Here is a 57671-nt window from a genome sequence, read left to right on the forward strand (position 1 = left end):
CCCAGCGGATGGTGGACTCGGGTGACGAGACGATCTCGCCGCGCACGATGCAGGCGTCGGGCAGCGTGCTGTCGGCCTTGCGCAGCTCGGTGCGGGTGACCTTGGCGCCGTGGGGCAGCGCGGCAGAGGTGTAGGCGGCGCAGGCTTCGGCCAGGGGCTTGGCGGCCAGGGGGGGCGCGGCGTCGCTGCCGCCGCCACCGCAGGCCGCCAGCGTCAGCGCGGCAGCGGCGCCCAGGCCGCCGATGACCCGGAGCCGGTGGCGTGCCGCAGTGCCTTGGGTGCCTTGGGTGTCGTGGGTGTCGTGGGTACTGCGGGAGTGGCGGGGGGGCGCTTCGATGGCGCGCGGTGGGATAGGTGTCATGCGTCGGTCTCCTGTTGTAGGGGTTTTGAAGGAGCCGGGCTGCAGCACGCAGCCGCTGCAAACTTGGTTGCAGCACCGCCAACGCAGCCCTTGCGGCTCCGGTGCGGACGATAGGAAAAGAAGCTGCGGTTGCAGCCTCTGCAAATGCAGAGGGCCCGGGAAACTACCGAGCATCCGCATCCGCCCGCGTTTCGACCGGCACGAGACGCCAGACACCCGACACCCGACACCAGGCGCGCTGAGCGCCTCAGGCCGTGCGCAGCGCCGCCACCAGCTCCAGCTTGTTGCTCACCCCCAGCGCCGCATAGGCGGTGCGCAGGTACGTGCGCGCGGTGGCGGGCGTGAGCCCGAGCGTGGCGGCGATGTCCTTGTGCGAGCGCCCCTGCGCGTAGAGCATGGCCGCGCTCAGTTCGCGCGGCGCCAGCGGCGACTTCGGGTGGCGCGATGCGATGCTGATGGCCACCAGCGAGCCGCAGGGTTCCATCCGCAGGCGGCAGGCCTTGCCCACGGCCACGGTGCACGGCGCGCGCGCAAGACCTTGCACCACGGCCGTCGGCAGCCGCGTGCCGGCCCAGCCGGGGTGGGCCTCGCCCAGCGCCAGGCTGATGCGTAGCCCCGCAAACAGCAGATCGCCCGAAGGCTCGGCGAGCGCAAAGCTGTCCCACGGGCGGCTGGGCGAATCGCTTTGCAGCGCCTGCAGCCGGTGGTGCCAGTGCTGCAGCAGGTGCACGACAAACTCGCCGAACAGCACGGTCTCCTCATCGGTGAATTCGGTGCGGGCTTGCGGGCGGTACACCGAGACGAAGAACAGCAGGCCGCTGTGCGGCAGCTCGGCCGTGAGCGCCATGCAGTGGTACAGGCCATGGCGCTCGCTGAACGCCAACACCTCGGCGTGTTCGGCGATGTCGCCGGTCACGTCGCGTTCGCGGATCACCACGCCGAGCCGGCTCATGGACTGGCGCGCGAACTCGTCCACCGCAGACAGTTCATTCCATTCCTGCGCAAAGCTCTGGCTCAGGCCCATGCTGCCATGCAGCCAGTTGCGAGGGCTGGTGTGCACATCGCCTGCCGACATCTCGCCCCACCAGGCCGAGTCGAACGGCACCAGCGCCTGCAGCGTCTGCAGGGCCTGGTGCAGCATGTCCTGGGGTTGCGTGTGCCGCGCCAGCTGCCCCAGCGCGAGCAGGCTGCGGCTGAGCGCCCGCACGGCATCGGGGTGCGGCCCTGCGCCGGGCTGGGGGCCTGGCACGCTCATCGGAGCGGGTGCTGCGCTGCGCGCAGCGCGGTGGGTGCAAAGGCCATGGCGCGGTCTCCTGGTTTTGGGGCGATGGTAGCCGCCGCGCGCACGACGCCAGCGCCCCCGGCCCGCGCAGAGCGTGCACCCGCGCCGCCGTGCGCCCCGCGCGCCGCATCGCAAACGGCCTCACATCCACCGGACACTATATTTTTTATAGCGCCTTGCGCTTAATGGTTAAGCGCAAGAGGCCGATTCGACCTATCTATCGGGCCAGGCCATCCACCGCCTGGAACATCGACTGGCGCGCCTGGCTCACGATCTGGCCCTTCCACGTGTCGGTGTCGGTGTAGAACGCAGCCAGCATCTGCGCCTTGATCTGCGCATGCTGCTCGGCCGGTGCCTCGGGGTGCAGGTTGAGCCACTGCTCGGCGCGGATCGAGTCCATCACCTCCAGCACCGGCACGGTGCCGTATTCCATCGCAATGCCCGTGGTTTCGGCATGGGGGCATTCGTCGTAGACGGAGTTCCACATCAGCCCGGTGAGGAAGGCCGACGTGGACGAGCCGTCGTAGATGGACGTGACCGGCGTGGCGCCGCCGCCGTCCCACCAGGCACGGGCGCGCGCCACAGAGCTTGCATCGTCCTTGCCGGCGTAGATGCGCTCGCCATGGCCGCTCGGGCCCAGGCCCGTGTGCAGGTCAATCCAGGCGATGTGCGATGCGTTGGCGCCATGCTGGCGCAGCACCTGGCGCAGCGTGCGGTTGCTCCAGGTGGGCTCAGTGCCGCCAAAGAACACGCCCTGCGGAAACTCGTGCTGGCCCTGCGAGATGGCAGCCTGCCAGGCGGCTTCGCCGTGCGTGTCGATGTACTGCTGCCGCGCGGCGGCGTTCTCTGCCGAGGGCGGCCACTGCTCGGGCAGCAGCAGGGGTTGCACCTCGCGGTAGGCCTTGTTCACGGGCAGGGGTTGGGAGAAGTCCTGGAAGTTGCGGTTCAGGTCCACGTTCTCGTGCGTGAAGCGGCGCACGTGTGAGAAGCCGTAGGGGTTGAGCGCATGGATGTACAGCGTGGCCACGCCGGCGGCACGTGCCTTGTCGCGCCACTCTTGGTCGTGCAGCGCAAACACCTGCACGCCGCTGCCGCAGTAGCCCTCCACGCCGTGGCAGGCGCTGCTCACGATGAGCAGCTTCTTGGCATCGGCCGGGCCATCGCGCACCACGTCCATGGCCAGGTCTTCGCCATCACGGCCCTTGAGCGGGTGGGCATGGGATTCGATGGGCAGGCCGGCTGCGGCGGCGCCCTCCAGAAACTTGGTGCGGGCTTCTGCGTAGCTGGAGGAAAAGGCGCTGGGGATGCCGATCATGGGCGGGGCTTTCAGGGGTCGGGGGGGGAGGGGGACAAAAGAAAACCCGGGGCACACAGGGCGCCCAGGGTTTCAAGACAGAACCAGAATCAACGGTTGCAGAGCGGTGGTGGTGCTCAGGCCGTCGTCGTGGGCTGGGCCAGCCACTGCTCGGCCAGCTTGACCCAGTAGGTGGCGCCCAGCGGGATCAGGTCGTCGTTGAAGTCGTAGCTCGGGTTGTGCAGCATGCAGGGGCCGCCGCCATGGCCCATCTCGCGGTGCGCGCCGTCGCCGTTGGCGATGAAGCAGTACGCGCCGGGCTTGGCCTGCAGCATGTAGGCGAAGTCTTCGGCGCCCATGGTGGGCTCCTGGGGCAGCACATGGCTTTCGCCGACGATCTCGGTCATGACCTTGCGCGCGAACTCGGCCTCGGCGGGCGAGTTGACGGTGGGCGGGTAGTTGCGCACGAACGCGAATTCGCAGGTGGCGTCGTGCGCCGCGCAGGTATGCTCGGCAATCTGGCGCATGCGCTTTTCAATCAGGTCCAGCACCTCCACGGTGAACGTGCGCACCGTGCCCTGCAGTTCCACGCTGTCGGGCACCACGTTGGTGGCCTCGCCCGCGTGGATCATGGTGACCGAGATCACGCCCGCATCCACCGGCTTCTTGTTGCGGCTGATGATGGTCTGGAAGGTCTGCACCATCTGGCAGGCGATCGGCACCGGGTCGATGCCGGTGTGCGGCAGGGCCGCATGGCCGCCCTTGCCGCGGATCACGATCTTGAACTCGCTGGTGGAAGCCATCACCGGGCCGGGGCTCACGGCAAACGTGCCCACCGGCATGCCGGGCCAGTTGTGCATGCCGTACACGGCCTCCATGGGGAACTGCTCGAACAGGCCGTCTTCGATCATCACGCGGGCACCACCGCCGCCCTCTTCCGCGGGCTGGAAGATCAGATACACGGTGCCGTCGAAATTGCGGTGCTTGGCAAAGTGCTGCGCCGCGGCCAGCAGCATGGCCACGTGGCCGTCGTGGCCGCACGCGTGCATCTTGCCCTGGTGCTTGCTGGCGTGGGCGAAGGTGTTGAACTCCTGCATGGGCAGGGCGTCCATGTCGGCGCGCAGGCCAATGGCCCGGCCGCTGGCGCCGCCGTCGCGGCCCTTGACGATGCCCACCACGCCCGTCTTGCCCAGGCCGCGGTGGATCGGAATCCCCCATTCGGTGAGCTTTTGGGCCACCACGTCAGCGGTGCGCACCTCTTCGAAGCACAGCTCGGGATGCGCGTGAATGTCCCGGCGCACCGCTGCAATACTGGCCGCCTGGGTGACGATGGAGTCGATAACGTTCATGATATGTGTCCTTACGATCTCACAGTCTAGCCCGCTGGCCTGCCTTGCGCCACCCGGGGTTTATTTGCACTGCAACATGAAGCTTTCCCCACACGCCCTCGAACTTGCGCAAACCCTCGTACGCATGAACACCGTCAGCGACCAGTCCAACCTGGAGCTGATCCATTTCATCCGTGACCACTTGGCACGGCTGGGCGTCAAAAGCCGCCTGACCTTCAATGCCGACAAAACCAAGGCCAACCTGTTTGCCACGCTGGGCGAGGGCAAGTCGGCGGGGGTGATCCTGTCGGGCCATACCGACACCGTCCCCTGGGATGGCCAGGACTGGAGCATGGACCCGCTGAGCGCGCTCGTGAAGGACGACAGGCTTTACGGGCGCGGCAGCGCCGACATGAAGGCTTTCATCGGCATTGCCGTCTCACATGCGGAGCAGTTCCTGAACAGCCATGCACCCTTCGCCATCCACCTGGCCTTCAGCTACGAAGAAGAGATCGGCTGCTTCGGCGTGAAGGAGCTGATCGCCGACCTGCGCGACGCGAACATCAAGCCCCTGGCGTGCATCGTGGGGGAGCCCACCAGTATGGTGCCGGCCATCGCCCACAAGGGCGTATACCGCTACAAGTGCTGCGTGCGGGGCAAGGAGGCGCATTCGTCCCTCACGCCGCATTCCGTCAACGCCATCGAGATGGCCGCCCGCGTGGTGGGCCGGGTGCGCGACATGGCAGAAGATTTTGAAAAGAACGAACCCCGCTTCGAGGGCTTTGACGTGCCGTTCTCGACCACCAGCGTGGGGCAGTTTCACGGCGGCATCGCGGACAACGTGGTGCCGCGCGACGCCGAGTTCCGCTACGAATTCCGCGACCTGCCCACGGCCAACGCCGCGCAGATGCAGTCAGAAGTGGTGGCGTATGCGAAGTCGCTGGAGCCGCGCATGAAGCAGGTGGCGCCGGCGGCCGGCTTCTCGTTTGAAACCATCTGCGAGATCCCGAGCTTTCTGGGCAGCAAGGACGACCCGGTCACGCGCCTGGCGCAAGCCCTGTCGGGCGAGAAGAGCACCACCCTCGTGGCCTTCGGCACCGAAGCCGGCCTGTTCAAGAACGCCGGCATCTCCACCGTGGTCTGCGGCCCCGGCAGCATCCAGCAGGCGCACCAGCCCGACGAGTACGTGAGCCTGGAACAGCTCGGCCGGTGCGAGGCGTTCATGCAGGGCCTAGCGCGCACCACGGCCATTGGCTGAAACACAGACATTCGACAGACGGTAGACAACGCCCGTCCCACCCGCAACTGGCGCGCCCCAAGGCCAGCGCCACAGTGGAACTGGCTCCGCCAGGCCACGGGTGGCGTCTCCCTTGGGGGAAGACGCGAAGCGGCTCAGGGGGATATCAAGTCCTCACTCGCCCATCACCGGTCAGCATCGACATTTCGACAAATTTCGATGCCGCATGGCTGGTGGCACTGAACGCAATGGGAAAGCCCGAGACCACCTGGTTGCCCAAGGACTCGATGCCGGCAATCAGCCCTTCGCGCGTGGGTTTTCCACTGCCCTGGGCTTGGCGCAGGCCCTCCGTGAACACACGGGCTGCCAAGTAGCCTTCCATGCTCGAGTAATTGGCCTGCACCTTGTCGCCACCCTTCTTGATGGCTTCGAGAAACTCGCGGGTGATCTGGCGCGACGGCTGGTAAGGGGAAGGCACGACCTGCGACACCACCACGCCAGCGCCATCCTTGCCCAGCTCATCGGCCAGCGCCTGGGTACCCACAAACGACACGTTGTAGAACGTGCCTCCAAAGCCCGCCTTGCGCGCTGCGCGCACGAAGGCTGCGGCCGAGGCATAGGCGGTGATCTGCACCACGGCATCCGGCTTGGCCGGCACCAGCTTGTCGACGGCCGCTTTCACGTCGGTCGAATTGCGCTCCACCGTGGCGGTGGCCACAGGCGCGAGCTTGAGCTCGGTCAGCGCCTTCGTCACACCATCGAGCCCGGCCTTGCCATAGGCATCGTTCTGGTAGAAAACCGCGATCTTCTTGAGTCCCAGGTTGGTGAGCTGGCGCACGATGAGCGCGGTCTCGTCATAGTACGAAGCACGCACATGGAAAATCAGCCGATTGAAGGGCTGGCGCAGCGCCTCGGCACCGGTGAAGGGGCCGAAAAACGGCACTTTTTCCTTGGTGAAGATGGGCATCGCCGCCAAGCTGGTGGGCGTGCCGATGTAACCAAACAGGGCAAACACGTCTTCGGCAATGAGCTTCCTGGTGTTCTCGGCACAGCGGTCGGGCTCGTAGCCGTCGTCCATGGTGCGGATTTCCACCGTGCGCTTGCCCACGCCACCCTGCGCATTGAGCTGGTCGAAAAAGAGCTTGGCGCCCAGGTTGAACTGCACACCCAGCTGCGCGGCAGGGCCGGTAAAGGCGGCAGACTGCCCCAGCACAATCCGGCCTTCGCTTTGCGCGTGTGCCAGATGGAAGCCCCCGAGGGCTGCCGCACCCAAGCCCACGGAAAACTGCCTGCGCCCCAATACCGGTTGGTTCATGGTGAAATCTCTGCTCTTGTAAAAGAGGGTGAACCCTCTGCGCTGCCTTCAGGCAGCCTCCTTGGAACTGCGGCAACCTATGCACGCCGTTTCCAACCCTGCTTGCAGTTTAACGATCAACCCACAGAATGCACACGTCTTCTGCCGCCAATTCCCCTCTGTCTGTACCGATTCAGGTGCGCGGGGCCTGCCCGCACGACTGCCCGGACACCTGCGCCCTGATCACCACGGTGGAGAGCGGCGTGGCCACCCGCGTGCAGGGCAACCCCGACCACCCGCACACCGACGGCGTGCTCTGCGCCAAGGTCAGCAAGTACACCGAGCGCAGCTACCACCCCGAGCGCGTGCTCACTCCGCTCAAGCGTACCGGCCCCAAGGGCAGCGGCCAGTTCGCGCCCGTGGGCTGGGACGAAGCCCTGGACGACATCGCGCAGCGCCTGCAGTCCATCGCCGCGCGCGATCCCGAAGCCGTGTTGCCCTACAGCTACGCCGGCACCATGGGCATGGTGCAGGGCGAGAGCATGGACCGGCGCTTCTTCCACCAGCTGGGCGCATCGTTGCTGGACCGCACCATCTGCGCATCGGCGGGCGCTGAGGCGCTGGTGCAGACCCTGGGCGGCAAGGTGGGCATGAAGGCGGAGTTCTTCGCCGAATCGCAGCTCATCCTGATCTGGGGCAGCAACTCCATCGGCAGCAACCTGCACTTCTGGCGCTACGCGCAGCAGGCCAAGAGGAATGGCGCCCGGCTGGTGTGCATCGACCCGCGCAAGAGCGAGACGGCCGACAAGTGCCACGAGCACATCGCCCTGCGCCCCGGCACCGATGCCGCGCTGGCCCTGGCGCTGATGCACGAGCTGATCGCCCACGACTGGCTGGACCACGACTACATCGCGCGCCACACGCTGGGCTGGGACCAGCTGCGCGAACGCGCCCTGCAGTGGCCGCCCGAGCGCGCCGCCGAAGTCTGCGGCATTCCGGTCGAGCAGATCCGCCAGCTGGCCCAGGACTACGGCACCACGAAGCCCGCCGCCATCCGCCTGAACTACGGCATGCAGCGCGTGCGCGGCGGCGGCAATGCCGTGCGCGCCGTCACCTGCCTGCCCGCCCTCACCGGTGCCTGGCGCCACCGCGCCGGCGGCTTGCTGCTGTCCAGCTCCGGCCAGTTCCCGGCCCAGCGCGCGGTGCTGCAGCGGCCCGACCTGATGCCCCAGGCGGCAACAGGCGGCACGCCGCGCACCATCAACATGACGACCATCGGCGACGACCTGCTGCGCGAAGCATCGCCCGCCTTCGGCCCGCAGGTCGAGGCCGTGGTGGTCTACAACAGCAACCCCGTGGCCGTGGCCCCGGACTCGGGCAAGGTGGTGCGCGGCTTTGCGCGCGAAGACCTGTTCACCGTGGTGCTGGAGCACTTCAAGACCGACACGGCCGACTACGCGGACTACATCCTGCCCGCCACCACGCAGCTCGAACACTGGGACGTGCACCTGTCCTACGGCCACACCGACGTGGTGCTCAACCGCCCCGCCATCCAACCCCTGGGCGAGGCCCGCAGCAACGCGCAGATCTTCCGCGACCTGGCCGCGCGCATGGGCTTTGCCGACCCCTGTTTTGCCGACACCGACGAGGCGCTGTGCCGCCAGGCCTTCGGCGATGCCGTGGACTACGCGCTGCTCGAATCCCAGGGCTTTGCCACCGTGGCCATTCCCGACGCGCTGTTTGCCGAGGGCAACTTCCCGTCACCGTCGGGCAAGTGCGAGTTCTACAGCGCCCGCCTGGCCGCCCAGGGCCTGGACGGCCTGCCCGACCACCTGCCCAACTATGAGCTGCAAGGTACCGACGCACGCTACCCGCTGGCCATGATCTCGCCGCCGGCGCGCAACTTCTTGAACTCCACCTTCGTGAACGTGACGAGCCTGCGCAACATCGAAGGCCGACCGATCCTGGAGATCCACCCCGACGACGCCGAAGCCCGCGGCATCGGCAACGACGCCGTGGTGCGCGTGTTCAACGACCGCGGCAGCTACCAGTGCCACGCCACTGTCTCGCGCCGCGCCCGGCCCGGCGTGGTCAACGGCCTGGGCATTTGGTGGCGCAAGCTGGGGCTCGATGGGACGAACGTGAACGAGGTGACGAGCCAGGCACTGACGGACCTGGGGCGGGCGCCGACGTTTTATGACTGTTTGGTGGAGGTGGAGGCTGTGGAGGCAGCGGCAATAGCAGGCTGACCGCGCTCTGCCAGACACGCAGAATGCTCATTTTTTGATAGCTTCTGGCGCTTATTGGACAGGCGCCAGCAGCTATTTTCACTAAAAACCACCTCTCACTGCGCCTGCATGGCATGGGCGCGGCCTGCGTCCCCCGCAGTCAACGCCAGAAAGTGATGCACCACGGGCCGCTCCGCTCCCTGGTGAAACCGCAGCGCCTCCGCCTGCAGGTCCGCATCGGCCTTGGACACGCGGTGGTGCTGGCGCAAATGCTCCGCCCAGGACTCGACCAAAAACCACTCGATCACGCGGCCCGGCTCGCCGGTGCGTTCGGCCACGCCCCAGGCGTAGGCGCCGTCGCGGCGGCGTTCCTGGGACAGGCGCTGCATGGCCTGCAGGAAGGCGGGCAGGTCGGGCTTGGCGATGCGGTATTCGATCTGCACCATCACCGGGCCCCGGTCGTGCGCCACGGGCTCGGCCAGCAGGGGCTCGGGCCAGTGGTTGGACGGCTGCAGGTCGGCCTCGCCGGTGGGCAGTTTCACGCGGTGAAAGATGAGCGACGCCATCACCAGCCCGGCCGCGCCCATCAGCAGCGTGACCGGCAGGCCGGCCTGCCCCGCGATGAGGCCCCAGCCCAGGCTGCCCGCGGCCATCGCGCCGTTGAAGACCATGAGGTAGATGGCCAGGCCGCGGCCGCGCACCCAGTTGGGCAGCACGGCCTGGGCCACGCCGTTGAGGGTGGTCAGCGCGATGATCCAGCCCAGGCCCAGCACCAGCATCAGCGCCACGGCGGCCCACTGGGGCGGGGCCACGGTCAGCACGCCCATGACGGCAGCGGTGAGCAGCGAGGCCAGCAGCACCAGGCCGTCGGTGTCGAGACGTTTGCGCAAACGGGGCAGCAGCACGGCGCCCAGGATGGCGCCCGCGCCCACGGCGCCCAGCATCACACCGTAAAAGCCTGCCGAGCCGCCCAGCATGCGGCGCGCCACCAGCGGCAGCAGCGCCCAGACGGAGCTGGCGAACAGGAAGAACACGGCCGCGCGCAGCAGCACCACATGCAGCTCACGGCTGGCGCGGGCGTAGCGCACGCCGGCGCGGAAGGCGCCGAAGAACTGCTCGTTCAAACCCGACGCCTCGGCCTTCGGGCGCTTCCACCACAGCAGCGCGGCGATCACGAACACATAGCTCAGCACGTCCAGGCCGTAGGCCATGGCCGCGCCGAAGCTGGCCAGCAGCAGGCCGCCCGCCGCAGGGCCGATGGCGCGTGCGATGTTGATGCCCAGCGAGTTGAGCGCCACGGCGCTCTTGAGCTCGCTGCGCGGCACCAGCTCGGGCACGATGGACTGCCAGGTAGGGCCCATGAGCGCAGCGCCGATGCCGCCCACGAAGGTCAGCGCCACCAGCCACTCCACCGTCAGCGTGTGGGTGTTGGCCAGTATGAGCAGCGTGCCGCTGACGGCCGCGAGCAGCACCTGCACGCCGATGAGGAAACGGCGGCGGTCCAGGATGTCCGACAGCACGCCTGCTGGGATGGCGAGCAGAAAGACGGGCAGCGTGGCGGCGGTCTGGATCAGCGCGACCGCGGTGGGGCTGGACGAGAGCTCGGTCACCATCCAGGCGCTGGCGACGTCGCGCATGAAGCTGCCGATGTTGCCCAGCACGGTGGCGGCCCACAGCACCGCGAAGACGGGAATGGCCAGCGGCGCGAAGCTGCCGGAAGCCACCGGAACAGCCGATGCCGGCGCCGGCGCTGCAGCAGCGGGGGTGTGGTGGTGATGATCGTGTTGGTTATCCGGCATGGTGGCCTCCGAGGTCGTGCCAGGCGACGAGCAGCATGCCGCCCACCAGGCCCCAATGTTCAAAGAATGCGTTGGCGCTGCGCTGCCGATCGGCGGGCGGCGCGGCCCAGAAGCGGTCTGCCAGCAAGGCGGCAAACACGGTGAAGCCCGCCAGGGCCAGCGCCCCCAGCCAGCGGTACCAGCCCGACAGGATGAGCGCCGAAGCCCCGAGCTGCAGCACCAGCGTGGCAGCAGCGATGGGCGCGGCGGGCGCCAGGCCGAGCGAACGCACCTCGGCCACGGCCCCGGCAAAGTCACGGGCCTTGCCGATGCCGCCCTGCAGGTACGCGGCGCACAGGCACAGCAGCGCCAGCGTCTGCACCCAGGGCGCGGTGGCGGCGGTTTGCAATGTGTGCTGCACCGTCACACCGCCCAGCAGGCGCAGCCGAGCGCACCCCAAAAGCCCTGCAGGTCAGACACGGGGAGCTTGCTGCTCCAGGCCGTGGCATGGGCGTGGCCGTGCAGGTTGCAGTCGCTGGCACAGCCGCAGTTCGCCGCCGCATTGCGCAGCACGGCCTGCAGGGGCGCGCCGTCCGGCCCTCCCGGGGCGCCCCAGGCGCCGTAGCCGCCGAAGGTGCGCACGGGCGACCAGTCGGGCATGGCGGGCGGCGGGGCCGCGTCGTCGAAGCGCGCAAAGTCGCCCACGCCATAGACCACCTTGCCGCCCACCACGGTGAGCAGGGCGGTGGTGTCGGCGATGTCGGACTCGGGGCAGGCGAAGAAGTCGCGGTCGGGCACGACGAGGTCGGCCAGCTGGCCCGCCTCGATGCGGCCCTTCTTGCCCTGCTCGTTGCTGAACCAGGTGACGTTCTCGGTCCACATGCGCAGGGCCTGGTCGCGGGTGAGGCAGTTGCGCTGCGGCGTGAGCTGCAGGCCACCCACCGTCTTGCCGGTGACGAGCCAGGACAGCGACACCCAGGGGTTGTAGCTGGCGACGCGGGTGGCGTCGGTGCCGGCGGACACGTTGACGCCTTTCTCCAGCATGCGCTTGACCGGGGGCGTGGCCTCGGCCGCCGCAGCGCCGTAGCGCTCCACGAAGTATTCACCCTGGTAGGCCATGCGGTGCTGCACGGCCACCCCGCCGCCCAGGGCGGCGATGCGGTCGATGGACTTTTCCGAGATGGTTTCGGCGTGGTCGAAGAACCAGTTCAGGCCGGCCAGCGGCGTGTCCTGGTTGACCTTTTCAAACACGTTGAGCGCGCTCTCGATGGTCTCGTCGTAGGTGGCGTGCATGCGCCAGGGCCAGCGGTTCTGCGCCAGGATGCGCACCACCTCTTCCAGCTCGCCTTCCATGCCGGGCGCGAGCTCGGGCTGGGGCTGGCGGAAGTCCTCGAAGTCGGCGGCGGAGAACACCAGCATCTCGCCCGCGCCGTTGTGGCGAAAGTAGTCCGTACCCTGCTTGTACTGCGAGGTGGCCGTCCAGTTCAGGAAGTCTTCCTTCTCGTGCTGCGGCTTTTGCGTGAACAGGTTGTAGGCCAGGCGGATGGTGAGCTGGTCGGCATCGGCCAGCTCCTGGATCACGTCGTAGTCATCCGGATAGTTCTGCATGCCGCCGCCCGCGTCGATGGCGCCGGTCACGCCCAGGCGGTTGAGTTCGCGCATGAAGTGGCGCGTGGAGTTGACCTGGTAGTCGTGCGGCAGCTTGGGGCCCTTGGCCAGCGTGGCATACAGGATGGCCGCATTGGGCTTGGCCAGCAGCAGGCCCGTGGGGTTGCCCGCGCTGTCGCGCACGATCTCGCCGCCGGGCGGCGCGGGCGTGTCCTTGCCGTAGCCCACGGCGCGCAGCGCGGCGCCGTTGAGCAGCGCGCGGTCGTACAAATGCAGGATGAACACGGGCGTGTCCGGCGCCACGGCGTTCAGCTCGGCCAGCGTGGGCAGGCGCTTTTCCGCAAACTGGTGCTCGGTGAAGCCGCCCACCACGCGCACCCACTGCGGCGCGGGCGTCACCGCCACCTGGGCTTTGAGCATGGCCATGGCGTCGGCCAGGCTGCGCACCCCGTCCCACCGCAGCTCCATGTTGAAGTTGAGGCCGCCGCGGATGATGTGCAGGTGGTTGTCGATGAGCCCCGGCAGCACGCTGCGCCCGCCCAGGTCGATGACCCGCGTACCCGCACCGGCCAGCGCCATCACTTCGCGGTCGTCACCTACCTTGGTAAAGCGCCCTTGCGCAATGGCGACCGCACTGGCCGTGGGGTTGGCGCGGTCCAGCGTGGTGAAGCGCCCGTTGCGCAGGATGAGGCCGGGAGTGGTGGCAGGTTGTGTCATGGTCTTCGGACTTCGAAATTTCAGCAATGGCAGAACGCAAAGAGTGCACCAGATTTCGTAGCGAGCGGGCCGAGGTCGCACCGAGGACCGCAGCCGTACTTGCGTACGGCGAGGACCGCAGGTGTGAGATCGGCCAGCGCAGTAGAAAGATGGTGTGCTCTTTTAGCCCTCATGGGCGTTGAACATGGTTTTGGCGTAGGTGATGCCCAGGCCATAGCCGCCGCCGAACTTCTTGGCGATGCCCGTCGTCATGTCGTACGTCTCGCCCCGCGCCCAGTCGCGCTGCAGCTCCAGCAGGTACTGCAGGGCCGTGATGGGGCGCGCGCCGGCCTGCACCATGCGCTCCATGGCGCGGTTGTGGGCTTCGGCCGAGATGTCGCCGCTGGCGTCGGCGATCACATACACCTCGAAGCCCTGGTCCAGCGCCGACAGCGCCGGGCCCACGATGCACACGCTGGTCCACAGGCCGGCCAGCACGATGCGCGGTTTGCCGATGGCGTTGACCCGGGCGATCACGGCCTCGTCCTCCCAGGTGTTCATGGAGGTGCGGTCCAGCAGCGCCTGGCCGGGAAACGGCGCGGTCACTTCCTCGAACATGGGGCCGCTGAAGCTCTTTTCGGCCACGGTGGTGAGGATGGTGTCCACGCCAAACCCTGCAGCCGCGCTGGCCACCAGGCCGGCGTTGGAGCGCAGCGTGATCGCGTCGATGGAGTGCGTGGCAAAGGCCATCTGCGACTGGAAGTCGATCATGACCAGGGTGTGGTCGTCGGCGTTCAGCAGCGTGGCGCCGGGCTTGGCGTAGGCGACGGGACGGGCGGCGGTGGTGCTGGCAGTCGTGGTGCTGGCGTGGGTCATGGTGAGCTCCCTGGAAATTGAAGATGAAGTAGGTGAAGAAGAACAAACAAAAACGAGTCAAGGCAATGCGGCGGGCCGGGGTGCAGGGGATGGGCGGCATCGCCCACCCACCCGCGCCTCAGGGCGCCCATTCGCTCAGTGCGGCATCGTGGGCAGTTCGTTCGGCCGCAGGTCGAACACCAGCACCTCGGCGCCTTCGCCGTGGGCAAAGCGCAGGGCCCCGGCGTCGCGGATGCGGGCGCCGTCGCCTTCGGACAGCCGCTCGCCGTTCACCTCCAGGCTGCCGCGGGCCACGTGCACATACACGTTGCGGCCCGGGCCCACGTCCAGATCGGCCGCTTCTTCGCTGCCGTCGAACAAGCCGGCATAGACCCGGGCGTCCTGGTGCACGGCCAGCGATCCGTCAGCCCCTTCGGGCGAAATGATCTGGCGCAGACGGCCGCGCTTGTCGGCCTCGCTGAAGTGCACCTGCTGGTAGCGGGGTGCGGCGCCACGGGCACCGGGCACGATCCAGATCTGCAGGAAGTGCACGGGCTCTTCGCCCGAGTGGTTGAACTCGCTGTGGCGCACGCCGGTGCCGGCGCTCATCATCTGCACGTCGCCGGGGCGGATGACCGAGCCGGTGCCCATGGAGTCCTTGTGCTCCAGCGCGCCTTCCAGCACGTACGAGAAGATTTCCATGTCGCGGTGCGGGTGGGTGCCGAAGCCCTTGCCCGGGGCCACGCGGTCGTCGTTGATGACCAGCAGGTCGGAAAAGCCTTGCTGGTTGGCGTCGTGGTAGTGGCCGAACGAGAAGGTGTGGCGCGAATGGAGCCAGCCGTGGTTGGCGTTGCCGCGGTGTTGGGCTTTGCGGATATCGAGCATGGTGTCTTCCTTTCAATGTCTGTCGATGAATTTCACACTGGGCGTCCGGTTTGAAATCTTCCGGATTTCATTGGGCTTCAGTGCTGCGATGGATGAAGTATCCGGCGCATGGCAGGGCATCAGGTTGAAAGGTTTGGCGTTCAATCATCGATAATTTCGATGATCGAAATTCCGCTCCTTTTGCCATGCTGAAACTCTCCCTCGAAGCCATCGAACTGGTGGATGCGATTGCCCGCTATGGCTCGTTCGCGGGCGCCTCGGAGCGGCTGCACAAGGTGCCGTCCACCATCTCCTATGCCGTGGGCAAGCTTGAGGAGCAACTGGGCCTGGCCCTGTTCACCCGCAACGGCCCGCGCGTGACGCTCACGCCCGCGGGGCACGAGCTGCTCAAGGAGGGCCGCTGGCTGCTGGCCTCGGCCCGGCAGCTCGAATCGCGCCTGCGGCAGATCGCCACGGGGTTCGAGTCCGAGCTGCGGCTGGTGCACGACTCGCTGATACCCACCAGTGCGTTCAATGACGACATCGCGGCCTTTGAAGGCCTGAACTGCGGCACGCGCCTGCGCATCGGCTGCGAGGCACTGACGGGCACCTGGGAGGCGCTGCGCGACGGGCGCGCCGACATCATCGTGGCGGCGGGCGAAGGCCCCGCTGGCGGCGGCTACAAGGCCGTGGCGGTGGGCAGCCTGGACTTCGTGTTCTGCGTGACCGCGTCGCACCCGCTGGCGCGCCTGGGCCGGCCGCTCACGCGCAGCGACCTGCTGGAGCACACGGCCGTGGTGGTGGGTGACGGAGCGCGCACCCTGTCGGACCGCACGGTGGGCCTGCTGTCGGGCCAGCGGCGCATCACCGTGCCGTCGATGCAGGCCAAGATCGCCTGCCAGGCCGCCGGGCTGGGCCACGGCTTCGTGCCGCGCGCCTGCGTGCGGGTGGAGCTGGAAAACGGCATCCTGGTGGAGGTGCCGGTGGAGGAGCCCCGCGCTGATGAGACCTTCTGGCTGGCCTGGAAGCCCGAGCACCGGGGCGAGGCGCTCAAGTGGTGGTGCGAGCGGCTGGCACGGCCGCTGCTGCCGGGAATCTTGCCTTACTAGAGGACTCGGCGGAAGCCGACACTACACTTTTGATAGCATTTTGCGCTTGCCAGACAAGCGGCAGGCAGCTTTTTTATCTTAAAAGATCAGACTCAGCGCCATTGCTGCGCGAAGAACTGCACCACCTGCGCCTCCAGCACCGTGTGGTAGGCCACGCGGTCAAAGCCCGCGGGGTTGGCGGCGGCGTCGCCTGCGTCGGACGGCAGGCTCTGGCTGGGCTGGGCCATGAAGGCGAAGTGGCCGGCGCCCGGCACGGTGGCCGCCTGCGCCGTGGCCAGATTGGCGGCCACCAGCCCGCCGTGGTACTTGCCCGTGAGCACGGCGTCCTGCTCTGCCACGCGCAGCAGCACCGGCACGGTCACGACGTTGAGGCTCTCGGGGGTGAACACCACGGCCATGGGCGCGAGGGCCACGACGGCGCGGATGCGCGGGTCGGGCACGGAGACCAGGGCGCCATCCGGCACCAGGTTGGCGGGTGTTGCAGTGTTGGCAGCGGCCGGCTGCAGCGCCTTGGGGCCCTGGGCCAGGCCGCAGAAGCCGGGGTCGTCCTGCACGCTGCGGCAGTGCTGGGCGGCGCGGGCGGGCTCGGCCTGGGCGCCGGCCAGGGCCAGCACGGTGTAGCCGCCGGCCGAATGGCCCAGTGCGCCGATGCGGCCGGCCGGAATGCGGGGGCCCCACTCGGGGCTGGCCAGCAGCGCGTCGAGCACGCGGCTCACCTGGCGGGGGCGCTCGCCGAAGTAGCGGCTCGAGGTGATCATGGAGCGGTCCTGCCAGTTGTCACCCGGGTGGCGCACGGCGGCCACCAGGTAGCCCTCCGCCGCCAGGCGCGTGGCCAGGTTGTGGTGGGCGAGTTCATTGCCGCCCGTGCCGTGCGACACCAGGATCAGCCCCTTGAGCGGCTCGGCAGACACCGGTGCGCCCAGGCCGACCACCGGGCGCCAGGGGCCCAGCTGCACCACGCCCGCGCTGCGCACGGTGGGGTAGAACAGCGCGACGTTGATCGGCTCGTCGCCTGGCACGACCAGGGTGCGCAGGCCGGCGTGCTGGGCCGATGCGGGGCCTGCCAATGCGGCCAGCGCCACGAACGCGGTGGCCGCCACGGGCCGGACGTGCCGCGCTGCCCACCGCAGGGCGAGGGAAAGAAGAGTAAGGAGGAGGATCACGGTGCGCCTTTCGTCTTGGAGTGCCAGGGGCCGCGAACGTGGAGTGACGGTCGGTGCGGCATGGCGGCACTGTAGGCACCGCGGGCCGGCAGGGACAGCGGCATGCGACGAAATGCAAGGGCGTGGCGTGAAACGGCAGGCGACGGGCGCGAGCCGTTCGCTGACGAGCGCTAGGTTGACGGGTTGTTGCCCGTCTGGTGGTTAGGAGGCCGGGCGGCCAGCTCGCTGTCGCGCGCCAGGCCAGCCCGGCCCGTGGGCGTCAACCCAGCGCTTTGAGCAGCGCCTGCGCCGCCGGCTCGGACGACGCCGGGTTCTGCCCGGTGATGAGCAGCCCGTCGGTGACCACGTGCGGCTGCCAGTCGGCCTGCTTGGTGTACAGGCCGCCGTGCGACATGAGCATGTTCTCCACCAGGAAGGGCACGACGTCCGTCAGGCCCGCAGCGGCCTCCTCGCCATTGGTGAAGCCCGTCACGTTCTTGCCGCGCACCAGGGGCGTGCCATCTGCCGCCTTGACGCCGCGCAGCACGCCGGGCGCGTGGCACACGGCCGCCAGGGGCTTGCCAGCGGCCAGGGTGGCCTCGATGAGGGCGATGGACAGCGTGTCGTACGCCAGGTCCCACAGCGGGCCGTGGCCGCCGGGGTAGAACACGGCGTCGAACTGGGCCGCGTTCACTTCGGACAGCTTCAGGGTGCTGGCCAGGTGCGCCTGGGCGGCGGGATCGCCCTTGAAGCGGCGCGTGGCATCGGTCTGCGCATCGGGCGCATCGCTCTTGGGGTCCAGCGGGGGCTGGCCGCCCTGGGGCGATGCCAGGGTCACCTCGGCCCCCGCATCCTTGAACACGTAGTACGGGGCGGCAAACTCTTCGAGCCAGAAGCCGGTTTTCTTGCCGGTGTCGCCCAACTCGCTGTGGGACGTGAGAACCATGAGGATGTGGGCCATAGCGATCCCTTTCTGGGGGTGAGGTAAAACGTAAAGCCGCCCACCGTACCCGCAATCCGCGCAAATGCGTCCTGGTGCGGCGCAGGTTGCGGCGTTGGCTTACAGCGCCGCTTCGAGAATGCGCCGGCTGACGGCGGGCGTGATCTCGCGCTGCTCGCCCAGCGTGACCATGCCGTGCGCCTCCAGCTGCGCCACCACGGCGCCCACGGTATCGGCGCCCAGGCCGTAGCCCGACAGGCGGGTGGCGATGCCCATGCTTTCAAAGAAGCCGCGCGTGCGGTCGATGGCGGCGGTGATGCGCTCGTCGTCGGTGCCGGTGGTGATGCCCCACACGCGCTCGCCGTACTGCAGCAGCTTGGCGCGCTTGGCACCCCGGCGCTCGTGCAGCAGCGCGGGCAGCACGATGGCCAGCGTGCGCGCATGGTCGATGCCGTGCAGCGCGGTCAGCTCGTGGCCGATCATGTGCGTGGCCCAGTCCTGCGGCACGCCCGCGCCGATCAGGCCGTTGAGCGCCATGGTGGCCGCCCACATGAGGTTGGCGCGGTCGTCGTACACGGGCTCGGGGGCGGCCAGCAGGCGCGGGCCGATCTCGATCAGCGTCTGCAGGATGCCTTCGGCAAAGCGGTCCTGCACGGGCGCGTTGACCGGGTAGGTGAGGTACTGCTCCACCGTGTGCACGAAGGCATCGACCACGCCATTGGCCAGCTGCTGGGGCGGCAGGGTGTAGGTCTTGGTGGGGTCAAGCACCGAGAACACGGGGTAGGTGTGGTTGCTGCCGAAAGCCAGCTTCGCGCCTTTGGCGCGGTGCGTGATGACGCCGCCGTTGTTCATCTCGGAGCCCGTGGCGGGCAGCGTGAGCACGGCGCCGAAGGGCAGCGCAGCGGTGACGTTGCGGCCGTGCTTTTCCAGAATGGCCCAGGGGTCGCCGCCTTCGAACTTGACGGCCGCGGCGATGAACTTCACTGCATCGATCACCGAGCCGCCGCCCACCGCAAGCAGGAAGTCGAACCCGCCGCCCTTGATCTGCGCGACGGCCTTCATCGAGGTTTCGTAGCTGGGGTTGGGTTCGATGCCGCTGAAGGTGGCGTGCTGGCGGCTGGCCAGCGCCGTGCGCACCTCGGCCAGCGTGCCGGTCTTCTCGGCACTGGCGCCGCCCACGAGGATGAGCACCTTGGCGGCGGCGGGCACGAGCTTGTCGAGGTCGGCGATGCGGCCCTGGCCGAAGGCGATGTGGGTGGGGTTGTGGAAGTCGAAGTTCAGCATGGGGATCCTTGATGGTGGAAGCGAGACCAATGGGTCATTGGCAGGCGCCGGTCAACCTGCAACGCAGGCGGCGCTGACGCCCGTGGTCCGAAAAGACAAAACGGCCCGGGCATGGAGGCGATGCGCGCAGCATCTGCAACGCCACACGCTCTGCACGCCACGGCTCCGTAGACACCCTCGGCGGCCAGGTTGGCCCTGAGATTGTGTCGCGATTGCGCCGGCCGCCGGTCGCCTTGGCAACAGAGCCCGTGCTGGCGTGCAGGGCAACGGTCGCCACCCCAAGCGTTCTAAGCTCGGGGAGGTTAAACGACGCCCTAACGCGCCAACACCAGCATCGCAAACCCGCCCAGCACCAAAGCCGCAATCCCCGCAAGGGCCGTGATGCCAACGACCAGTGCCTTGACCGCCCAGCGCCAGCGGCCCGGCCCGGCCACCGGTATCGACCGCAAGCCCCACAGGAGCAGCACCACCGCAACACACAAAGTGCCCAACGCAATGGCAAAGGCCGACCCGATGCAGGTCATGCCAAAGGTGCCACAACCCGCCGCATGCCCAAAGCCGCTGAGTGCGGCTGCCGCCGCCCCCAGGCCCACCAGCAGGACCGCTAGGCCGGCCCCAATGGGAGCCGGTACAGAAGACGCAGACCGGGAATGATTCGGCTCCATCGGTCAACCCAGGGCCGGCTGCCACGGCAGTGTGGCGTCAGTCAACGCCATCTGCCAGAGGTCGGCATAGACCGGGAACGCCTGCATGCGGGTTTCGTCGGACTCAAGCTCCACTGCCTCATCAGTCAGCGCCCGCACGCTCCAGTCGGCAAACGCTGCGTACCGCCGCCTCTGCATGTCGATCAGCACCGAATGCAATGCGCTGGTGGTGCAGGCCACGTACTGCCCGTTGGGGCTGACGAAAAAATAGCGGACCTCGGCTGGCACGAGGGCGGCCATGGGCAGGGCGCGATGCAATACGTCGGCCCATTCGGGGGCTGTGGGAGTGGACATCGGGGAAAGCTTTGGTGGGCGCGGGTGAAGAAATGCCGCACCGCGGACGCATCCGCGTTGGGGCACTGTACCCCGGCGCCCGAAGATCGAGGCCGTGGCCTGCTCAAACGCCAAGGCAGTCTGCGTGCGGAGCCAGTGGCAGGGTTCTCGTGCCCACAACACCCATCCGTTTTAGCTTGCCACAAATACTGTATTTACATACAGTATCTACATGTATGCAAAACGCGTGCAGAACAACCCAGAGAGCAAATCTCCCCATGATTGACCACATGACTTTCCGCGTGACCGACATCGGCCGCGCCAAGGCTTTCTACAGTGCAGCCCTTGCGCCCCTCGGCTACAGCCTGTGTTTTGAGGGCAACTACGGCTCGAACATGCTGGGCTTCGCCTACCCCGATGCGTCCGAGCCCGATGGCAAAAAGGCCGATGTGTGGTTCATCGACGGACCGTCGCCGTACGGTGGCCCACCGGCCACCACGGGCTGCCACCTGGCGTGGAAGGCAGCAAACCGTGCACAGGTGGATGCCTTTTACGCCGCAGCCATCGCCGCTGGCGGCAAGGGCAATGGCGCCCCCGGCCTGCGGACCGACTACCACGAGCACTACTACGGCGCCTTCGTCATCGACCCCGAGGGCAACAACGTGGAAGCGGTGTGCCATCTGCCAGAGTAGGCGGCCTTTTTGCGCTTGGAACGGCGCGGCAAGTACCTGGGCGTACCCCGCGGAACTGGCTTTTCCGCTCACTGGGAACGAGCCCTTGGGCTGAAGCCTGCAACCGCAGTCTGCCGCGCAGGCATGGACAGATAGAAGATCCCTCGTTTGGAGCGAGCACCGAGTGGCGCGGCGCTCACACCGGGCATGAATGCATCAGTCCAGCTTCACGCCCGCCGTCTTGATGATTTCGCCCCAACGTTTGGACTCCGCCCGCGCCATCGCACGGAACTGCTCCGGCGTGCCGGGCAGGGCTTCCATGCCGAAGTCGTTCATGCGCTTGACCACGGCGGGGTTGAGCAGGGCCTTGTTCAGGTCGGCATTCAAACGCGCGGTGATGGCCGCGGGCAGGCCGGCGGGCGCCAGGATGCCCTGGAAGGCAAACACCTCCGAGTTGGGCACGCCGGCTTCGGCCAGCGTGGGCACGTCGGGCAATGCGGCCACGCGCTTGGCCGAGCCGATGGCCAGGGCGCGCACCTTGCCGGAGGTGATCACGGGCAGGCCGGCGGCCAGGTCCAGGAACATGCAGGGCACCTGCCCGCCCATCACGTCCTGCAGCGCAGGCGCCGCGCCCCGGTAGGGGATGTGCGTGAGGAAGGTCTTGGTGCGGTTCTTGAACATCTCCATCGCCAGGTGGTGCGGCGAGCCGTTGCCGGGCGATGCGTAGTTGAGCTTGCCGGGGTTGGCGCGCGCGTAGGCCAGGAATTCCTTGACCGTCTTGGCTTCGAACGCGGGGTTGACCACCAGCGCCAGCGGAAAGCGGCTGATGCCGCCCACGTAGGTGAAGTCTTTCTCGGGGTTGAACGGCAGCTTGGTGAACAGGTGCTCGTTGAAGGCCAGCACGGCGTTGTCGGCCGACATGAAGGTGTTGCCGTCGGGCTTGGCGGTGGCCACCATCTGCGCACCGATGTTGGTGGAAGCACCGGGGCGGTTGTCCACAATGATCTGCTGGCCCAGTGTCTGGCGCATGGCCTCGGCCACGGTGCGCGCCAGCACGTCGGTGCCGCCGCCGGCCGGGTACGGCACGACCCAGCGCAGGGGTTGATCAGGCCAGGCGGCCTGCTGCGCAGCGGCCCAGGGGGCGGCGGAAGTGGCGCCTGCGGCGGCCAGGGCGGACAAGAGCGTTCTGCGTTGCATGGGGTTGTCTCCTTGTGATTACTATTAATTTGATAGCTTCTAGCGCTTGACTATCAAGCGGTAGAGGCCGTTTTTATGGGTATTTTGCACCTGCTGCGGGAGCCTGGGGGCTGAACACGGTGCTCCATCGCTCGGCCCCGGCTTCGACAGGCTCAGCCCGAACGGGTGAGGGGTGGGCTGGCAGGCGCGACCTGTAGAACGAGCGGTGCGCGGGGCCCGCCCTGCCAGACAAGGCCGCTGCACATGCGCCCGCTACCAGCAGCCACTGGCTGCGGCGACGGTTGCAGTTGCAGTTGCAGTGGCCGTCGCGGCTCAGGCTTCAGGCGCTGCAATCGTCTGATCGATGGCGCCGAAGATGCTCGCGCCGTCCTTGCCCTTGACCTCGATGCGGATGGTGTCGCCAAACTTCATGAACTCCGTGCTGGGCTTGCCGTCCTGGATGGTCTCGATGCAGCGCTTTTCGGCGATGCAGCTGTAGCCCTTGGGCCATTCGGTGCGGCCGTTGGCGTCGGTGACGCCCTTGTTGCTCACGGTGCCGCTGCCGATGATGGAGCCGGCGCGCAGGTTGCGCGTCTTGGCGACGTGGGCAATCAGCTGGCCGAAGTGGAAGGTCATCTCGGGGCCGGCGTCGCACATGCCGACCTTGCGGCCGTTCCAGGTGGATTGCACGGTAAGGTTCACACGGCCGTGGTCCCAGGCGTCGCCCAGCTCGTCCAACGTCACGGCCACGGGGCCAAAGGCGGTGGCGGGCTTGCTCTGGAAGAAGCCGAAGCCCTTGGCCAGCTCGGCCGGGATCAGGTTGCGCAGGCTCACGTCGTTGGCAATCATCACCAGGCGAATGCCGTCCAGCGCCTGGTCGGCGTTGGTGCCCATCTTCACGTCGCCGGTGATGACGGCGATCTCGGCCTCGAAGTCGATGCCCATGGCTTCGCTCGGGACCACCACGTCGTCGCGCGGGCCGATGAAGTCGTCGCTGCCGCCCTGGTACATCAGGGGGTCGGTGTAGAAGCTCTCGGGCACCTCGGAGTTGCGCGCTTTTCGCACCAGTTCGACGTGGTTGATGTAGGCCGAGCCGTCAGCCCACTGGTAAGCGCGCGGCAGCGGTGCCATGCACTGGGCGGGGTCGAAGGGGAAGGCGTGGCGCGCGCGGCCGCTGTTGAGCTGGTCGTACAGGTCCTGCAGCTGGGGCGAGAGGAAGCCCCAGTCGTCCAGCACCTGCTGCAGCTTGCTGGCAATGCCGGTCGCATAATGGGCCGTGCCCAGGTCGCGGGAGACGACAACCAGTTGGCCGTCGCGCGAGCCGTCTTTGTAGGTAGCGAGTTTCATGGTGGCAGGACCTTTGTCTCAAGGGGTTGAAAGTCTTCACCCAACACGAATTACGCTTGGGTAAATTGATTTAACTAAACAAAACTCGCAAATTTTAGTGCACATGGACAAAGAACGTGCAGGAATTCAATCGGTCGAGGTGGGTTTTGCCCTGCTGGAGGGGCTGACACGCTCGCGCGGGCCACTGATGCTCAAGGATGTGGCGGCCTCGGCCGGCATGAGCGCGGCCAAGGCGCACCGGTATCTGGTGAGCTTTCAGCGCCTGGGCCTGGTCACGCAGGACCCGCGCAACGCGCGATACGACCTGGGCCCCGCCGCCCTCAAGCTGGGGCTGGCCTCGCTGGCCCGGCTCGATGCCGTGCGCCTGGCGCGCGAGCGCATGCCCGAGCTCATGGAAAGCATCGGCCACACCTTGGCGTTGGCCGTGTGGGGCAACCACGGCCCGACCATCGTGCACTGGGAGGAATCGCCCCAGGCCGTCACGGCCAACCTGCGGCTGGGCGACGTGATGCCGCTGTTGTCGTCGGCCACCGGCCGCTGCTTTGCGGCGCACATGGCGCCTGATGTGGTGGCCCCGCTGCTCAAGGACGAGTTGGCCCGCGCCGTGAAGATGCGGCGCACCGATCTGCCCTCCACCATGACCGAGGTGAACGCCCTGCTGGCCGAGGTGCGCACGCGCGGTGCCGCCCGCGTGGTCGACACCCTGCTGCCAGGCATCGTGGCGTTCTGCGCGCCCGTGTTCGATTCGGACGGGCACCTGGAGCTGGGCATCACCACGCTGGGCTCCATCGCCACCTTCGACCCCGAGTGGGGCGGCGCCATTGACGTGCCGCTGCGCGCGGCTGCCGCCCAGCTCTCCAGTGATCTGGGCGCAGGCAGCGCCTGACACCCGCCACCGTACAGCGATCGACTGGATGCCACGGCAGGCCCTGGTTCTCATCACCGCCTTGGTATTGGCCTTGCACTGGCTGGTGCTGCACGGCGTGCCCCTGGCCTGGGACAGCCCTCAGCAGCCGATGGCGGGCCGCGTCTTCAGCACGCGCAGCGTGGCAGCCGCGCCACCCGCTCCAGCCCCCGTTGCGGCCCCAACAGCCGCGCCCACCCCGCCTGCGGCCATAGCGGCCAAGCCCGTGGTGCGCAGAAGACAGGCGCCACCCGCCTCCTCCCCGGCTGCAGCAGATCCGACGGTTGCGGCGCCCGAGGCCTCTGTGCAGGTGGCAGGTGCAGAGGCCAGCGCAAACTCCACCGCCGCGGCGCCAGCACCAGACATTGCCACGCCAAGCGCAGCCGCCCCAGCATCAGCCCCCCAGGCCGAGGCGCCAGAATCAGGGGCTTCGGCACCGTCTGCAGAAGAAACCACTGCCGCCGGGATCGACATCGCGCCCCCTGGCTCTGGCACAGGCCGCACTGCAGGCGCCCCACCGCCCCCCGTACGGATTCCGGCCCCCACCCGGCTGGTGTTCGACGTGAGCGGGCAGGCCAAGAAGTTCGCCTACAACGCCCGTGCCGAGCTGCTCTGGCAACACGACGGCAGCCGCTACGAAGCGCGCCAGGAGGTCAGCGCCTTCCTGGTGGGCAGCCGTACGCAGCGCAGCGTGGGCGCCATCACGGCCCAGGGCCTGCTGCCTGAGAAGTTCTCCGACAAGTCCCGCAGCGAGCAGGCTGCACATTTCGACCATGCCAAGGGCCGGGTGACCTTCAGCGCCAACACGCCCGAGGCCGCCGTGGGCCCTGGCGCGCAGGACCGGCTGAGCCTGTTTATCCAGCTGGGCGCCATGCTGGCCGCCGACCCCGTCCGTTTTGTGCCCGGCACCCAGGTCACCATCACCACCGTGAGCGCCCGCACCGCCGACCGCTGGACCTTCACCGTCGAAGGCCCTGAAACGCTGGACCTGCCTGCAGGCCCCACCCCCGCCCTGAAGCTGCTGCGCCTGCCCCGCAAGGACTACGACCAGAAGGCCGAGCTGTGGGTGGCGCCCAGCCTCAACTACCTGCCCGTGCGCATCAAGCTGACCCAGGCCAACAGCGACTTTGCGGACCTGCTACTGCGCAGCAGTGGCGCACCTTGAGGCTTGGTCGGGGCGAGGCCGACTGAAGCTGGGCTCCGCGAGAGAGAAGGCGGCAGAGCGGACGGCTGCGACACACCCTCCTGCAGCAAAGTGTTGCGCCCGAACGCCACCCGAGCCCCGGAGCGGTAAAAAACCCGCACGAACCCGGTCGCATCACTTTTTCATGAAATACTGGAACGCAGCAGAGAACCAAGCCCAGAGCGGGCTTCCCCTGATAACCGATACGTAGGACAAGGCGTTACGACCTTGCCAGCGTTTCCTGGAAGCTGCCTTGGGCCTTGAACTCTGCGAACCCGCTGTCATCTGACATCTATATCGACAAGGGGAACACGATGCACATGCTCTACGACTCAGAATCCTTCGTGGTGGTCCACATGCTGCCCGACGCCGTGGAGAAAAAGAGCACCCAGGCGCTCAACGACACCGCCCCCGCAGTTCCCCAGCTCGCACGCCATGGCTTTGAAATCGTGGACAAGCGTTCGGGCAAGGAGGTGTACCTGGACGGTTCCTGGGCCGAGATGTTCCAGGAGCAGATCCTGGCTTGGCAGCGCGACACCCCCACGCAAGAAGAAGTGGAAGACGCCTTGGACCGTTATGCGGGCCTGGCGCAGAACCCTGTGGTCGTGCACTGATCCACCTGCGCTTCAGCTGTTTCTGCCGCGACGGTAGCGGCACACCCGGAGGCCCTTCGGGCCTCGCCAAAACCCGGGGCCGGGAGAGCATGCCCTCCCCGCCTCCGGCTCTATACATCGATCACTTCGGGCGCCAGGCCCTGCATGTACCGCCCATGCATCGCGACATAGGCTGCCTCGATGTCGCGCGCAAACTGACGGGTGTTGAACAGTGGGGACTGGGCTTTTTCCGCTTGGAGTTTGTCGTGCAGCGCTTTCAGGCGCGCAGGATCCCGCGCGAGTGAGATCGCCAGAGCTTCATACTCTGCGGCGCTGTGGGTCACGAGTTCCGGCAGGCCCACGGCATGCAGCAGGCTCGCCGCCACACGCGCCGCAAACGATTCTCCCAGCTGCGTAAGCACCGGTAGACCCGCCCACAAGGCATCACTGGCCGTGGTGTGGGCGTTGTAGGGCAAGGTATCCAGAAACAGGTCGGCCAGCCGGTGGCGCGCCAGGTGCTGATCCAGAGGCAGGCGCTGTGCAAACACCAGCCTCTCAGGAGCCACGCCGCGCGCCTGCGCCTCACGCCGCAGGCTGCCCTCCACAGCAGGGTTATCTGCCAAAAGCCAGAGAACGCTGTCCGGAACCGCCTGCAGGATGCGCATCCAGCTGTCAAAGACCTGTGGAAGGATCTTCTGGTTGTTGTTGAAACAGCAGAACACGCGCCCTGTCGCAGGCAACCGTGCCTCCTCTCTGGTGAAGACCCGATCACTGATTGCGCGCTGCGAGTCATTGACTTGGTAGCTGTGCGGCAGGTAGGCGAGTTTTTCGGTGAAATGGATCTGCGCCTGGGCTGGGACGACCACCTTGTCGGCAATCACGTAGTCCATATAGTTCGCACCGGTCGTCCCCGGGTAGCCCAGATAACCGGCCTGGACGGGTGCGCAGCGGTGGGCAAAAATGCCAAATCGGCAGCCCGTCGTGAAACCCATCAGGTCAATGGCGATGTCAATGCCCAGCTCCCGCGACAAGCGGGCGATATCGATCTCGCTGCGCTCGCGCACGTCGATGAAATGGTCGAAACCTGCGACCAGACGCGCGCGCATGGCATCCGTCGCGGGAGGTCCAAACGAAAACGCAAACCACTCGAAGCGTTCACGGTCATGGACTTCGAAAAGCTGCGCTATCAGATACGAAGTGGGGTGGCCGTGGAAATCCGCAGAGTAGTAACCGACCCGGATCTTGCCTCCGCCAGCACGCGCAAGGATGGTGCCCAGGACGGTGGACTCTGGGAAATCCTGCTGCACGGAAGCTTGTGCCGCCTGCTTGTGCAGCTCGGGCGAGTCGAACAGCGAAAGAGCGATGAAGGGCTTCACACCCAGCTCACCGGCCCGGATACTCTGCTCACATTGCGCCATATCGTCCGCCAGGTGCCTCCAATCACCGGTCTTGAGCCGACTGCTCGCAAGATACCCCAGCAGATACTTGGCATCTGGCTTGAGGCGATACACCGCCATGTAGTCGGCCACGGCATCCTCATGCCGGTTGAACCGGATGTGCAAATTTGCGCGGTTGTAGTACAGGTCCGGCCTTTCAGGCGCCAACCGGATCGCCTGGTCGTAGGCGGCCAGTGCTTCGGCATACCGCCCCGCTTCTAGCAATGAAAGGGCCAGAAACGACAGGATCTCCACATCTTGCGGGCTCAGCTGCGCAGCCTTCTGAAAAGCCGTCACGGCATTCGACAATTGGAAAAGGCTGCGCTGCGCGAGCCCCAGGTTCTTGTGTGCCTGGACCAGTTTTTCATTGCCCTGAATGGCGGCCTCGAAGTGCGCAATGGCCTGCGTCCACTGCTCCCTTTGCGCCAGGATCGCGCCCTTGCCGTTGTGGGCTTCCGCATGCTGCGGCCGCAGAGCGATGACCCGGTCAAAGCACTTCAAAGCCTCGTCCTGACGGCCTGCGTCGGCATGCAGCATGCCCATGTTCTGACACGCATCCACGTCGTCGCTGTCCAGGGCAAAGGCCTGCTCATAACATTTCAGCGCCTCTTCCAACCGGTCGAGCTGGCGCAAGGCATTGCCCTTGTTGTTGAACGCGGCCGCCAGACGGGGCTGGAGGGCAATCGCCTGGTCGTAGCTCGCAACGGCATCCAGGGGCCGCGACAGCTCTTTCAGGGTGATCCCCCGGTTGACATAGGCCTCGGCGAAACCAGGGCGCAGGCTGATGGCCCGCTCAAAGTGCGCCAGTGCTTCGTCATGGCGCTTCAAAGCACCCAAGGCAAGCCCGCGATTGACATGGGGAGCCGCATCCTCTGGCACCAGCTTGATGGACTGGCCGATCAGATCCACCGCCATTTGCAGATGGCCCGCCTGGTACGCCAGCACACCTTGCATGTGCAGGGCGCCAACGTTTTTCGGATCATTCTTCAAAATGGTGTTGTAGAGCTGGTTGGCCTGCGCAAGGCTTCCCTGCTGGTGCGCTTGCATGGCCTGCTCCAGCCACGCGGCCAGCTGGGCTTTCGTTGCTTGGGGAGGGCGTACGCCGAAGTTGTAGTGAATGCTCATGGTCGGGGATGTGCAACGGATGGGAACGCTCACAGACCGTCGCCAGGACAATCCATCAGCGTCGACAGAGGTGGGATTGTGACGCGCCCGCAACCGGTCAGGCCACGGGGGCAGGATAGATGCACCGGTAGAGCGGGCCGACCAGTATCAGCACGGCCATCAGTCGACACACCTGAAACGCAGTGACCACCGGCACGCCCAGCTGCAGCACCTTGGCGGTGATGGCCATCTCGGTGATGCCTCCTGGCGAGGTACCCAGCAGCAACGTGACCCACGGCAACCCGGTGGCCCAGGCCAGCAGTACCGCAAACAGTGCACACGCCCCCATCAGCACCACAGTGCCCGCAGACACAGACACGAGCCAGCGCGGCGCCGTGTGCAGGAAATCTGCGCGAAACCGGACGCCCAGGCTTACGCCGATCACCAGTTGCGCTGCATTCACCATCGGCTGCGGCACGGCGGACAAGGTGATGCCCGCCATGGTGAGCCCCATGGACACCAGCATGGCCCCCATGAACCAGGGGTTGGCCCGGTCCAGCCGGTCCATCAACAAAGCCCCAGCCCCCGTCAGCAGCGCCATCAGCGCCAGCCCGGGCCAGCTCACCACGCGGGCCATCGGCGGCAGCATGTCCAGCCCCTGCAAGCCACTCCACTGCAGGGCAAACGGGATCGTCAAGGTGACGATCAGCAAGCGCAGGCTGTGGCTGGCCGCAACCAGGTCCGTCCGGGCGTTTTCACGCTCGGACAGCAATGTCATTTCAGATGCCGCACCAATAGCCCCGGAAAAATAGCTCGTGGCACGCAGCATGGGTGCAGGTACACCATGCATACGCGGTGCATGCACACGGTACAACCAGGCCCCGAACAGCCAGCCCAGGAACAACGCCCACATGACACCCAGCGCAATGGCCCACCAGAGCCCCCCAATCAGCACGACCACCTGCGGGGTGAAATACAAACCCAGCGCCGCACCAATGGCCCATTGCCCCGCATTGCGCAGCGGCCCCCAGCTGTGCGTAGGGCCACCCGCCATCGACACGATGGACGTGGCCAGCAACGGACCGATCATCCACGGCAAGGGCGTGTGCAGCGCGACACAGCCCCCGGCGGCAACCAGGGCGAGAAGAAGGGTGAAAAGGACGCGAAGCAGAAAATTCACAGGCATGGGTTTGGGATGCTTACGGAGCACAAGGCGGCGCCTCCCACGGGGACCATACCCTCACTTGGACTCAAACCACCCGAGGAAAATGGAACGGGGGGCATCGTGGAATGCCACCGCAAACTCCGAGAGCCAGATCCCACAACACTCCATGCCACCCGGTGCCCATCGCGCCTTTTCAACTCAACCAGTGCCCTCTGCCCTGAAATAGGCAATGGTCTTGCGCAAACCGGCGTCAAGATCAATGCGGGGCTCCCAGCCACCCAGCAGCTGCCGCGCCAGCGCGATGTCGGGCTGGCGCTGACGGGGGTCATCTCCCGGCAGGGTATGGTGGCTGATCCGGGCAGAGGACCCAGTCTGCGCGAGAACCTTTTGCGCCAGCTCCAGGATGGTGAACTCATCCGGATTGCCCAGGTTGATGGGGCCCGCCACTTCGTCGGGCGTGGCCATCGTGCGCACCAGGGCTTCCACCAGGTCGTCTACATAGCAAAAACTGCGGGTCTGCGCCCCTGCACCATACACCGTCAGGTCCGCGCCGCTGAGAGCCTGGACGATGAAGTTGGAAACAACCCGGCCATCGTCGGGGCGCATGCGGGGGCCATAGGTATTGAACAGCCGCACCACCTTCGTGCGCACACCATGTTGGCGCCGGTAGTCGAAAAACAGGGTCTCTGCACAGCGCTTGCCCTCGTCGTAGCAGGCACGCACCCCGATGGGGTTGACGTTGCCCCAGTAGGACTCCGGCTGCGGATGCACGCTGGGGTCGCCATACACCTCGCTGGTGGAAGCCTGCAGAATAAAGGCCCCGCACTTACGGGCCAGCTCCAGCAGGTTCATCGCACCGATCACGCTGGTGCGCAGGGTCCGCAGTGGATCGGCCTGGTAATGCACGGGTGATGCAGGGCAGGCGAGGTTGTAGATTTCATCCACCTCGACATCCAGCGGCTGGGTGACATCATGGCGAAGCAAGCGAAAGCCCGGCAAAGCCTGGAAGTGGGCGATGTTTTTTTCCAAGCCCGTCGAAAAGTCATCCATGCACCACACCGCATGGCCATCGCCCAGCAGGCGCTCGCACAGATGGGAGCCAAGGAAGCCTGCGCCCCCAGTGACCAGGATTTTCTTCGCCGTCGTCATGGTGTGGTGGATCCCGGTGCCTCCAACGCGTTACGGCCCACGGTCAGATAGTCGAAACCCAGGGCTCGCATGGAACGTGGTTCGTAAAGATTTCGCCCGTCCACGATCAGCGGGTGCCGCAGGGCCGCCCGCAGGGCATCGAAGTTGGGACTGCGGAAAACCTGCCATTCGGTCACGATCAGCAAGGCGTCTGCGTCGCGCGCTGCCTCCATAGGGCCCTGGGCATAGCAGATACGCTCCAGCAGGCGAGGCCTGTCGCGCAGGTCGTCCTCCAGACAGCGGCGAGCCTCCTGCATGGCTACCGGATCGAATACCTGAAGCACGGCCCCACGCTCCAGCAATTCGCGCACCAGCACCCGGCTGGGAGCCTCACGCATGTCATCGGTATTGGGCTTGAAGGCCAGACCCCACAAGGCAAGCCGGCGGCCGGAGAGATCCGGTCCGAGCCGTTGTACGAGTTTGTCCACCAGCAGCCGCTTTTGGCCATCGTTGACGTGTGCCACCGCTGCAAGCAACTGCAGCGGCAGCCCCACGTCATTTCCCATCCGCTGCAACGCGGTCACATCCTTGGGGAAACAGCTGCCGCCGTAGCCCACGCCCGGGTAAAGAAAGCTGTCCCCAATGCGGGGGTCGGCGCCAATGCCCACCCGCACTGGTTCGATGTCCACACCCAGGCGGTCGGCCAGATTTGCCATTTCATTCATGAAGCTGATGCGCGTTGCGAGCATGGCGTTGGCGGCGTACTTCGTGAACTCGGCGCTGCGACGGTCCATGCAGATGACACGATCATGCCCATGCCCAAATGGCCGATACAACGCACGCATGAGATCACCGGCACGCTGCTCTTCGGGCGCGTCGCCCAACCCAACGATGATGCGGTCAGGCCGCATGAAATCTTCGATCGCACTGCCCTCCTTGAGGAACTCGGGATTGGAGACCACGGCAAAACCAGGCGCTGGCTCGGCCCCAGGCCAGCGCTCGGCCAACACGGAGGCCACCACATCGCACACCGCCTCGCCCGAGCCCACAGGCACCGTGGACTTGTTGACGATCACCTTGAAACTGGTCATGTGGGTGGCAATGGCACGCGCCACTTCAAACACGTGGCGCAGATCCGCGCTGCCATCTCCTGCGGCGGGCGTGCCCACCGCGATGAATTGCATATCCCCGTGGGCCACACCGCGCGCCATATCGATGGAAAACGCCAGACGCCCTGCGCGGGCATTGCTGACGACCAGCTCTCGCAAGCCGGGTTCATAGATCGGCACCTCTCCGCGCTGCAGCGCGGAGATCTTGTCCGCATCCGTGTCGATGCACAGGACATCATTGCCGAGTTCTGCAAGGCACACACCGGTGACGAGCCCTACATAACCGGTTCCGAACAGGGTGAGGTTCATGAAAATCGAAAAAATCTGAAATTACCGGGCATTGCACGCACCGTCGTAGCGCAAGGCGGCACAAAGGTTCACACCCAGGGCGCATCGGCGGCGACCCTTGGCTCAGCACTCGTACATTGTGGGGTACATCGACCCAATATGTCGCAGAAAGAGCTGTGTGCCATACAGCAGAGGGGACACCAACTCTGTAGCAAATCCCGCAAATGGGGCTTATTTCTGCATGTCAGCCAAAGCAATGATTTCGATACTGCAGCGGACCAAAACTCGGCCACAGTAGCGGGCCGGAAAAGAGCACACGGAGCAAAAAATGGCGCAACCACAACGCATGGCGCCCATGCCAACGCTTCCTAGACCGCATCACAATGCGGCGGCCGAGTCTAACCGTCTTGATGGGCACCACGCCGCACCGCCATCTCCCGCCCCACCCGATCCAGCGCTGCGAAATCCAGCAGGCACAACGCTGCAGGATAAGCTTGGTGTTCCTCGTGGCGAATATGGTCCGCATAACGCTCCGCGAACCTATCAAGAAGCACGCTGTGTCCATCCGTGAACGCTTGGATCTGGCCTTCGGCCAGATCTATCAACGGAGCTCGCGCGGCAGCCCAGTCAGCCACCATTTCCACATGGTCCTGCTGCAACCTTTGCACGAGCGTCTGGACCTCAGGCTTAGCCTGAGCGAGCAACAGCGGAAACACATGGAGCTCCTCGTCCTCATGGTGCAAGGGCGCTGCAATGTCAAAGTACCGCAGCACATCGCGTGCGGCCTGGCGCGCGCTCTCGTCAGCACCTTGCTGGCGGACATGCTCACGCAGGCGGCCCAGAAGTGCCAGTGTGCGCTGCACGCGTTCGTGGCAGGCTTCCAGCATGGCAAAGGGCTCTTCGAACCCTACTGCGGGCGCGCTGAAGCCAGGAATGTGGCGAGCGGGTGCAGGAGAGGACGCCATCCTCGCCTCACCCAAAACGCACGGGCTGGCCCTGGCGGTCGAAGGGAATGTAGGCACCATGCGCGCCGCCCTTGATCGCATCCACCATGCGCTGCAAAGGCGCCTCGGCATCGGCGCTGGTGGGCGCCTTGTTGAGCGTGCCCGACATCGCGGCTGCAAACACCATGGCCCAGTCGTGGCCAGGGGCAGTGAACTGGCGCGCCTCTCCTACCAGTGCGTCGAATGATGGCAGTTCCTGCGGCGTTTTGTCCACGCACATCAGCGGCACCAGGGCACCGCCTTGCCCGGCTTCAAAGCGCGCGCGCTGTGCGGGGGTGGCGTCGTCGGGGAGTTCAACGGCAGCAAACACAAACAAGAGACGCTGAGGTTCGGGTTGCATGCGGGCTGCCTGCAACAGATCGTCGAAGCTGGAAATGTTCATAAAAATCTTGATGAAATAAAAAATGCTGTCGGGTTCTTTCTGGCTTGCTCAGAAACCAGGCACCACGCCCTGCTGCGCGTCCAGCGTGCTCACATAACTATCTGCAACGGGCCGCGCCCGCACGGTCTTGCGCGATTGCACGGTACCGATGCTGATAAAACACAGCGCCTGCTCCCAGGCTGCCAGCTGGAACAAGCCGCGCAATCCAGCTGATTTGAGCGCTTTTCCACTCGTAAGGGCGGATCCATAGCCCTGCGCAGTGGCCATCAGCAGCATGTTCTGCACGGCACAGCCTGCTGACACCAGGCGTTCGGACAGGTCGATGGCGGGGTCCCCGCATTGGCCGTCGACCACCACCAGCATGAGCACCGGGGCTCGGTAGGCTTTTTCGCGGGCCTGCTCGGCCTGCTCTGGTGTGGCGGCTGGATCGCGCTCACGAAGAGCCCGAGCAAACACGTCTGCCAGCGCTGGCCGCGCCGCGTCGGACACCAGCACAAAACGCCAGGGCGTCAATTGGCCATGGTCGGGGGCATGGGCCGCAGCGCCAAGAATCTGGGCCAGCTCCCCCCCTCTAGGCCCTGGGGCGGCCAAGCGTTTGGGCAGGATGGTCTGGCGCGACTGGATCAGCGCAGCAGCCATCGCGGCAGTGTCGTCTGAGGTGGTCGCCGCAGCGGGCATGCGCCGTTGTGCATGCTTCAAAGGCCAGGGAATGACAGCCATCGCAGATCCTTGAAAGAGCCGCCGTCAGCCCGGGCGACCGTCAGCCCGCAGGCAGCCGTACCACCTGCCAAGCCGGACACCCCACACGCCCATGGTGGCGGCCCACAGGCATGCCGCCAGCGGCAAAAGCGACACCCACGCAACGCCAAATACCCCCGGCACCGCCGCGGCAATGCGCAGTACCGTGGCCACCTGCAGGATCCAGAACAGCGTCCATGCCGTGCGGTCTGCCACCAGCGCACGGCCACTGTGTCCACAGGACACTCGCGTCACCATGGCCAGCATCAGCGATGCCAGGCAGCCCATGGTCAACGCGTGCAGTGCTCCCAGGCCCAGCGCTCCCATGCCAAAGCCCCAGGCCAGCCACGGTGACAGCCCGCCAAGAAGAAAAGCCAGGCCGAGCCATAGAAAACCAATGTGCAGCATCGCGAGCAGCCTGTTCTTGAGGCTTTGCACCAGGCCCCAGACACAGGCCAGCCAGACCAGCACGCCACCCACGGCCAATTGCAGCGTGCCGTATACCAGCCCCCAAACCGTCCCTGCAGCACCGGCAGGCAATCCGGCCCATTCCAACCATGCAGCCAGCACCTGCAGCAGGGCCGCTGCCAGCATCAACCACAGCACCCAGAAAGGCCTCCACGCCTTCACCATGGGCATGGCGCTGGAGGTGAAAAACGGAATCATGCGATGCGCCACCGTCACATACACCACGACAACAAATCCCCACAGACCGGTGAATACCCAGACACGCGCGAGCGCATGGGTCCCCACCGCCAGACTCAGCCACAGCCCTGCAAGACTGACGCAGCCCAGCGTGCAAGCCCAGGCGATGGTGCGAGCATGCAACTGGTCCTCGGACTGGCTTTTTCGCACACGCCCCCAGAACTGCACGGTCATCCAGACGAGGCCCACCACCGCCACCGCCAGCCCGCCCAGCGCCACACCCACCCACAGGTGCGCGCCTGCCAGCCACAGCAACCACCCCACCGCCTGCGCCACCAGGGGTGTGCGAAGCGCCTGCACGGGCAAAGGCTCCACCCCAAGCCATTTGGGGCCTGCCGTGAACAAGAAGCCCGAAAAGAACAGTGGAATAAATCCGAACGCCATCACGGTCGAGTGCACCAGCGTGGGAGACACCGCGTAATAGAGCCCCCACCCACCGGTAGACCGCGCCACCTGCACCAATGCCCACCACCCCCCCGACGCCACCAGCACCACCATGGCCAGGAAGAACCCCAACCGGTGCGGCGCCAGCATCAGATAGCGCCAACGCCAGTGACTGTCCAACGACGCCAGCACTTCGGGCGAAGGTTTTCCCGACGCGGTACGCAGTGGGATGACAGGACGAGACGTCACCCGCAGGTCCCCAGGTGCCCACACTGCGTGCAATAGTCGCAACCATCCTTGCGGATCACTGCATGGGCGCCACATTCGCTGCACTTCTTGCCCGCCATGGCCTGCGGGACCGCCAGAGGCGCGGGCGCGGGCTCATCCAGCGGCAGTTGCTGTTGCACCGGGTCCGCCACGCGGCGCGCCAGGATGTTCTGGATGGCATAGGCCATGGCCGCCACTTCGGAGTCATGCCACATGGGCACCAGCGTGCCGTCGTCCTTGCGGTGGGTGCCCAGGCGCACGGGCCCACGGTCCCAGGCCACTTTGCGCATGTCGGAGAGCGCCCGCTCCAGGAAGCCGCCGCGCGCCGCCAGCGACAACATGCGCATGCTGGACGTGATCCACTGCTGCGACTCGCCGCTCTGACCTACAGGCATGAAGAACTCGATGGCCCGGTCCACCGTGCCATTGCCAACCCCCGTGGGGACCGGCAAGAACGAGACGATAAGGTACAGCGTCTTGTGGCCTTCCTGCGTCCAGTATTCGAGCTTTTCGGCCACCGCCGAGAGGCCGCCTTGCGGGCGGCTTTCGATCACGGTACGCATGGGGTCCACCGGAGGTGCGGGGGGTACTACAGGTGCTGCAACGGCTGCGGGTTCAGGCGCTGCATGGGTTTCCAGCACCGATCCCAGGATGGCATTGGGCCTGTAGGTGGCCAGGCCCTTGAGCTTGGCGCGCCAGGCCTGCAGGTACAGGTCCTTGAAACCTTCGTAGGGATAGTCGGCGGGGATGTTCACCGTCTTTGAAATGGCCGTGTCCACAAAGGGCTGCACAGCTTCCATCATGGCGATGTGGCCTTCGGCGGGCATGGCGAGGGCCGAGACGAAATAGTCCGGCAAAGCACCCACGTCACCGCCCAGTTCGCGGTAGAGCCGCCAGGCGTGGTCTTCGACGGCGTATTCCGAGGTAGTGCCGTCGGATTCACGCTTCTTGCGCTTGTACATCCACGAAAACGGCGGCTCGATGCCGTTGGAGGCGTTGTCGGCAAAAGCCAGGCTCACCGTGCCCGTAGGGGCGATGGAGAGCAAGTGGCTGTTGCGGATACCGTGCTGGCGGATGGCCGCCTTGAGCGAGTCGGGCAGGCGGTTGGCAAACGTGCCCTCTGACAGATAAGGCTCGGCCTGGAACTTGGGGAACACCCCTTTCTCGCGCGCCAGGTCCACCGACGCGGCATAGGCAGCATCGCGCATGCACTCGGCAATGCGTGCCGCCATGGTGCGCCCTTCGGGCAGGTCATAGCGCAGGCACAGCATGGCCAACGTGTTGCCCATGCCGGTAAAGCCCACACCAATGCGGCGCTTGGCCATGGCCTCGTCGCGCTGCTGCGGCAGCGGCCAATAGGTCACATCGAGCACGTTGTCCAGCGCTCGCACCTGCAGCGCCACGGCTTTGGTGAAGTCATCGAAATCAAACGCAGCCACGCCCCCGAAACCGAAGGGGTGGCGCACAAAGCGGGTCAGGATGATAGGGCCCAGGTCACAACACCCGTAGGACGGCAATGGCTGCTCGCCACAGGGGTTGGTCGCCGCGATGTCTTCGCAATAGTGCAGGTTGTTGTCTTCGTTGATGCGGCCCAGAAACAGGATGCCAGGCTCGGCGAAGTCGTAGGCCGACTTCATGATCGTGTCCCACAGCTCGCGCGCGGGCACGGTGGCGTAGACCCACAGGCCATCGGCACGCTGGCGAGCGCCCAGGGCCAGCAAAGCGGCACCCGGTTTCGCCTTGTGCACCAACTCCCACTGCGCGTTGTTCTGCACGGCGTGGATGAACGCATCCGACACGCCCACCGATACGTTGAAATTGTTCCAGCGGCCCGGCGTGCGCTTGGCGGTGATGAACTCGTGCACATCGGGATGGTCAATGCGCAGCACACCCATCTGAGCCCCCCGGCGCGCGCCTGCGCTCTCCACGGTCGAGCACGACTGGTCGAACACATTCATGTAGCTGCACGGCCCCGACGCCATGGAGGCCGTGGCCTTCACTTGCGCGCCCTTGGGCCGGATGCGGGAGAAATCGTAGCCCACGCCGCCCCCACGGCGCATGGTTTCTGCAGCCTCGCGCAGGGCTTCGTAGATGCCTGGAAAACCCTCGTCGTCCACCCCCTGGATGCAGTCGCCCACGGGCTGTACAAAACAGTTGATCAGCGTGGCCTGGATGTCGGTGCCTGCCGCGCTCATGATCCGGCCCGCTCCGATGGCGCCCGCCTTCAGGTTGGCGAGGAACAGGACTTCGTATTTGTCGCGCAGCTCCGGCGCCTCCACCGAGGCCAGGGCCCGCGCCACACGCTGGTAAAGCTCGTCTGCGGTGGTTTCCCCGGGTTTGAGGTATTTCTCACGCAACACATCCAGGCTGATGGGCTGCAATGAAGAGGTGGGCTTGAGGGGGGGCTGTGGTTCGCGTTTCATGGGGGCCGATGATTTGGGTTTCACGCCAGTGAGGTCTTGCGTTCCATCAAGAGAGCCTCATTCCTCAAGCATATGCCGCGAGAATGCCGGACAAGGTCAAAGCTCGTCCAGAAGAACTTGCCCATCATGCTCCACGTAGGGGTGGTAGGGACCAGTGCCGCTGTTGTCCGCCCGCGAGGCCGGCACAAAGCCGCCCGTCTTGACATCAAACACATGGACTTCTCCTTCCTCGATCACATAGTGCCAGCCATGCAGGCTGATCTGCCCTGACTGCACACGGCTACGCACCATGGGGTACTCCATGAGCCGCTCCAGCTGCAGCACCACAGCGCGTTGCTCGGTGCGGCGCAGCACCTCAGGTCCGGGCTGCATGGGCAACAAGGCCTCTCGCCCCAGGTCCAGCCAGCGGTTCAGGTTGGGCGCTTCGGGCGAAACCTCACCATACATCGCCTTGATAGCCCCACAGTGACTGTGGCCGCACACCACAATGCGGCGCACCTGCAGGTTGAGCACCGCAAACTCGATGGCCGCCGTGGTGCCATGGTGGCCGTGAGATCCGTCATACGGCGGGATGAACGCACCCACGTTGCGCACCAAGAACAGCTCCCCCGGGCCCGCACCGGTCAGCAGGTAGGGCACCAGGCGCGAGTCGGAACAGCCGATGAACAGGGTGGTCGGGTGCTGCCCTTCGTCCACCAGCGCCTGGAACTGCTCGCGGTACAGGGGAAAGGCGTCGTTATGGAAACGGCGCAGGCGATCAAGCAGCTCGTCGGGCATGGGGCAATCGGTTGAAGCGTGGTGCAACTACTGTACAAGCGGGGAGTCGGCCGCGTCCAGCGCCACGCCTTCCACCACGGCAGCGCCCGCCAGCAATTGCAGGTACTGGCGCAGCGCATTCACCCAGGCCTGCTGGCGCAACGTGAGCGCAATGGCCTGGCGCACTTCTTCAAACGAAGGCTGCTGCCCGGGGTCGCGCGCCACCACCTCCACCACATGCAGGCCAAACCGGCTGTGCACCAGGCGTGCCAACACACCGATCTCCGCGCTGCCAAACACCTCGCGGGCGAACTCAGGCGCACAGTCGGCGCGGGTCAGCCAGCCCAGGTCGCCGCCTTGCTGGCCGCTGGGGCAGTTGGACCACTGCGCTGCCGCTTCGGCAAACTTTGCGCCACCATCGTCCGCACAGCGCAGGTCAATCAGCATGGCTTCGGCACGCAGGCGCAGCTGCTTGACGTCCACGCCGGGCGTCACGGCAAACAGCACGTGGCGCAGCTGGGCCCGCTCACCATGGGCGTGTGCCGCAGGGTGGGCGTCGTGGTAGCGGCGGCAGGCTTCTTCCGACGGGTCGGGGATGGGCAGCTCGCGCTCCAGCAGTTGCTCGATGGCATTCGAGGCCTTGGTGCTGATGGCACCTTCGACACCCGGCACATCGTCCTGTGCCAGAAAGCCGCCTTGCTGGGCTGCCTGTCGCAGCAGCTCGGTGCAGGCACGCTGGCGCAAGGCTTCATCATCCAGCCACTCGGCCGTTGAATTCAATGCCACGCCGTTGATGCGCGCCACCGGGGCCTGCCCCATGGGCTGAGGGGTTGCCATGGCGGGCGTGTCTGCCATGGCCGTCGCTCCTACCGTGGCGGAGAGCGCCTCGTAGGCGGCCGTTTGCTCGGGGGAAAGCGTGCTTTGGGGGGCGCTCTGGCTGGTTGCGCTGGTGCCGCAACCGCAGCTACCGGTTCCACATCCGCTCATGGTGTGCTCCTTGGGTGGTATGAATTCAAACGCCACGGCGGTCTTGCGACTGCATATGGCCGGGTGGCAGATTCAGGCGGCGCGCACGCACTACCTGATAGGGGCGCAGCACATAGGCCAGCGTGCCAAAGCCGCTCCACACATGCACCAGGCGGGTGAACGGGAAGATCAGGAAGATGCTCATGCCCAGGAACATGTGCGTCTTGAAGATCCAACCCGCACCGGCCAGCAGATCGACCGCACCACTGCGGAAAGTGACGATGCGTTGCCCCCACTCAGCCAGGCGCATCATCATGGAGCCGTCCAGATGTTGTGCCGACAGCGGGATGGTGGCCAGGCCCAGCGCCAGTTGTACCCACAGGAGCACCAGGATCAGGATGTCGCTGGTCTTGGAGGTGGCGCGGATGCGCGCATCCGACAGGCGGCGGTGCAGCAGGAGGGACAGGCCCACGAAGCCCATCAGGCCTGCAATCCCCCCCGACACCATGGCCATGAGCTGCTTGGCGCCGGCGCCGATAAAGTGCTCATACAAGAAGTGCGGCGTAAGCATGCCCACGGTATGGCCGAAGAACAGGAACAACACGCCCACATGGAACAGGTTGCTGCCCCAGCGCAAGCTGCCGGTGCGCAGCAGCTGGGAGGAATCGCTTTTCCAGGTGTACTGGTCGCGGTCAAACCGCGCCCAGCTGCCAATGAAAAAGACAGCGAGGCAAATATAGGGATAGATGCCAAACAACAGGGTGTCAAGCCAGGTGGTCATACGGAGACTCCTTCTGGTGCCCGCTCGGCGCGGGGGGTACGAACAAAATGCAGAGGTTGTGGCTGGTCCGGCTTGGACTGGCCCTGGGTGCTGCAACCGCCAAACGCCTCGGGCTCGGCCCAGACCTCGTCCATCGGCGGCTCGGGGGTCAGCGCTACCGACTGCACGCGCTGGCCCGACACTTCGAGCACCGCAGCAATCACGCTGGCATAGGGGCTGTTGCGCGCCACCAGCGCACTGAACAGCGCGTTCAGGATGTGGGCCATCTCGCCCAAGAACTCCTTGGCCACTTCCACAGGCTGGGTGGAGGCGAACTCCAGCACCACCGGCAGGTGGTCGGGCAGTTCGTCGGCTTCGAACTTCAGGCCTGCTTTGTCGTAGGTCTGCAGCAGGTCGATAAGCGCCGGGCCCCGGTCGCGCGAGTCGCCGTGCACATGCTCGAACAGATGCAGCGAGGTCTGACGGCCCCGGTCGAAGTTGTCCACATAGCGGGCCTCGGCTTCGAGCGGGTCGAGTGCAGCCAGGTGCTCGCACACAGCCTTCAGTTCATTCATGCGATCGGCCGTAAGGGCCTGCTCTGCCTGCAGGGCGTCGATGAGCTGCGGCATCACGCTGCGCAGTTGCGCATCGGGGTAGCTCAGCAGGTAGCCCAGGGCGCGCAGGGTCAGGCGCACGGAGGTCGGGTTCTTTTTGAACATGGTGATTCCTTTGCCTGTGCTTCAGACCGTGGCTTTGATCGGGATCGTGCGGGGCTTCTTGCCGCCGAACATGCTGGTCTCGGTGGCGCCATCGGAACAGCCGTTGCCAAACGAGAAGCCGCAACCACCCCGAATGTCGAACGCGTTTTCGGCATATTCGCGGTGGGCCGATGGGATGACAAAGCGGTCCTCGTAGTTGGCAATCGCCATCACGTGGTACATCTCCTCGACCTCGGCCATCGACAGGCCCGCCTGCTTGAGCACACCCAGGTTCTGGCGCTGCTCCACATGCTTGTCGCGCTGGTAGGTGCGCATGGCCAGCATGCGCTCGAGCGCCCGCACCACGGGCCCGGTGTCGCCGGCGGTCAGCAGGTTCGCCAGGTACTGCACGGGGATGCGCAGCTGCGACACATCCGGGATGTCGCCATTCACACCCACATGGCCCGCGTTGGCTGCGGCCGTGATGGGCGAGAGCGGAGGCACATACCAGACCATAGGCAGCGTGCGGTACTCGGGGTGCAGCGGCAGGGCCACCTTCCATTGCACGGCCATCTTGTAGACCGGGCTGTTGCGGGCGGCATCCATCCAGCTGTCCGGGATGCCGTCGATGCGCGCCTGGCGGATCACATCGGGGTCGTTCGGGTCCAGGAAGATGTCGAGCTGCGCCTGGTACAGGTCGCGGTCGCGTTCCACGCTGGCGGCTTCCTGGATGCGGTCTGCGTCGTACAGCAACACGCCGAGATACCGGATACGGCCCACGCAGGTTTCCGAGCACACGGTGGGCTGGCCCGCCTCGATGCGCGGGTAGCAGAAGATGCACTTCTCGGCCTTGCCCGATTGCCAGTTGTAGTAGATCTTCTTGTAGGGGCAGCCGCTGACGCACATGCGCCAGCCACGGCACTTGTCCTGGTCGATCAGCACGATGCCGTCTTCCTCGCGCTTGTAGATCGAGCCCGAGGGGCACGATGCCACGCACGCCGGGTTCAGGCAGTGCTCGCACAGGCGCGGCAGGTACATCATGAAGGTGTTCTCGAACTGCCCGTAGATGTCCTTTTGCACATCGTCGAAGTTCTTGTCCTTGCTGCGCTTGCTGAACTCGCCGCCCAGGATTTCTTCCCAGTTCGGGCCCCACTCGATCTTCTCCATGCGCTTGCCGGTGATCAGGCTGCGCGGGCGGGCCGTGGGTGCGGCCTTGCTCTCAGGCGCGGACTGCAGGTGGTCGTAGTCGAACGTGAAAGGTTCGTAGTAGTCGTCGATCTGCGGCAGGTTGGGGTTGGCGAAGATGCGCATGAGCAGCTTCCACTTGCCGCCCTGGCGGGGGGCGATGGAGCCGTCCGGGTTGCGCACCCAGCCGCCGTTCCACTTGTCCTGGTTTTCCCATTCCTTGGGGTAGCCGATGCCGGGCTTGGTCTCGACGTTGTTGAACCAGGCGTATTCCACGCCCGGGCGGCTGGTCCAGACGTTTTTGCAGGTGACGGAACAGGTGTGGCAACCGATGCACTTGTCCAGGTTCAGCACCATGCCGATTTGTGCGCGAATTTTCATCGTGTTTCTCCTTGTCTTCGGCTTCAGGCGCGGGCAGCCGTGCTGGACACGGGCTCGTCGTCGAGCCAGTCCACGCGGTCCATCTTGCGCACCAACACGAACTCGTCGCGGTTGGTACCAATGGTTCCGTAGTAGTTGAAGCCGTAGCTCAACTGCGCATAGCCGCCGATCATGTGGGTGGGCTTGAGCACGATGCGCGTGACCGAGTTGTGGATGCCCCCGCGCGTGCCGGTGATCTCGGAACCAGGGGTGTTGATGATCTTCTCTTGCGAGTGGTACATCATCACCATGCCCGGGTTCACACGCTGGCTCACCACGGCACGGGCTGCGATCGCGCCGTTGGCGTTGAAGAGTTCGACCCAGTCGTTGTCCACGATGCCGGCGCTCTTGGCGTCGTCTTCGCTCAGCCACACCACCGAGCCACCGCGATTGAGCGTGAGCATCATCAGGTTGTCGCTGTACGTGCTGTGGATGCCCCACTTCTGGTGCGGCGTGATGAAATTCAGCGCGATCTCGCGGTTGCCATTGGGCTTCTTGCCTTCCACCTCTTCCAGCGTCTTCAAGTGCACGGGTGGGCGGTAGCTCACGAAGCCTTCACCAAAGTCACGCATCCACGGGTGGTCCTGGTAGAACTGCTGGCGGCCCGTGAGGGTGCGCCATGGGATGTACTCGTGCACGTTGGTGTAGCCGGCGTTGTAGCTGACCTTTTCGCTTTCCAGGCCCGACCAGGTGGGTGAGCTGATGATCTTGCGTGGCTGCGCCTGGATGTCGCGGAAGCGGATCTTTTCGTCCTCGCGGTGCAGCGCCAGGTGCACGTGGTCGCGCCCGGTCTGCTTGCCCAGAGCCTCCCAGGCCTTGCAGGCCACGTGGCCGTTGGTCTCAGGCGCCAGCATCATCACCACTTCGGTGGCATCGATGTCGGTGACGATGCGGGGCATGCCCTGCGTCACGCCCTCTTCCTTCACGCGGCCGTTCAGGTCACCGAGCTGGCCCACTTCGGTCTGCGTGTTCCAGCCAATGCCTTTGCCGCCGTTGCCCGCCTTGTCCATCAGCGGGCCCAGGGCCGTGAAGCGCTTGTAGAGGTTGGGGTAGTCGCGCTCGACCACGGTGACCTGCGGCGCGGTCTTGCCGGGGATGAGTTCACACTCGCCCTTCTTCCAGTCGCGCACGCCATATGGCTGGGCCATTTCACCGGGGGTGTCGTGCATGATGGGCGTGAGCACCACGTCCTTCTCGACGCCAAGGTGGCCCACGCTGACCTCGCTCACGGCCTTGGCGAAACCCTTGTAGATCTCCCAGTCGCTCTTGGCCTGCCAGGCAGGGTCCACCGCCGTGGACAGCGGATGGATGAAGGGGTGCATGTCACTGGTGTTGAGATCGTTCTTCTCATACCAGGTGGCCGTGGGCAACACGATGTCGGAGTACAGGCAGGTGGTGCTCATGCGGAAGTCGAGCGTGACCAGCAGGTCCAGCTTGCCCTCGGGCGCATTGGCGTGCCACTGCACTTCCTCGGGCTTGGCTTCGTCCTTGCCCAAGTCTTTGCCCTGCACGCCGTGGGTGGTGCCCAGCAGGTGCTTGAGGAAGTATTCGTGCCCCTTGCCCGACGAGCCCAGGATGTTGGAGCGCCACACGAACATGTTGCGCGGCCAGTTGGCAGGGTGGTCCGGGTCTTCGCAGCTCATCGTGAGGCTGCCGTCCTTGAGCGACTGCACCACGTAGTCCTTGGCATCCATGCCCTTGGCAGCGGCATCCTTGGCCACCTGCATCGGGTTGGTCTTGAGCTGGGGGGCCGATGGCAGCCAGCCCATGCGCTCGGCACGCACGTTGTAGTCGATCTGCGCGCCGTGGTAGGCGCGCTGGTCGGCCAGGGGCGACAGAATCTCTTCCATGCCCAGCTTTTCATAGCGCCACTGGTCGGTGTGGGCATAGAAGAAGCTCGTGCTGTTCATCTGGCGCGGTGGGCGGATCCAGTCCAGCGCAAAGGCCAGCGCCGTCCAGCCGGTCTGGGGGCGCAGCTTTTCCTGGCCCACATAGTGCGCCCAGCCGCCGCCGCTCTGGCCGATACAGCCGCACAGCATCAGCATGTTGATGATGCCGCGGTAGTTCATGTCACTGTGGTACCAGTGGTTCATCGCCGCGCCGATGATCACCATGGACTTGCCATGGGTCTTGTGCGCGTTGTCGGCGAACTGGCGGGCTACGGTGATGATCTGCTCGCGCGGCACACCGGTGATTTTTTCTTGCCATGCGGGCGTGAAGGGGCGGTCAGCGTCGTAGCTGCCACCGGGTTCTTCGCCCGGCAGGCCGCGGTCGATGCCATAGCTGCCGGCCAACAGGTCGAACACGGTGGCCACCATCACGCGGCCCTGGGCTTCGTGGCCTTCCAGTTCCAGGTGGGTGACGGGTACGCGGCGCACCATCACGTCACCGCCTTGTTCATTGGCCGTGAAGTTGGGCGTGGCTACACCACCAAAGTACGGGAAGCCCACATCAGCCACATCGTGCGCCTGCTCGCCGTCTTCAATCACCGAGAGCTTGAGCTTGACGGTGTTGCCGGTGCGTGCTTCTTTGTTTTCCAGGTTCCACAGACCCTGGTCGGGGCGGCCGTCCGCCCCCCAGCGAAATCCGATGGAACCATTGGGCAGCGTGACCTGGCCCAGTTCGTCGTAGCCCACGGTCTTCCAGTCGGGGTTGTTCGACTGGTCGAGCTTGTTCGGAAAGTCGCTGGCGCGCACATAGCGGTCGGGCACCATCACCGTGCGGCCATCGGGCAGCTTCTTTTCCTTGAGCACCACCAGGAGCGGCAGGTCGGTGTAGCGGCGCGCGTAGTCGTCAAAGTACGCGCTGCGGCCCTTGCCGCCGTCCTTGAAGTAGAACTCGTTCAGGATCACATGGCCCATGGCCATGGCCACGGCGGCGTCCGTCCCCTGCTTGGGGTGCATCCACAAATCGCCCAGCTTGGCGACTTCGGAATAGTCGGGCGTGATGGACACGACCTTAGTGCCCTTGTAGCGCACCTCGGTCAAAAAGTGCGCATCGGGCGTGCGCGTCTGGGGCACGTTGGAACCCCAGGCAATGATGTACGAGCTGTTGTACCAGTCGGCCGACTCGGGCACGTCGGTCTGCTCACCCCAAACTTGCGGACTGCTCGGGGGCAGGTCGCAGTACCAGTCGTAAAAGCTCATGCACACGCCGCCGATCAGGCTGAGATAGCGGCTGCCCGCGGCGTACGAAATCATCGACATCGCCGGGATGGGCGAGAAGCCGATGATGCGGTCCGGCCCGTGCTTCTTGATGGTGTACACGTTGGCCGCAGCGATCATCTGGTTCACTTCTTCCCAGGTGCTGCGCACGAAGCCGCCCAGGCCCCGTTGCTTTTGCCATTCGCGTTTGGAGGCATCGTTCTCGACGATGCTGGCCCAGGCGTCCACCGGGCTCTTGGCGAGGGCAATGGCGGCGCGCCAATGCTTGAGCAGGCGGCCACGCACCATGGGGTACTTCACGCGGTTGGCGCTGTACAGGTACCAGCTGTAGCTGGCGCCACGCGCACAGCCACGGGGCTCGTGGTTGGGCAGGTCGGGGCGGGTGCGGGGGTAGTCGGTCTGCTGGGTTTCCCAGGTGACGATGCCGCCCTTGACGTAGATCTTCCAGCTGCAGCTGCCCGTGCAGTTCACGCCGTGCGTGCTGCGCACGATCTTGTCGTGCGCCCAGCGGTCGCGGTAGGCGTCTTCCCAGGTGCGGTCTTCACCGTTGGTTTCGCCGTGGCCTTGGGAAAAGGTCTCGCGGGGCTGCGAGAAGTACGAAAGGCGATCGAGGAAATGGCTCATCGGGGGCTCCTTTTTCTGTTCTGTCCAGGGGTGATCAGCAAGGCATCTCGGCGTGCTTGCGTGCGTAGTACCACCAGGTGATCACGATGCAAACGAGATAGAAAGCGAAAAATGTCCACAGCGCCGCATGGGGGCTGCCAGTCAGGGCAATCGAGCTGCCATAGCTTTTGGGGATGAAGAACCCGCCATAGGCGGCCATGGCGGCTGTGAAGCCCAGCGTGGCAGCGCCCAGCGTGTTGCCTTCCTTGTTGGCCTGGGCCACGGCAGCGGTGTTGCGGGGGTCCACACCGCGCATGGCTTCGGTCAGGAAAATCACGGGGATCATGCGGAAGGTGGAGCCGTTGCCGATGCCGGTGGTGAGGAACAGCACCAGGAAGCACACAAAGAAGCCTGCAAACTGGCCTTCGTTACCCGCCGAGGGCAGGAAGAACGTGACGCCCACCACCGCCATGGCCATGACGATGAAGTTCCACAGCGTGACGCGCGCACCGCCGAGCTTGTCGGCCATCCAGCCGCCAAACGGGCGGATCACCGCGCCCACCAGCGGGCCCAGCCAGGCGTAGGCCAGGGGGTTCACGCCAGGGAACTGGCTCTTGATGAGGAGCGGGAATCCTGCGGCATAGCCGATGAAGGAGCCGAAGGTGCCGAGGTACAGCACGCACATCAGCCAGTTGTGCTTGCGCTTGAAGATGGCGGCCTGGGCGGCGAACGAGGCGCGCGCGTCGGCGATGTCGTTCATGCCGAACCAGGCGGCCAGCGCCGTCAGCGCAATCCATGGCACCCAGATGAAGGCGGCGTTCTGCGTCCACACCTGCACGGTCTGGCCGTTCTTCACAATGGTCTGACCTTCGCCGCCAAAGATGCCGAAGATGCCGGCCGTGACCACCAGCGGGCTCAGGAACTGCACCACCGACACGCCCAGGTTGCCCAGGCCCGCGTTCACGCCCAGCGCCGAGCCCTTGCGCTCCTTCGGAAAGAAGAAGCTGATGTTGGCCATGCTGGAGCTGAAGTTGCCGCCGCCCAGGCCGCACAGCAGCGCCAGGATGAGCATGGTGGGGTACGCGGTGGTGTTGTCCTGCACCGCAAAGCCGATGCCAATCGCAGGGATCAGCAGCGAGGCGGTGGAGATCGCCGTCCAGCGGCGCCCACCCACGAGCGGCACCATGAACGAGTAGAAGATGCGCAGCGTGGCGCCCGAAAGCGCGGGCGCTGCCGCCAGCCAGAACAGCTGGTTGGTCGAATACTTGAAGCCCAGGCCTGGCAGGCTCACGGCGACCACGCTCCAGACCTGCCAGATGGCAAAGGCCAGGAACAGCGCGGGCACCGAGATCCACAGGTTGAGCTTGGCGACGGCTTCGCCTTCGCGCTCCCAGAAGGACTTGTCCTCCGGGGTCCAGAGGGTGAGCAGGCGCCCCTGGCGCCCGCTGTTGGTGGTGGCAGACATGGTGAGGTTTCCTTGAAAAATCAGCGGGTGGCAGGCTGTGCGACAGCGCCCTGCGAGCCCATGAGACGGGTGTTGCGCACTTCGGTGAAGTACATCCAGATGAGCGAGACCCACACCACGCCATACATCAACATGAAGGCGCTGGAGCGGATGCCGGTGAGGTCCATGAGCGCACCAAACAGGATGGGCAGGATGAAGCCGCCGAGGCCACCGGCCAGGCCCACGATGCCGCTGATGGCGCCGATGTTGTGGGGGTAGTCATCGCTGATGTACTTGAAGACACTGGCCTTGCCGAAGGCCCACGAAATGCCCAGCAGGAACATCAGGCCGGTGAACGCGTAGACGTTGAGACCCAGGTGGAAGGTCTTGGGGCCGTTGACGGTGAGGATGGTGAAATCGGTCTGTGGGTAGCTCAGCAGGAACAGGCAGATCCAGCTCACCCACATCACCCACCAGGTCACGCTGTGGGCGCCGTACTTGTCGCTCAGCATGCCGCCGATGGCGCGCAGCACACCGCCCGGCAGCGAGAAGCAGGCCGCCAGCAAAGCCGCCACGCGGATGTCGAGGCCAAACTCGCCCACGTAGTACTGCACCATCCACAGCGACAGCGCCACGTAGCCGCCGAACACGATGCTGTAGTACTGGCAGTACTTGAGCACCTTGGGGTCCTTGAGCGCCTTGAGCTGGTCGGTGAACTTGACGCTGCTGGGCACCAGGTGGGCCGGGTCGCTGTAGCTGAAGAGCCAGAACAGCACCACGGTGCCCAGCATGATGGCCGCATACACCTGCGGCACCATGGTCCAGCCAAAGGCCACCAGCAGCACCGGAGCCACGAACTTGTTCACGGCTGCGCCCGAATTGCCCGCGCCATACACCCCCATGGCCGTGCCCTGGCGGTGCTTCGGAAACCAGCGCGCCACATAGGGCGTACCCACCGAAAACGAGCCACCTGCCAGGCCCACAAACAGGCCGATGGTGAGAAAGTGCCAGTATTCCGTGGCGTAGCCCATCATCCAGATGGCAGGCACGGTGGTGGCCATCACCGCAGTCATCACGATGCGGCCACCGAAGCGGTCGGTCCAGATGCCGAGCGGCACCCGCACCAGCGAGCCCGTGAGCACGGGCATGGACATGAGCAGCCCGAACTGCGTGGAGTTCAGGTTGAGCATCTTCTTGATGGGAATGCCGATGACGCCGAACATCATCCAGACCATGAAGCAGACGGTGAATGCGAAGGTGCTGACGATGAGCACCGACCAGGCCTGGCGGGTGCGCTGTGGGCTGTCGCCCGGGGGCAAAATGGTGTGTGCCATTGCGCGGTTCCTCTTCTCTTTGCGTATGGCGGTATCGTCCCGCTTTGGGCACGCACTGCCTATCCTTCGCAAGGACACCTGGGGCGCGGCAGAAGGACTAGTCCGGGCCTACGCCACCGCGCCGGCCCATCGTCCGAAAGAACTATGGATGGATGACCAGGCAGGCGCGCGCAGCGGCGGGCCGGTTCGAGAGAGGAAATGCAGGGGAGGGACAGAGCACCAAGGCCCGCGGGCGCAACGCTGCAGCGGCGACGGGCTCCGCACCGAAAAAATTCAGCAAAAAATGCCGCCAGCGCTTGATAGGAAAGCGCAAATAACTATTGAAAATATAGCAAACACCACGCACAGGCGACTGCACGGCCGTGCGCGCAGCGAATCCGCTATTCGGCTACTCCACGCGCTGGCGGTCTGAGGCGTAGACCGCCGCCTGCACGCGCGAGCTCAGGCCCAGCTTGCGCAGGATGTGCTGCACATGGATCTTGACGGTGGTCTCGGCGATGTCGAGCGTGCGCGCGATTTCCTTGTTGCTGGCACCCCGCGCGATCTCGCGCAGCACGTCTTCCTCGCGCGGCGACAGGGGCGCAGCGCCATGGGCGGCCTCGGGCGGCTGCGCGGTCGCGGCAGGCGCTGCGGGCGCGGCAGACGTATTGGGCGCAATGAGCGCAGCCGCCTCGGCAACACCTTGCGACTGGAACGCTGCGACCAGCTTGCCCATGAGTTCGGGGCTCACCACCGGTTCGCCACGGGCCGCGCGGCGGATGGCCTGGGCCAGCAGGTCGCCGTCGATGGTCTTGAGCAAATAGCCCTGCGCGCCATTGCGCAGCGCGGCGGCCAGGTCCTGCCCGTCTTCGCTCACGGTGAGCATGAGCACGCGCGACGCAGGCGACACCTCGCGCAGGCCCCGGATGGCGTCCACGCCCATCACGCCGGGCAGGTGGTTGTCCAGCAGGATCACCTGGGGCTGCAGCTGGGGCGCCAGGCGCAGCGCCTCGGCAGCGTCACCCGCCTCGCCCACCACCTGCAGGCCCGCGTCCTGCCCCAGCAGCGCGATCAGCCCCCGGCGGAACAGCGTATGGTCGTCCACCACCAGCAGCGTCACCGGCGGTGGCGCCGGGACGTGGGGGACCACACCAGCAGGTGTTGCGAAAGGGATGGTGGAGGTCGTCATGGAGTGAGTGTTGCCACCCGGCCGTCGGCCAAGGCGGGATGGAATTCGCCGCCAGAAGCGGTGCCCTGGTCGATGGGCTCCGCAGCAGGACGCGGCGCAGGCTGTGCAGGCAGGGTGGTGGCGGAAGTCACGGTGGGCAGTTCGATGCACACGCGCGTGCCCTGGCCCGGGGTGGATTCGACCTGCAGGACGGCACCCACGCGGTGGGCCCGCTCCCGCATGATGCCCAGGCCCACATGCAGCGAATCGGGCGGCACCGTAGCCACGTCAAAGCCCTTTCCGTTGTCCTGCACCTCAAAGCGCCAGCGCGGATGCCGGTGCACCAGCAGGTCCACCCGCGTGGCGCCCGAATGCTTGCGCACGTTCGACAGTGCTTCCTGAACCATGTGCAGCACCTGAATCTGCAGGTCTGGCGCCAGCGGCAGGCCATGGCCCACCATGCCGAGCGTGGTGGCCATGCCGGTCTGGTGCTCGAACTTGGACAGCGTGGCCCGCAGGGCGGATTCAATGTCTTCCTCGCTGGTGCGGGTGCGAAAGTGCACCAGCAGCTCGCGCACGTCCGCATAACACTCGCGCACGCCCACATCCAGCTCGCCCATGCTGCGGTCGCGTTTGGCTTCGTCGCCACGGTTCACGGCGTCGCGCAACAGCTGCGTCTGGATCTTGAGGAAGGCCAGCGACTGGGCGATGGAGTCGTGCAGCTCGCGCGCCAGCATGCTCCGCTCTTCGGCCACGGCGGCTTCGCGCTCCAGGGCATTGGCGCGCAGGCCTTCCATGGCGCTGGCCAGGTGGCGCGTCATGGCTTCGAGCAGGTCGCGCAGCTCGTCGGTCAGCTCGACGGGTGATCGGAAGAACAGGTCCACCTCGCCCAACAGGCGCTGCTGCATCTGTACGGGGATGGTCACCATGGTTTCAAAACCCGCTTCGCGGCAGTGGGGCAGCGCGACGTGGGTGGACGGCGTGATGGGGATGACCCGCGTGCGCGCCTGGGCCTGGGGCTGGCCGCACAGGCAACTGCCGGTGTGCAGGCAGTGCTCGCCCTCGGCCATGGAGCGCGGCAGGCCGTCTGCGGCCAGCAGCACATAACGTTCGTTGGCCTCGTTGGACCAGCGCACGGCGGCCGCATCGGCCCCGGCCACACGGCGGATCTGCTGCACGAAGCCCTGGGCCAGAAGCTCCAGGCTGCTGGCGGTGGAGGCCAGCGCACTCACCTCGTACAGTGCGGCCAGGCGCTGGTTCTGCACGGCGATGCTGGCCGTCTTTTCGCGCACCTTGTGCTCCAGATCGTCGTGCGATGCCTGCAACGCGTGTGCCATGAGATTGAAGCCCGCCGACAGCTGGCCGAACTCGTCATCGGTATCGACCGGCAGGCGCGTGCCCAGTTCGCCCTGGCGCAGCCTGGCCTGGGCCTGCTGCAAGCGTGCCACGGGGTTGATGACCAGCAGGTAGCTCACGGCCATGAAGGTCACGGCGGCCACGATGGCCAGCGCCATCATGAACAGCTGGAACAGGTGCAAGGCCGCCGTCCAGCCTGCGATCTGGATTTCGATGGCATCGACAAACCCATCCACCTGCTGCACAAACGCATCGGCCTGCGCCAGTGTCTGCGCACGGTCGGGTGGCAGCGTGGCCACCCAGCCGCTGCGCGCTTGCGCCCATTGGGTGCGAATGGCCTCAAAACGCGTGCGGGTCTCGTCGCTCCAGGGCACGAACAGCGGGCGCGACGGATCACCCGTGCGCAGCAGATCCAGGCTCGCGTCGAACAGGCGGGCGCGCTCCTGCACCGCCTCGGCCGGTTCGGTCTGCAGCACCAGCACCATGCGCAGCATGTTCATGCGCAGGCGCCCCGCCTCGTTGACGGCGGCAGCCCCGCCTTCAAGCTTCCAGGTCACCCACAGCGTGAGGCTGATCGAGGCCAGCGCCACCAGCAAAAAGCCCGCGCCCATGGCCAGCAGTTTGGTGGTCAGTGTGGGCTTGGTGCGCATGCAGGGCAGTTTAGGCACCCAGCTTGCGCCGACTCTTGACCTAGGTCAAGACTGGCCCGCGTAGCATGGCGCCATGCAACGACCCACACGCTCCCCCCTGCGGACCTGGCTGGCACTCGGCGGCACCCTGATGGCGCTGGCGGGCTGCGCGGGAGCCCCGCCCCCCGGCACCCTGGCCGCCACCCAGCCTGCCCCCCCATGGCCCGACCGCCTGCAGGCCCTGCTCCCCGCCGATGTGCTGCTGCTCGGCGAGCAGCACGATGCCCCCGACCACCAGCGCCTGCAGCGCGAAGCCGTGCTGTGGCTGGCGGCCCGGGGCCAGCTTGCCGCCGTGGTCCTGGAAATGGCCGAGAGCGGGCACCACACCCGGGCGCTGGCGCGCGACGCCACCGAAGCCCAGGCCCAGGCCGCACTGCAGTGGAACGATGCCGCCTGGCCATGGAAGGCCTATGGCCCCGTGGTCATGGCGGCCGTGGCCGCCGGTGTGCCGGTGCTGGGTGGCAACCTGCCCCGCGCCCAGATGCGCGCCGCGATGGGCGAAACCGCCTGGGACCAGCACCTGCCGGCCCCCGCACTGGCGTTGCAGCACCAGGCGCTGCGCGACGGCCACTGCGGCCTGCTGCCGGAATCGCAAATCCCGCCCATGGCCCGCATCCAGATCGCCCGCGACGCGCGCATGGCCCAGACCGCCCAGGAGGCGCTTCGCCCCGGGCAGACGGTGCTGCTGGTGGCCGGGGGCGGCCATGTGCTGCGTGGCCTGGGCGTGCCCACCCACTGGCCTGCCAATCTGGTATCAAAAGTGGCCTTGGCGCAAGCAGGACAAGCGCCAAAAGCTATCAAAAATGATGCAGATACGGTGATCAACACCCCCGCCCTGCCCCCGCGCGATGCCTGTGCAGAGCTGCGCGCAAAATGGCGCCCGGCGTCCTCAGCGCCTTGAGGTGATCTATGGGACTGCTGGCAGCGGCTGCGCCCGCAGCAGCGCCGCGAAGTCATCGGCGGGCACGGGGCGGCTGCACAGGTAGCCCTGGTACGAATCACAGCCCCGCTCGCGCAGGAAGGCCAGCTGGCCGTCGGTCTCCACCCCTTCGGCCAGCACCGACAGCCCCATGCTGTGCCCCATCGCGATGATGGCGGCACTGATGGCCATGTCGTCCTCGCTTTGCGGAATGTCGCGGATGAAGCCCTGGTCGATCTTGAGCACGTCGATCGGAAACCGCTTGAGCTGCGCCAGCGACGAGTACCCCGTGCCAAAGTCATCCACCGCAATGCGCAAGCCCAGGGCGCGCAGGCGCATCAGCACCTGGCGCGCCTCCTCGGTGCGCTCGGCCAGGGCGGTTTCGGTGATCTCCAGCTCCAGCAGCTCGGGCGGGAAGCCCGAATCGGCCAGTGCGCCCGACGCGCAACCCGCCAGGTCCGTCAGGTGGAACTGGCGCGGCGACACATTCACCGCCAGCGTGAGGTCCGGCAGGCCCGCCAGGCGCCACTGCTGGCCCTGGCGGCAGACCTCGCGCAGCACCCATTCGCCCAGCGGGCCGATCACGCCCGAGGTTTCGGCCACCGGGATGAAGCGCGCGGGCGAGATCAGGCCCTCGTGGGGGTCGTTCCAGCGCACCAGCGCCTCGGCGCCCTGGATGCGGCCTGTGGCAATGTCCACCTGCGGCTGGTAGTACATCTGCAGGTGGCCCTGCGCCAGTGCCAGGCGCAGGCGTGACTCCAGTGCCAGCCGCTCACGCGCGGCCTGGGTCATGGCCTCATGGAAGAAGCACCACGCGCCCCGGCCCCGCGCCTTGGCGCCGTACACGGCCGCGTGGGCGCCCTGCAGCAGCAGCTCGGTGGTACCCGCATGTTCAGGAAACATGCAGATGCCCACGCTCACCCCCGCCACCACCTCGAAACCGTCGGGCGAACGCCAGGGCTCGGCCACGGCCGTGATCAGGTGCCGCGCCACGGCAGCAGCGCCGTCGGAATGGCGCAGGTGGCGCGCCACCACGGCCAGCTCGTCCCCGGCCAGCCGCCCCATCACGTCACCCGGCCGCAGGGCCGACTGCACCTGCCGCGCAATGTGCTTGAGCACCTCGTCGCCCGTGGCATGGCCGTAGCTGTCGTTCACATCCTTGAAACGGTCGAGGTTGAGCAGCAGCACCGCAAGGTGCTCGCCACTGGCGCGCGCCGACTGCACGGCCTGCTCCAGCTGGTGCCCGAACCAGGCGCGGTTGGACAGCCCCGTGAGCGCATCGTTGTGGGCCAGGAACTCCAGCCGCTGCTGCTGCACTTTTTCTTCGGAGATGTCCGTGAACATGCACACGTAGTGCGTGATCTGGCCCGCAGGGTCGCGCACGGCCGACAGGGACATGTGCTCCGGAAAAATCTCCCCGTTCTTGCGGCGGTTCCAGATCTCGCCCTGCCAGTGGCCCGTCTGGCGCAGCGTGCCCCACATGGCCTCGTAAAACGCCTTGTCGTGCCGGCCCGACTTGAAGACACGCGGCGTCTGGCCCAGCAACTCGTCCTCGGTGTAGCCCAGCAGGCGCGTCACCGCGGCGTTGGCCGACAGGATGCGGCTTTGCGCGTCGGTCACCACCACGCCCTCGATGGTGTTGTCCACCACCGTGGCGGCCAGGCGCTGGCGGGCCTCGCTGTGCTTCAGCGCGGCGCGTGCGGCCTTGATCTCGTCCAGGTCCTGCACCACGCAGACCAGGTGGGCGGGCTCGGCGTCCGACTCGGGCACCAGCGTCACGGTGCACAGCACCGCCACCTTGCGGCCATCGCCCGGCCGCAGGCAGTCACGCTCGACCACGTAGTGGTCGATCTCGCCCGCCAGCAGGCGCGACAGCTGTGCCGCCGCCCAGTCGCGATCGACCGCCAGCATCACGTCGCGAAAGTTCAGGGTGCACACCCGCGCCAGGGATGCGCCCAGCAGGTCACACAAGCGTGCGTTGGCCCACAGGAAGCGCCCGTCCGGTGCTACCCGCGCAAACCCGGCCGGCGCATGGCGCACCACCTGCGACAGCTCCCGCGCCACGGCCCAGCGCACCTTTTCGGCACGGCGCATGCGCCGCAGCATCCACCAGGCGAGCACGCTGGTCAGCAGCACATAGCCCCAGCCCTTCCACGTCTGCCAATGCGTGAGCTGTGCGGGGTCGGTCACCCAGTGCGCCAGCAGCGCGTCGCCCGCAAACACCCAGGCCACCCCGAGCACCAGGTACAGCAGCATCCCCCGCCAGGGGGCAAAACGCGGGGCCTCGCCCGGATTGACCATCGATTTCCCCCATTCCCGTAGACCGAAGGTTCGACCTCGAAGGGGTCGTCCACACAGCCCCAGCCATGCTGCGACAATTGGGCAGCTATGACCAACGCCTACATCCTTACCCTGTCTTGCCCCGACCGCCTGGGGCTGGTGCATGCCGTCTCGGGCTTTCTGCTGGAGCACAGCGGCAACATCGAAGAAGCCGCGCAATACAACGACCACGACACCGGGCTGTTCTTCATGCGGGTGCAGTTTGCCTGCGACCAGCACGACCACGCCACGCTCAAGGCCCGCCTGGCCAGCTTTGCAGAGCCGCACAAAATGCACTGGAGCCTGCAAGCCACGGCCACGCCCATGAAGACGGTGCTCATGGTCAGCAAGGAAGGCCACTGCCTGAACGACCTGCTGTTCCGCTGGAAGAGTGGCCTGCTGCCCATCGACATCCGCGCCATCATCAGCAACCACCGCGACTTCTACCAACTGGCGGCTAGCTACAACGTGCCGTTTCACCACATCCCGGTCACCGCGGCCACCAAAGCCCAGGCCGAGGCAAAGCAGTTCGAGATTATCGAGGCCGAAGGTGCCGAACTGGTAGTGCTGGCCCGCTACATGCAGGTGCTTTCGCTTGACCTATGTCAAAAGTTGGCCGGACGGGCCATCAACATCCACCACAGCTTCCTGCCCAGCTTCAAGGGCGCCAAGCCTTACTACCAGGCCCATGACCGGGGCGTGAAGCTGATCGGCGCCACGGCCCACTACGTGACGGCCGACCTGGACGAAGGCCCGATCATCGAGCAGGACGTGGCCCGCGCCGACCACACCGACACGGTGGAAGACCTGACCGCCCGCGGCCGCGACACCGAAAGCCAGGTGCTGGCCCGCGCCGTGAAGTGGCACAGCGAGCACCGCGTGCTGCTCAACGGCCACAAGACCGTCATCTTCCGCTAGTCCGTTCTGCCCCATGGCCACGGCAGCACCGTCCTCCTTCCTCAGCAGCGCGGCGCGGCGCATTCCGCCGATCCAGTGCCTGCTGACGTTTGAAGCCCTGGCCCGCCTGCGCAGCGTGACGCAGACCGCCGAGGAGCTGTGCGTGACACCCAGCGCGGTGAGCCACCGCGTCAAGCAGCTCGAACAGATCCTGGGCGTGCGGCTGTTTGGCCGCGCCGATTTTTCGCTGACCACCGAGGGCAGCGCCTACCTGGCCCACGTGCGCGAAGGGCTGGGCGCGCTGCAGCGGTTTCCGGGTGCGGCATCGGCGCCGGGGCGGCGGCGGCTCAAGCTGGCCGTCACGCCCACGTTTGCGCGCACCATCCTGATCCCGCGCCTGCGCCAGTTCACCGAGGCCTACCCCGAGATCGACCTGGCCCTGCAGGTATCCATCCCGCTCCTGGACGTGGTGGCCGAGGATGCCGACCTGATGGTGCGCTTTGGCCCCGGCCACTATGCCGACGTGGAGCATGTGGAGCTGGCCCGTGACGTAGTCACCCCCCTGGCCTCGCCCGCTTTCGTGCGCGAACACGGCCCGTTCGACCGGCCGGAAGATCTCGAAGGTGTGGCGCTGCTGCGCAGCCCGCTGGAGCCCTGGCGCACCTGGTTTGCCGCCACGGGCCTGGACTGGGCCGAGCCCAGCGAGGGCTCGCAGTTCAACGACATCGGC

Annotated in this window: 47 protein-coding genes (2 of these 47 running past the window's edge); 10 read left to right on the forward strand and 37 right to left on the reverse strand. The window is 66.2% G+C overall.

What is annotated here, in order from left to right:
• The 4 genes from ARADN35_RS0113440 to ARADN35_RS0113455 form a co-directional block, all read right to left on the reverse strand.
• Window positions 1–361, reverse strand: the start of a protein-coding gene (locus tag ARADN35_RS0113440; RefSeq protein ID WP_010462944.1) for a tannase/feruloyl esterase family alpha/beta hydrolase. The gene continues 1319 nt to the left of window position 1, outside the view; 361 of the gene's 1680 nt are visible here — the first part of the coding sequence; the start codon lies at window positions 359–361; its stop codon lies off the left edge, out of view.
• 247 nt (window positions 362–608) lie between these two features.
• Window positions 609–1616, reverse strand: coding sequence for a helix-turn-helix transcriptional regulator (locus ARADN35_RS0113445; RefSeq protein WP_010462945.1), 1008 nt, complete (start codon window positions 1614–1616; stop codon window positions 609–611).
• Between the two features lie 244 nt (window positions 1617–1860).
• Window positions 1861–2958, reverse strand: a complete 1098-nt coding sequence (locus ARADN35_RS0113450; protein ID WP_010462947.1) for a M14 family metallopeptidase — start codon at window positions 2956–2958, stop codon at window positions 1861–1863.
• A 116-nt stretch (window positions 2959–3074) separates the two neighbouring features.
• A complete protein-coding gene (locus ARADN35_RS0113455) occupies window positions 3075–4286 on the reverse strand; it encodes a M20 aminoacylase family protein (protein WP_010462949.1) in 1212 nt (403 codons plus the stop codon).
• Window positions 4287–4362: 76 nt separating this feature from the next.
• Here ARADN35_RS0113455 and argE point away from each other — a divergent pair, with 76 nt between their 5' ends.
• Window positions 4363–5523 (forward strand): acetylornithine deacetylase, encoded by a 1161-nt coding sequence (gene argE, locus ARADN35_RS0113460; protein ID WP_029414005.1) that lies wholly within the window; start codon window positions 4363–4365, stop codon window positions 5521–5523.
• Between the two features lie 145 nt (window positions 5524–5668).
• Here the strand turns inward: argE and ARADN35_RS0113465 are convergent, their stop codons facing one another.
• Window positions 5669–6817, reverse strand: a complete 1149-nt coding sequence (locus ARADN35_RS0113465) for an ABC transporter substrate-binding protein (RefSeq protein WP_010462952.1) — start codon at window positions 6815–6817, stop codon at window positions 5669–5671.
• A 128-nt stretch (window positions 6818–6945) separates the two neighbouring features.
• Here ARADN35_RS0113465 and ARADN35_RS0113470 point away from each other — a divergent pair, with 128 nt between their 5' ends.
• Window positions 6946–9045 (forward strand): molybdopterin-containing oxidoreductase family protein, encoded by a 2100-nt coding sequence (locus tag ARADN35_RS0113470; RefSeq protein ID WP_010462955.1) that lies wholly within the window; start codon window positions 6946–6948, stop codon window positions 9043–9045.
• A 95-nt stretch (window positions 9046–9140) separates the two neighbouring features.
• On the opposite strand, the gene ARADN35_RS0113475 is transcribed toward ARADN35_RS0113470, so the two are convergent.
• From ARADN35_RS0113475 to ARADN35_RS0113495, 5 genes are all read right to left on the reverse strand, one after another.
• Window positions 9141–10823, reverse strand: a complete 1683-nt coding sequence (locus ARADN35_RS0113475; protein ID WP_244265899.1) for an MFS transporter — start codon at window positions 10821–10823, stop codon at window positions 9141–9143.
• Window positions 10813–11223: a DoxX family protein gene (locus ARADN35_RS0113480; RefSeq protein ID WP_029414006.1), complete on the reverse strand. Its 411-nt coding sequence runs from the start codon at window positions 11221–11223 to the stop codon at window positions 10813–10815. The genes ARADN35_RS0113475 and ARADN35_RS0113480 overlap by 11 nt, the downstream gene beginning before the upstream one ends.
• Window positions 11224–11225: 2 nt before the next feature.
• Window positions 11226–13127, reverse strand: a complete 1902-nt coding sequence (locus tag ARADN35_RS0113485) for an amidohydrolase (RefSeq protein WP_010462961.1) — start codon at window positions 13125–13127, stop codon at window positions 11226–11228.
• Window positions 13128–13289: 162 nt separating this feature from the next.
• Window positions 13290–13982: a hydrolase gene (locus ARADN35_RS0113490; protein ID WP_010462963.1), complete on the reverse strand. Its 693-nt coding sequence runs from the start codon at window positions 13980–13982 to the stop codon at window positions 13290–13292.
• 135 nt (window positions 13983–14117) lie between these two features.
• Window positions 14118–14846, reverse strand: a complete 729-nt coding sequence (locus ARADN35_RS0113495) for a pirin family protein (protein WP_010462965.1) — start codon at window positions 14844–14846, stop codon at window positions 14118–14120.
• 185 nt (window positions 14847–15031) lie between these two features.
• Here ARADN35_RS0113495 and ARADN35_RS0113500 point away from each other — a divergent pair, with 185 nt between their 5' ends.
• Window positions 15032–15934, forward strand: a complete 903-nt coding sequence (locus tag ARADN35_RS0113500) for a LysR family transcriptional regulator (protein WP_010462967.1) — start codon at window positions 15032–15034, stop codon at window positions 15932–15934.
• 92 nt (window positions 15935–16026) lie between these two features.
• On the opposite strand, the gene ARADN35_RS0113505 is transcribed toward ARADN35_RS0113500, so the two are convergent.
• From ARADN35_RS0113505 to ARADN35_RS0113525, 5 genes are all read right to left on the reverse strand, one after another.
• Window positions 16027–17097 carry an alpha/beta hydrolase family protein gene (locus ARADN35_RS0113505; RefSeq protein ID WP_244265900.1) on the reverse strand — a complete coding sequence of 357 codons (1071 nt, stop codon included), beginning with the start codon at window positions 17095–17097 and terminating at the stop codon, window positions 16027–16029.
• A 259-nt stretch (window positions 17098–17356) separates the two neighbouring features.
• A complete protein-coding gene (locus tag ARADN35_RS0113510) occupies window positions 17357–18037 on the reverse strand; it encodes a type 1 glutamine amidotransferase domain-containing protein (protein ID WP_010462972.1) in 681 nt (226 codons plus the stop codon).
• Window positions 18038–18136: 99 nt separating this feature from the next.
• Window positions 18137–19300, reverse strand: coding sequence for an iron-containing alcohol dehydrogenase (locus tag ARADN35_RS0113515; protein ID WP_010462974.1), 1164 nt, complete (start codon window positions 19298–19300; stop codon window positions 18137–18139).
• Between the two features lie 314 nt (window positions 19301–19614).
• Window positions 19615–19965: a hypothetical protein gene (locus ARADN35_RS0113520; RefSeq protein WP_139019196.1), complete on the reverse strand. Its 351-nt coding sequence runs from the start codon at window positions 19963–19965 to the stop codon at window positions 19615–19617.
• Window positions 19966–19968: 3 nt separating this feature from the next.
• Window positions 19969–20298: a hypothetical protein gene (locus tag ARADN35_RS0113525; protein ID WP_010462978.1), complete on the reverse strand. Its 330-nt coding sequence runs from the start codon at window positions 20296–20298 to the stop codon at window positions 19969–19971.
• 257 nt (window positions 20299–20555) lie between these two features.
• Here ARADN35_RS0113525 and ARADN35_RS0113530 point away from each other — a divergent pair, with 257 nt between their 5' ends.
• Window positions 20556–20969 (forward strand): VOC family protein, encoded by a 414-nt coding sequence (locus tag ARADN35_RS0113530; protein WP_010462980.1) that lies wholly within the window; start codon window positions 20556–20558, stop codon window positions 20967–20969.
• Window positions 20970–21164: 195 nt separating this feature from the next.
• Here ARADN35_RS0113530 and ARADN35_RS0113535 read toward each other — a convergent pair whose 3' ends face one another.
• Window positions 21165–22145, reverse strand: coding sequence for a Bug family tripartite tricarboxylate transporter substrate binding protein (locus ARADN35_RS0113535; protein ID WP_010462983.1), 981 nt, complete (start codon window positions 22143–22145; stop codon window positions 21165–21167).
• Between the two features lie 312 nt (window positions 22146–22457).
• Window positions 22458–23471 (reverse strand): fumarylacetoacetate hydrolase family protein, encoded by a 1014-nt coding sequence (locus tag ARADN35_RS0113540; RefSeq protein ID WP_010462984.1) that lies wholly within the window; start codon window positions 23469–23471, stop codon window positions 22458–22460.
• Window positions 23472–23574: 103 nt separating this feature from the next.
• On the opposite strand from ARADN35_RS0113540, the gene ARADN35_RS0113545 reads away from it, so the two are divergent.
• The 3 genes from ARADN35_RS0113545 (at window position 23575) to ARADN35_RS0113555 (ending at window position 26172) form a co-directional block, all read left to right on the forward strand.
• A complete protein-coding gene (locus ARADN35_RS0113545) occupies window positions 23575–24357 on the forward strand; it encodes an IclR family transcriptional regulator (RefSeq protein WP_010462987.1) in 783 nt (260 codons plus the stop codon).
• A 28-nt stretch (window positions 24358–24385) separates the two neighbouring features.
• Complete coding sequence (locus tag ARADN35_RS0113550; RefSeq protein WP_029414007.1) at window positions 24386–25540, forward strand: DUF3108 domain-containing protein; 1155 nt, start codon at window positions 24386–24388, stop codon at window positions 25538–25540.
• Between the two features lie 332 nt (window positions 25541–25872).
• Entirely contained in the window at window positions 25873–26172 is a 300-nt protein-coding gene (locus ARADN35_RS0113555) for a BTH_I0359 family protein (protein ID WP_010462989.1), read from the forward strand.
• Window positions 26173–26282: 110 nt separating this feature from the next.
• On the opposite strand, the gene ARADN35_RS26345 is transcribed toward ARADN35_RS0113555, so the two are convergent.
• The 19 genes from ARADN35_RS26345 to ARADN35_RS0113650 all read right to left on the reverse strand — a co-directional run bounded on the left by ARADN35_RS26345 (window position 26283) and on the right by ARADN35_RS0113650 (window position 52767).
• Window positions 26283–28712 (reverse strand): tetratricopeptide repeat protein, encoded by a 2430-nt coding sequence (locus tag ARADN35_RS26345; RefSeq protein ID WP_010462990.1) that lies wholly within the window; start codon window positions 28710–28712, stop codon window positions 26283–26285.
• A gap of 97 nt (window positions 28713–28809) precedes the next feature.
• The gene (locus ARADN35_RS0113565) at window positions 28810–29877 is read right to left on the reverse strand and encodes an AbrB family transcriptional regulator (RefSeq protein ID WP_010462991.1); all 1068 of its coding nucleotides are present in this window, start codon (window positions 29875–29877) and stop codon (window positions 28810–28812) included.
• A gap of 177 nt (window positions 29878–30054) precedes the next feature.
• On the reverse strand, window positions 30055–31005 hold the full coding sequence (locus tag ARADN35_RS0113570; protein WP_010462992.1) for a UDP-glucuronic acid decarboxylase family protein: 951 nt from the start codon (window positions 31003–31005) through the stop codon (window positions 30055–30057).
• Window positions 31002–32402, reverse strand: a complete 1401-nt coding sequence (locus tag ARADN35_RS0113575; RefSeq protein WP_010462993.1) for a UDP-glucose dehydrogenase family protein — start codon at window positions 32400–32402, stop codon at window positions 31002–31004. The genes ARADN35_RS0113570 and ARADN35_RS0113575 overlap by 4 nt, the downstream gene beginning before the upstream one ends.
• 377 nt (window positions 32403–32779) lie before the next feature.
• Window positions 32780–33268, reverse strand: a complete 489-nt coding sequence (locus ARADN35_RS0113580) for a hemerythrin domain-containing protein (RefSeq protein WP_010462994.1) — start codon at window positions 33266–33268, stop codon at window positions 32780–32782.
• An 85-nt stretch (window positions 33269–33353) separates the two neighbouring features.
• A complete protein-coding gene (locus ARADN35_RS0113585; RefSeq protein WP_010462995.1) occupies window positions 33354–33767 on the reverse strand; it encodes a hypothetical protein in 414 nt (137 codons plus the stop codon).
• A gap of 48 nt (window positions 33768–33815) precedes the next feature.
• Complete coding sequence (locus ARADN35_RS0113590) at window positions 33816–34487, reverse strand: nitroreductase family protein (protein ID WP_010462996.1); 672 nt, start codon at window positions 34485–34487, stop codon at window positions 33816–33818.
• 24 nt (window positions 34488–34511) lie between these two features.
• Window positions 34512–35843, reverse strand: a complete 1332-nt coding sequence (locus ARADN35_RS0113595) for an NnrS family protein (protein ID WP_242421487.1) — start codon at window positions 35841–35843, stop codon at window positions 34512–34514.
• Window positions 35840–38284, reverse strand: a complete 2445-nt coding sequence (locus ARADN35_RS0113600) for an adenosylcobalamin-dependent ribonucleoside-diphosphate reductase (protein WP_010462998.1) — start codon at window positions 38282–38284, stop codon at window positions 35840–35842. Before ARADN35_RS0113600 ends, ARADN35_RS0113595 begins: the two co-directional genes overlap by 4 nt.
• A 96-nt stretch (window positions 38285–38380) precedes the next feature.
• Entirely contained in the window at window positions 38381–39061 is a 681-nt protein-coding gene (locus tag ARADN35_RS0113605) for a carbonic anhydrase (RefSeq protein WP_010462999.1), read from the reverse strand.
• Window positions 39062–39088: 27 nt separating this feature from the next.
• Entirely contained in the window at window positions 39089–39895 is an 807-nt protein-coding gene (locus ARADN35_RS0113610) for a peptidylprolyl isomerase (protein WP_010463000.1), read from the reverse strand.
• A gap of 157 nt (window positions 39896–40052) precedes the next feature.
• Window positions 40053–40787 (reverse strand): respiratory nitrate reductase subunit gamma, encoded by a 735-nt coding sequence (gene narI, locus ARADN35_RS0113615; protein ID WP_010463001.1) that lies wholly within the window; start codon window positions 40785–40787, stop codon window positions 40053–40055.
• On the reverse strand, window positions 40784–41485 hold the full coding sequence (narJ, locus tag ARADN35_RS0113620) for a nitrate reductase molybdenum cofactor assembly chaperone (RefSeq protein WP_010463002.1): 702 nt from the start codon (window positions 41483–41485) through the stop codon (window positions 40784–40786). The genes narI and narJ overlap by 4 nt, the downstream gene beginning before the upstream one ends.
• Before the next feature lie 21 nt (window positions 41486–41506).
• The gene (gene narH, locus ARADN35_RS0113625; protein WP_010463003.1) at window positions 41507–43030 is read right to left on the reverse strand and encodes a nitrate reductase subunit beta; all 1524 of its coding nucleotides are present in this window, start codon (window positions 43028–43030) and stop codon (window positions 41507–41509) included.
• Window positions 43031–43053: 23 nt separating this feature from the next.
• Entirely contained in the window at window positions 43054–46857 is a 3804-nt protein-coding gene (locus ARADN35_RS0113630) for a nitrate reductase subunit alpha (protein WP_010463004.1), read from the reverse strand.
• Between the two features lie 34 nt (window positions 46858–46891).
• A complete protein-coding gene (locus tag ARADN35_RS0113635; protein WP_010463005.1) occupies window positions 46892–48301 on the reverse strand; it encodes a NarK family nitrate/nitrite MFS transporter in 1410 nt (469 codons plus the stop codon).
• 20 nt (window positions 48302–48321) lie between these two features.
• On the reverse strand, window positions 48322–49614 hold the full coding sequence (locus ARADN35_RS0113640) for an MFS transporter (protein WP_010463007.1): 1293 nt from the start codon (window positions 49612–49614) through the stop codon (window positions 48322–48324).
• A 388-nt stretch (window positions 49615–50002) separates the two neighbouring features.
• Complete coding sequence (locus ARADN35_RS0113645) at window positions 50003–50782, reverse strand: response regulator (RefSeq protein WP_081474630.1); 780 nt, start codon at window positions 50780–50782, stop codon at window positions 50003–50005.
• Window positions 50779–52767 (reverse strand): type IV pili methyl-accepting chemotaxis transducer N-terminal domain-containing protein, encoded by a 1989-nt coding sequence (locus ARADN35_RS0113650; protein WP_010463011.1) that lies wholly within the window; start codon window positions 52765–52767, stop codon window positions 50779–50781. Before ARADN35_RS0113650 ends, ARADN35_RS0113645 begins: the two co-directional genes overlap by 4 nt.
• Window positions 52768–52840: 73 nt before the next feature.
• On the opposite strand from ARADN35_RS0113650, the gene ARADN35_RS0113655 reads away from it, so the two are divergent.
• Window positions 52841–53707: a ChaN family lipoprotein gene (locus ARADN35_RS0113655; RefSeq protein ID WP_010463013.1), complete on the forward strand. Its 867-nt coding sequence runs from the start codon at window positions 52841–52843 to the stop codon at window positions 53705–53707.
• 6 nt (window positions 53708–53713) lie between these two features.
• Here the strand turns inward: ARADN35_RS0113655 and ARADN35_RS0113660 are convergent, their stop codons facing one another.
• The gene (locus ARADN35_RS0113660; protein ID WP_010463015.1) at window positions 53714–56026 is read right to left on the reverse strand and encodes a putative bifunctional diguanylate cyclase/phosphodiesterase; all 2313 of its coding nucleotides are present in this window, start codon (window positions 56024–56026) and stop codon (window positions 53714–53716) included.
• 87 nt (window positions 56027–56113) lie between these two features.
• Here ARADN35_RS0113660 and purU point away from each other — a divergent pair, with 87 nt between their 5' ends.
• Both purU and ARADN35_RS0113670 read left to right on the forward strand, forming a co-directional pair.
• On the forward strand, window positions 56114–56962 hold the full coding sequence (gene purU, locus ARADN35_RS0113665; RefSeq protein ID WP_010463017.1) for a formyltetrahydrofolate deformylase: 849 nt from the start codon (window positions 56114–56116) through the stop codon (window positions 56960–56962).
• Window positions 56963–56975: 13 nt separating this feature from the next.
• Window positions 56976–57671, forward strand: partial view of a LysR substrate-binding domain-containing protein gene (locus ARADN35_RS0113670; RefSeq protein ID WP_010463019.1) — the 5' portion only. Its footprint extends 210 nt past the window's final position; 696 of the gene's 906 nt are visible here — the first part of the coding sequence; it begins with the start codon at window positions 56976–56978; its stop codon lies off the right edge, out of view.

This window comes from Acidovorax radicis N35, assembly GCF_000204195.1.
Classification (GTDB): Bacteria; Pseudomonadota; Gammaproteobacteria; order Burkholderiales; family Burkholderiaceae_C; genus Acidovorax; species Acidovorax radicis.

Bases quoted from the DNA above. Each gene is read 5' to 3' on its own strand.
- ARADN35_RS0113445 (WP_010462945.1), bottom strand. From the start codon at position 1,616: ATGAGCGTGCCAGGCCCCCAGCCCGGCGCAGGGCCGCACCCCGATGCC.
- ARADN35_RS0113450 (WP_010462947.1), bottom strand. From the start codon at position 2,958: ATGATCGGCATCCCCAGCGCCTTTTCCTCCAGCTACGCAGAAGCCCGC.
- ARADN35_RS0113455 (WP_010462949.1), bottom strand. From the start codon at position 4,286: ATGAACGTTATCGACTCCATCGTCACCCAGGCGGCCAGTATTGCAGCG.
- argE (WP_029414005.1), top strand. From the start codon at position 4,363: ATGAAGCTTTCCCCACACGCCCTCGAACTTGCGCAAACCCTCGTACGC.
- ARADN35_RS0113465 (WP_010462952.1), bottom strand. From the start codon at position 6,817: ATGAACCAACCGGTATTGGGGCGCAGGCAGTTTTCCGTGGGCTTGGGT.
- ARADN35_RS0113470 (WP_010462955.1), top strand. From the start codon at position 6,946: ATGCACACGTCTTCTGCCGCCAATTCCCCTCTGTCTGTACCGATTCAG.
- ARADN35_RS0113475 (WP_244265899.1), bottom strand. From the start codon at position 10,823: ATGCCGGATAACCAACACGATCATCACCACCACACCCCCGCTGCTGCA.
- ARADN35_RS0113485 (WP_010462961.1), bottom strand. From the start codon at position 13,127: ATGACACAACCTGCCACCACTCCCGGCCTCATCCTGCGCAACGGGCGC.
- ARADN35_RS0113490 (WP_010462963.1), bottom strand. From the start codon at position 13,982: ATGACCCACGCCAGCACCACGACTGCCAGCACCACCGCCGCCCGTCCC.
- ARADN35_RS0113495 (WP_010462965.1), bottom strand. From the start codon at position 14,846: ATGCTCGATATCCGCAAAGCCCAACACCGCGGCAACGCCAACCACGGC.
- ARADN35_RS0113500 (WP_010462967.1), top strand. From the start codon at position 15,032: ATGCTGAAACTCTCCCTCGAAGCCATCGAACTGGTGGATGCGATTGCC.
- ARADN35_RS0113510 (WP_010462972.1), bottom strand. From the start codon at position 18,037: ATGGCCCACATCCTCATGGTTCTCACGTCCCACAGCGAGTTGGGCGAC.
- ARADN35_RS0113515 (WP_010462974.1), bottom strand. From the start codon at position 19,300: ATGCTGAACTTCGACTTCCACAACCCCACCCACATCGCCTTCGGCCAG.
- ARADN35_RS0113520 (WP_139019196.1), bottom strand. From the start codon at position 19,965: ATGGAGCCGAATCATTCCCGGTCTGCGTCTTCTGTACCGGCTCCCATT.
- ARADN35_RS0113525 (WP_010462978.1), bottom strand. From the start codon at position 20,298: ATGTCCACTCCCACAGCCCCCGAATGGGCCGACGTATTGCATCGCGCC.
- ARADN35_RS0113530 (WP_010462980.1), top strand. From the start codon at position 20,556: ATGATTGACCACATGACTTTCCGCGTGACCGACATCGGCCGCGCCAAG.
- ARADN35_RS0113535 (WP_010462983.1), bottom strand. From the start codon at position 22,145: ATGCAACGCAGAACGCTCTTGTCCGCCCTGGCCGCCGCAGGCGCCACT.
- ARADN35_RS0113540 (WP_010462984.1), bottom strand. From the start codon at position 23,471: ATGAAACTCGCTACCTACAAAGACGGCTCGCGCGACGGCCAACTGGTT.
- ARADN35_RS0113545 (WP_010462987.1), top strand. From the start codon at position 23,575: ATGGACAAAGAACGTGCAGGAATTCAATCGGTCGAGGTGGGTTTTGCC.
- ARADN35_RS0113550 (WP_029414007.1), top strand. From the start codon at position 24,386: ATGCCACGGCAGGCCCTGGTTCTCATCACCGCCTTGGTATTGGCCTTG.
- ARADN35_RS0113555 (WP_010462989.1), top strand. From the start codon at position 25,873: ATGCACATGCTCTACGACTCAGAATCCTTCGTGGTGGTCCACATGCTG.
- ARADN35_RS26345 (WP_010462990.1), bottom strand. From the start codon at position 28,712: ATGAGCATTCACTACAACTTCGGCGTACGCCCTCCCCAAGCAACGAAA.
- ARADN35_RS0113565 (WP_010462991.1), bottom strand. From the start codon at position 29,877: ATGCCTGTGAATTTTCTGCTTCGCGTCCTTTTCACCCTTCTTCTCGCC.
- ARADN35_RS0113570 (WP_010462992.1), bottom strand. From the start codon at position 31,005: ATGACGACGGCGAAGAAAATCCTGGTCACTGGGGGCGCAGGCTTCCTT.
- ARADN35_RS0113575 (WP_010462993.1), bottom strand. From the start codon at position 32,402: ATGAACCTCACCCTGTTCGGAACCGGTTATGTAGGGCTCGTCACCGGT.
- ARADN35_RS0113580 (WP_010462994.1), bottom strand. From the start codon at position 33,268: ATGCTGGAAGCCTGCCACGAACGCGTGCAGCGCACACTGGCACTTCTG.
- ARADN35_RS0113585 (WP_010462995.1), bottom strand. From the start codon at position 33,767: ATGAACATTTCCAGCTTCGACGATCTGTTGCAGGCAGCCCGCATGCAA.
- ARADN35_RS0113590 (WP_010462996.1), bottom strand. From the start codon at position 34,487: ATGGCTGTCATTCCCTGGCCTTTGAAGCATGCACAACGGCGCATGCCC.
- ARADN35_RS0113600 (WP_010462998.1), bottom strand. From the start codon at position 38,284: ATGAAACGCGAACCACAGCCCCCCCTCAAGCCCACCTCTTCATTGCAG.
- ARADN35_RS0113605 (WP_010462999.1), bottom strand. From the start codon at position 39,061: ATGCCCGACGAGCTGCTTGATCGCCTGCGCCGTTTCCATAACGACGCC.
- ARADN35_RS0113610 (WP_010463000.1), bottom strand. From the start codon at position 39,895: ATGGCAGACACGCCCGCCATGGCAACCCCTCAGCCCATGGGGCAGGCC.
- narI (WP_010463001.1), bottom strand. From the start codon at position 40,787: ATGACCACCTGGCTTGACACCCTGTTGTTTGGCATCTATCCCTATATT.
- narJ (WP_010463002.1), bottom strand. From the start codon at position 41,485: ATGTTCAAAAAGAACCCGACCTCCGTGCGCCTGACCCTGCGCGCCCTG.
- narH (WP_010463003.1), bottom strand. From the start codon at position 43,030: ATGAAAATTCGCGCACAAATCGGCATGGTGCTGAACCTGGACAAGTGC.
- ARADN35_RS0113630 (WP_010463004.1), bottom strand. From the start codon at position 46,857: ATGAGCCATTTCCTCGATCGCCTTTCGTACTTCTCGCAGCCCCGCGAG.
- ARADN35_RS0113635 (WP_010463005.1), bottom strand. From the start codon at position 48,301: ATGTCTGCCACCACCAACAGCGGGCGCCAGGGGCGCCTGCTCACCCTC.
- ARADN35_RS0113640 (WP_010463007.1), bottom strand. From the start codon at position 49,614: ATGGCACACACCATTTTGCCCCCGGGCGACAGCCCACAGCGCACCCGC.
- ARADN35_RS0113645 (WP_081474630.1), bottom strand. From the start codon at position 50,782: ATGACGACCTCCACCATCCCTTTCGCAACACCTGCTGGTGTGGTCCCC.
- ARADN35_RS0113650 (WP_010463011.1), bottom strand. From the start codon at position 52,767: ATGCGCACCAAGCCCACACTGACCACCAAACTGCTGGCCATGGGCGCG.
- ARADN35_RS0113655 (WP_010463013.1), top strand. From the start codon at position 52,841: ATGCAACGACCCACACGCTCCCCCCTGCGGACCTGGCTGGCACTCGGC.
- ARADN35_RS0113660 (WP_010463015.1), bottom strand. From the start codon at position 56,026: ATGGTCAATCCGGGCGAGGCCCCGCGTTTTGCCCCCTGGCGGGGGATG.
- purU (WP_010463017.1), top strand. From the start codon at position 56,114: ATGACCAACGCCTACATCCTTACCCTGTCTTGCCCCGACCGCCTGGGG.